Below are 55,603 nucleotides of genomic sequence, written 5' to 3' on the forward strand. Positions count from 1 at the left end.
GCTGCTCAGAGCTGAGAAAAACCTCCATCCCCAACCCACCCGGCAAGCCGTGAATACACCACGTCCACCGCCTCTTTCACCGGCGGCGTCATCGGGTAATAAAACCCGACAATGTCCGGCTGAATGCCCAAAAACAGCACCTCGCCCACGTCACCTTTGATCTGATCCACGAGGTAGTTCAGCGGCATATTGTGGGTGGTCATCATAAACATCTCGGCGATATCGTCCGGGTCAATCAGGCGGATCTCGCCGGGGTTGAGCCCCATATCGGTGGCATCGACGATTAACAGCCTGTCCGGATGCAGTTCACGGATGGCGACTACGTCGTTTTCCGGCGCGCTGCCGCCGTCAATCACCACCCAGTCGCCCTGCGGGTTGGCGGCACACATCTCCGCCAGCAGCGGACCCGCGCCGTCGTCGCCCATCATGCTGTTGCCGACACACAGTAAAACGTCAGTCACGTAATCTCCTCACCATCAGGTAGATGGCGCTCTCCTGATGAATATCATGCAGCATGCCGAGCAGCGTTTTGCTCCAAGTCTGCTGCTCGGGGGTTTGCCTGCCCAGCGCCGCGTCAAAGGCGTTGGCGAGCATGGCAATGTGGTTCACATCGATCACGATCTCACCGTACTTCGGCACGCCTTCCATTTTGCGCCGCGCCGCGCTGCCCTCCTCCAGCGTGGCAATCCACGCCAGGTATTCCGGCCACGGACAGCTCAGCGCGGCCTCCAGGCAGTCAATTACCCCGAGGTGATGCCCAATCGCCAGGCTGTAATAGACCACCTGCTGCGCCGCATCCGGCGTGGCATCGTTCTCATCAATAAACTTACGGCTCAGCTGGCTGAACACCACCGTTTCACTCATCGGATACGCGCCTCGTCGACGATGCTGTTCAGGTTCGCCACAATCTCATTGAGGCGCGGATCGTTTTCCGCCTCCAGCCAGCGTGCGACCTGGTGGTCACCCTGGCTCAGCAGGCGCAGATAGTCGTCGGCAATCTGGCGCCCGTAGCGGTACCCCGCCAGCCTGCGCGCCGTGCGGTCAACCTTCACCCGCAGCGGCTGCACCATGTCCGGGTGCAGAATGGCGGCCGGCTGGTTGTCGAGTTCGCCCGGCTCGCGGGCGTGGATTTTCTGCTCCAGCAGGCCGAGCGCCATCGCGAAGCCGTACAGCGTCGCAGCGGGCGTCGGCGGGCAGCCCGGGATGTAGACGTCCACCGGCACGATTTTGTCGGTGCCGCCCCAGACGCAGTAGAGGTCATGGAAGATGCCGCCGCTGTTGCCGCAGGCGCCGTACGAGATGCAGATTTTCGGGTCCGGCGCGGACTGCCAGGCGCGCAGCGCGGGCGAGCGCATGGCGCGGGTGACGGCCCCGGTGAACAGCAGGATGTCCGCATGACGCGGGGACGGCACCACCTTGATGCCGAAGCGCTCGGCGTCAAACAGCGGCGACAGCGTAGCGAAGATCTCAATCTCGCAGCCGTTGCAGCCGCCGCAGTCCACGCGGTAGACGTAGGCCGAGCGTTTGATTTTTTTCAGCAGCGACGCCTTCATGCTGGCGATGGATTCGTCCACCGTCATCGGCACCGGAATGCCGTTCGCGTCGCGCGGGCCCAGTAGGTTTTCCATCAGCTGGCCTCTCTCATGTGGCGGGTGATATCAATGCGGTCGGACGGCAGCAGGCATTTCTGACGCTTGCACGCCGGGCAGGTTTCGAAGCTTTCGCGGTGGTGTTCCGCGCGCGCGTCGCCGTTGTGCTGCAGCAGCGCGATGGCGTAGTCGATCTCTTTTTGCACGGCGAACGGGCGCTGGCAGACGCGGCAGTGGCACAGGTCAAAGCGCGACTGCTGCAGGAAATCCTCTTTCTTCCACACCGCCAGCTCGTACTCCTGCGACAGGCGAATGGCGACCGTCGGGCAGACCTCCTCGCAGCGGCCGCAGAAGATGCAGCGTCCAAGGTTAAACTGCCAGGCCAGCTCGCCGGTTTTGAGATCCGTTTCCACCGTCAGGGCATTCGACGGACAGGCGTTGACGCAGGCCGCGCAGCCAATGCACTGCTGCGGGTTGTGCTCCGGCTTGCCGCGAAAGTTTTTGTCGACCGGCATCGGCTCCAGCGGATAGCGGCTGGTCTGCGTGCCGGTTTTGATCACTTTTTTGATAAAGGTAAACATGACGAGTCCTTATTTCAGCGGCGAGTTCTTACGCTCGATGCTGTAGCGCTCAAGCTCTTTGTACGGCACCACCTGGCTTTTCTTCTTGCGCACGTCCACGACGGTCATGCGGTCGGTGCAGGAGTAGCACGGGTCGAGGCTGCCAATGATCAACGGCGCGTCGGAGACCGTGTTGCCGCGCAGCATGTAGCGCAGGGTTGGCCAGTTGGCGTAGGTCGCCGCACGGCAGCGCCAGCGGTAGAGCTTCTGGTTGTCGCCGGTCATGCTCCAGTGGATGTCGTCCCCGCGCGGCGCTTCGGCAAAGCCGAGGGCAAAGCGGTTTGGAATGTAGGTGAAGCCCTCCACCATCAGCGGGCCGCCCGGCAGGTTGTCCAGACCGAAGTCGATCATGTTCAGCGCGGTGAACACCTCGTTGATGCGCACCTTCAGGCGGGAAATGACGTCGCAGCCCTGCTCGCTGTGCACGGTCATCGGCAGCAGGCCATAGCCGACGAACGGGTGATCGGCGCGGGTGTCGCGGGCGTGGCCGCTGGCGCGCACCATCGGGCCGACGTTGCTGAAGTCGCGGGCAATCTCCGGGTCAAGACGGCCAATGCCGACGGTGCGCTGCTCGATGTTGGGGGTGCTGAGCAGCATATCCACCAGCTCCTGCACGTCCCGGCGCATCTGCTGCGCCAGCTGGCGGGTCTGGATCATGTCGTTTTTCAGCAGGTCGCGGCGGATCCCGCCGATCAGGTTCAGACCGTAAGTTTTGCGCGCCCCGGTGAGGATCTCCGCCATCTTCATCGACGCTTCGCGCACGCGGAAGAACTGCATAAACCCGGAGTCAAAGCCGACGAAGTGGCAGGCCAGGCCGAGGTTCAGCAGGTGCGAGTGCAGGCGCTCCACCTCCAGCAGGATGGCGCGGATCATCTGCGCGCGTTCCGGCACCACGATCCCCATGCCGTTCTCTACCGAGGTGGTGTAGGCGGTGCTGTGGGCGAAGCCGCAGATGCCGCACACGCGGTCAGAAAGAAACGTCACTTCGTTGTAGCCCATGCGGGTCTCCGCCAGCTTCTCCATGCCGCGGTGGACGTAGAACAGGCGGTAGTCGGCGTCGATAATGTTTTCGCCGTCAACGAACAGGCGGAAGTGGCCCGGCTCGTCAGAGGTGACGTGCAGCGGGCCAATCGGCACCACGTTATTCTTCTTGCTGCCCAGCTCGTTGATGAACTCGTAGGTTTCGCTGTCGGTAGTCGGCGCCGGGCGCTGGCGGTAGTCCATGCTGTCCTTACGCAGCGGATAGAGTTCGTCCGGCCAGTCGTCCGGCAGCACCAGACGGCGCTCGTCCGGCAGGCCAACCGGCACCAGGCCATACATGTCGCGCACTTCGCGCTCGCCCCAGACGGCGGCGGGCACGCGCGGCGTGACGGACGGGTATTCCGGTTTATTCGGGTCGACCTCGACGCGCACGGTGATCCAGCACTTCTCGCCCTGCTCCATCGACATCACGTAATACACCGCGTAACTGCCGCACAGCTGGCGCTCGTCGTTACCGAACAGCACCGACAGCCAGCCGCCCTGCCGGTAGTAGAGAAACTCCACCACTTCCGGCAGATAGTTCATCTTAATGGTGACGGTGATCTGGTCTTTGGTTTGCCAGGACTCCTCCAGCACCACGCCCGGGAAAGCCTGATGCAACGCGGCGAGATACTGCTGACCTTTCTTTTCTTCAGACATAAATACTCTCTTTAATCACGCCACCAGCAAGGAGACGAACGCTAAAAATGCAAAACCAAACCCGGCCCAGGTGATGCGGGACGTTTCCACAAAACGCAGGCGCGCCATGCTGTTTTCGAACAGGGCAATGACCAGAACCCCGACCAGCAGCTTGAGGGCGGCAACCACGACGGCCAGCAGCAGTCCACCCGCAGAGAAGTGCGTCATCTGCCCCCACGGGAAGAAGACGCCGACAAACATCTGCAGCACCACCAGCTGTTTGAGGCTGATGCCCCACTTCAGCACCGCAAAGCCGTAGCCGCTGTATTCGGTGAGCGGCCCTTCCTGCAGCTCCTGCTCGGCTTCGGCCAGATCGAACGGCAGCTTGCCCATCTCGATAAACGTGGCGAACGCGCAGGCGCACAGCGCCAGCACCAGCGGAAGGGAGCGGGCAACTGGCCAGTGGTAAACGGTGTCGGTGATAAAGCTGATGTGCGTGGAACCCGCAACCTGCGCGACGACCCACAGCCCCAGCAGCAGGATCGGCTCAACCAGCACGCCGAGCATCGCCTCGCGGCTGGCACCGATGCCGGTAAACGGGCTCCCGGTGTCGAGACCCGCAATCGCAAAGAAGAAGCGGGCAATGGCGAAGAGGTAGATAAGCGTAATCAGATCGCCAAGCACGGGCAGGGGCGAAGCCACCGTTACCACCGGCAGCGCGGTGGCGACGGTGAGCATCACGCCCACCATCACAAACGGCGTCAGGCGGAAGACCCAGCCTGCGGCATCCGGGGCCACGCTCTGGCGAGAAAGCAGCTTGAAGAGATCGCGGTACTCCTGCAGTACGCCAGGCCCGCGACGGTTGTGCATCCGGGCGCGCGCCACGCGCGTGATGCCCGACAGCAGCGGCGCGGCGGCGAACAGCACCAGCGCCTGAAGAATTGCCAGTAACAGACTCATGTCAGGCTCCTCGTGAAATCACAATCACTACCAGTACCGCCAGCTCGATCAGCGCCAGACGGCGGAACAGCGCGGGCGCGGCAGCGTTCTGCCAGCCGGGTACCCAGCCCACCGGGTTCAGCCAGTGGCGCAGCTTCAGCACGGCGGCGAAGTTCTCTTTCACCGGCATAGCAAAACCGTGGGCGGTGATGACCATCGACTGTTCGTGTTCATAACCGCAGGCCCACGCGGCACCGCGCGAGCGGGAGGTGAGCCGGTCGCGTTTGAAGAACAGCATCAGCACGAACGGCAGCAGCGGCGCGGCAATCAGCAGCAGTGCAATCATCGGCTGGGAAACGACGGTGTGCGCCGTCTCAAGCGGCAGAGGAATGGCGTGGCCCAGCAGCGGCAGCAGCCACGGCGCGGCAACCCCGCCCGCGATGCAGCACAGCGCCAGCGCGACCACGCTTACGCCCATCAGTACCGGTGCGCAGCAGGCGTTCTCAGCCTCACGCGTACGCGGTGCGCCAAGGAAGGTCACGCCATAGACTTTCGCCATGCACATCACGGCCAGCGCCCCGGTAATCGCCAGCCCGACCGCCAGCAGCGGCCCCAGCAGGCGGGCGATAAACGCCTCGCTCTGACCGAGGGCGAAGAAGGACTGATAGATCACCCACTCCCCGGCAAAGCCGTTCAGCGGCGGCAGCGCGGCCATCGCCATCAGCCCAACCAGCATCGCTAGCGAAATCACCGGCATTTTTTTGCCAATCCCACCGAGCTTTTCGATATCCCGATGGCCAGTGCGGAACCAGACGCTGCCCGCCCCGAGGAACAGGGTGCTTTTAAACAAGCTGTGGTTGATCAGGTGATACAGACCGCCGATAAAGCCAGCGGCAATCAGCGCCGGTTGATTAAGCGCCAGCCCGGTCACGCCCGCGCCCATGCCGAGCAGGATGATGCCGATATTCTCCAGCGTGTGGTACGCCAGAAGACGCTGGATATTGTGCTCCATCAGCGCGTAGAGGCCGCCGATGAAGGCGGTGATCATGCCCGCAATCAGCAGCACCACGCCCCACCACAGCGGCGGCTGGCCGCCGGTCAGCGTCATCGCCAGAATCCCGAACAGACCGACCTTCATCACCACCACAGAAAACAGCGCGGCAGCGGGCGCGGAGGCATTCGCATGCGCCTGCGGCACCCAGCCGTGCAGCGGGATAATCCCGGCCAGCAGGCCAAAGCCGATCACGCCCAGCAGCCAGACGTCATTGCCCAGCGGATGCCCGTTAAGCGCAGCGAACTCCAGCGTGCCGAAACGCTGCCACACCCGCCAGCAGGCCAGCGCCAGCAGCAGCGTCCCGAGGCGTCCCAGCGCAAACCACACTTTCCCGGAGGCGCTGCAGCCGGTCAGGAACACGCCGCACAGCGCCATAATCTCCGCCATCACCACCAGCGCGCCGAGGTTGCTGGCGATCACGGTGCAGACCGCCGTCGCCATCAGCAGGTTCACCAGCAGGCCGTTGGCTTTGGCGTGCGGATGGCGGTGCCAGTCGATATTGAACAGGCTGATAAACAGCCCGCACAGGCCAAAGGTCACCAGCCAGATGGCGTTCAGCGGCGTAATCGCAACGGTGTGGCGAATCAGCGGCATCACGGCCTCTGCGGACTGCCCGCCGAGCAGGACAACTCCACCCGCCGCCAGCGTCATCAGGCTGCCGACCGCCCCGCCGATCCCGGCGATCCAGCCGCTCAGGGTTTTATGGAATGACAGAAGCCACGCCAGCACGGCGGCGGCGGCAAAGTACGCCACGGCGCTGGTAATCATCGTAATCGCGTTCATTTCACCCCCTCGTTGAGCGCCTGCAGAAGCGAAAGATCGCCGACGTCGGTATTAATGGTCAGCTCGCGCTTGCGCTTGCTGGTGCGGGCGATGTCGCGAATGTTCACCAGAATCAGCGCTTTGGTTGGACAGGTGCGCACGCAGGCCGGGCCCTGTTCATCGAAGCTGCACAGGTCGCACTTCACCGCCACGGCGCGGATGCCGGGCACCCAGTCCAGCAGCGTGCTGACGCGTGCAGGCGCCGGAGGCGCGGGCGGGGCTTTAGGCGAGTTGGCATTGGCCGGAATATGCAGCGGGCGGCTGCCGGAGAATTCAATCGCGCCGAACGGGCAGGCAATGCCGCACAGCTTGCAGCTTACGCACAGGCTTTCGTTCAGCTGGACTGCGCCATCCACGCGGGTGATGGCGTTCACGGGACAGACACCCGCGCAGGGGGCATCTTCACAGTGATGGCAGAGCTGCGGGGCAGACTCTTTTTCATTACGCATGACGTGCAGGCGCGGCATGGACTGTAGCCCATGCAGGCGATGCGTTTCCGAACACGCCGCCTCACAGGTTCGACAGCCAATACAGACCGTCGAGTCAGCAATTACAAAACGGTTCACCGGGTTATCCTCTGGTGATAGTCATTTTTGACGAAAAACTGTCTTGTCGACACTTCTCGACACACTGGGGGTCAGGCCACGTTCGCTGAGGTATTTCCGTCCATCAGCTGCTTCAGGTTGACCGGGAGATCGTGTTCAACGGCGGTGTACAGGCCGTTATAAACCGGGGCGATTTTTTCCAGATAGTGCTCCAGTACCTGCTGGCGATCGCGGTTGCTGACGTGGCCGTCCACCATGCCGTCAGCCATCAGCTGCGCCTTTGCAATACACTGTTTTTCACCGTCTTTTGTCTCGAGGTAGTACTCGATGGTGTGGCTGTTGAAGTTATCCGCCAGGGTGACATTGATGATGAAATGGCCGAAGAGAACAAAGCGCATATCGCCCTGCGCCGCACAGCTCATCGCGTGGTGAAGACGCGCTTTCGACAAGGTAATGCCCTGAACCAGAGAGTTGCAGTAAAGGTGCCACTGGTCCTGTAACTGCTGATGACGCTGCGCGATGTATTCCGCTTTTTCGCTGATTTCCCAAATAGTCATAAAAGGTATCCGTTTAATGGAGATAGCGCCTGTTAAGCAGATTCCATGCCAGTTTTTATGTTTATGATTTTTAATGGATTTAATTAAAAATTCGCTGTCAACAACGCGGTGTCGACGTGTCATTTCGACAGCGGTGACATCGACACGCCTTAACAAAAATCAAGCTGGCACTGTTATTGCATTACCGGGGCAATTCATTGAGGAGGCGTCATGCACGAAATCACCCTCTGCCAGCGGGCTCTGGAACTTATCGAACAGCAGGCTGTGCAAAACCACGCGAAACGCGTCACCGGCGTCTGGCTGAAGGTCGGGGCGTTTTCCTGCGTCGAGACCAGCGCCCTGACCTTCTGTTTTGAGCTGGTGTGCCGCGGCACGCTGGCGGAAGGCTGCGAACTGCATATTGAGGAGCAGCAGGCGGAGTGCTGGTGCGAACAGTGTCAGCAGTACGTCACCCTGCTCTCATCAAAGGTACAGCGCTGTCCGCAGTGTCAGAGCACCGGGCTGCGCATCGTGGCGGATGACGGCATGCAGATCCAACGCCTCGAAATCGAGAAGGAGTAAAGTATGTGTAGTACCTGCGGTTGCGCCGAAGGCAACCTGTATATAGAAGGGGATGAGCACCGTCCCCACTCCGCGTTTCGCTCCGCGCCCTTTTCCCCTGCCCCGCGCCCTGCGGCAGCCCTGACCGGCATTACCTTTGTGCCGCAGCGTTCCGACGCGGGCGACCTGCATTACGGCCACGGCGAAGCGGGTACCCACGCGCCGGGCATGAGCCAGCGCCAGATGCTGGACGTGGAAATCAACGTGCTGGACAAAAATAACCAGATCGCCACCCGCAACCGCGCCCGCTTCGCCGCCCGCAAACAGCTGGCGCTGAACCTGGTCTCCAGCCCCGGTTCCGGCAAAACCACGCTGCTGACCGAAACGCTCAAACGCCTCAACGGGCGCGTCTCCTGCGCGGTGATCGAGGGCGACCAGCAAACGGTAAACGACGCGGCGCGCATCCGCGAAACCGGCACCCCGGCAATTCAGGTTAACACCGGCAAAGGCTGCCATCTGGATGCGCAGATGATTGCCGACGCCGCCCCGCGCCTGCCGCTGGCGGATAACGGCATCCTGTTTATTGAAAACGTCGGCAACCTGGTCTGCCCGGCGAGCTTCGATCTGGGTGAACGACACAAGGTGGCGGTGCTTTCGGTGACCGAGGGCGAAGACAAGCCGCTGAAATACCCCCACATGTTCGCCGCGGCATCCCTGATGCTGCTGAACAAAGTCGACCTGCTGCCGTACCTGAATTTCGACGTGGATAAGTGCCTGGCGTATGCCCGCGAGGTGAACCCGGAGATTGAGATCCTGCTGGTCTCCGCCACGCGCGGCGATGGCATGGACGGCTGGTTACGCTGGCTGGAGAACGAACGATGTGCATAGGCGTACCGGGACAAATCCATTCCCTCAACGGTAATCAGGCCAAAGTCGAGGTTTGCGGCATCCTGCGCGACGTCGACCTGACGCTGGTGGGCAGCACCGATGAAACGGGCGCGTCGCGTCTCGGCCAGTGGGTGCTGGTCCACGTGGGGTTTGCCATGAGCGTGATTAACGAAGCGGAAGCCCGCGACACGCTGGATGCGTTGCAAAACATGTTCGACGTGGAGCCGGACGTCGGCGCGCTGCTGTACGGCGAGGAGCGGTAATCATGCGTTACGTTGATGAATACCGCGCGCCGGAGCAGGTGCTGCAGCTTATCGGACACCTCAAAACGCGCGCGGCGCGGCTGGACTACACCAAAGAAAGGCCGCTGCGGATCATGGAGGTGTGCGGCGGGCACACGCACGCGATCTTCAAATTTGGCCTCGACCAGCTGCTGCCGGAGAACATTGAGTTTATCCACGGCCCCGGCTGCCCGGTCTGCGTGCTGCCAATGGGACGCATCGACAGCTGTATCGAGATTGCCAGCCGGCCCGACGTCATATTCTGCACCTTTGGCGACGCGATGCGCGTGCCCGGGAAAAACGGCTCGCTGCTGCAGGCGAAAGCGCGCGGGGCCGACATCCGGATCGTCTATTCGCCGATGGATGCCCTGACGCTGGCAGCGGATAACCCCGCGCGCAAGGTGGTATTTTTTGGCCTGGGGTTTGAAACCACCATGCCCGCGACGGCCATCACGCTGCAGCAGGCGAAAGCGCGCGGCGTCGATAACTTTTTCTTCTTCTGCCAGCACATTACGCTTATCCCCACCCTGCGCAGCCTGCTGGAAGCGCCAGGCAACGGCATTGACGCCTTTCTGGCACCGGGCCACGTCAGCATGGTGATTGGCACAGACGCCTACGGTTTTATCGCTGAACAGTACAATCGTCCGTTAGTGGTGGCTGGTTTCGAACCACTTGATCTACTGCAAGGTGTCACCATGCTGGTTGAGCAGAAAATAGCGGCCCTGAGCGCGGTTGAAAACCAGTACCGCCGCGTGGTACCGGATGCCGGCAATGAACGGGCTCAGCGTGCCATTGCGGAGGTGTTCAGCGTCGAAGGCGACAGCGAGTGGCGAGGACTGGGGCTGATTGCCGAATCCGGCGTGCGCCTGACGCCAGCCTATCGCGCGTTCGACGCTGAAGCGCATTTCCGCCCGCAGCCGCAGCAGGTTTGCGACGATCCCCGGGCCCGCTGTGGCGAGGTGCTCACCGGCAAATGCAAACCGCATCAGTGCCCGTTATTTGGCAATACCTGTAACCCGCAAACGGCGTTTGGCGCGCTGATGGTCTCCTCCGAAGGGGCATGCGCCGCGTGGTATCAATATCGCAACCAGGAGTGTGAAGCATGAACACGGTGGAAATGGCGCACGGAAGCGGTGGACAGGCGATGCAGCAGCTGATTAACCGGCTGTTCATGGAGGCCTTTAACAACCCCTGGCTCGACGAGCAGGAAGACCAGGCGCGCATTGACCTCGCCACCCTCACCGCCCAGGGCGACCGGCTGGCCTTCTCCACCGACAGCTATGTCATCGATCCGCTGTTCTTTCCCGGCGGCGATATCGGCAAGCTCGCCGTCTGCGGCACGGCCAACGACGTGGCCGTCAGCGGCGCCATTCCCCGCTACCTCTCCTGCGGATTCATCCTCGAAGAGGGTCTGCCGATGGAGACGCTCACGGCGGTGGTGAACAGCATGGCACACACCGCGCGCGAGGCGGGTATCGCTATCGTCACCGGGGACACCAAAGTGGTCCAGCGCGGTGCGGCCGATAAGCTGTTTATCAACACCGCCGGAATGGGGGCTATCCCCGCCAACATTCACTGGGGCGCACAGCGGCTTAGCGCGGGCGACGTGCTGCTGGTAACCGGCACGCTGGGCTGCCACGGAGCGACTATCCTTAACCTGCGTGAAGGCTTAGGGCTGGACGGTGAACTGCGCAGCGACTGCGCGGTGCTCACCCCGCTCATTCAGACGCTGTGTGCTATTCCCGGCGTGAAGGCCTTGCGCGATGCCACCCGCGGCGGGGTGAATGCGGTGGTTCACGAATTCGCCGCAAGCAGCGGGTGCGGGATTGAACTGACCGAGCGTGGCCTGCCTGTAAAAGCTGCCGTGCGCGGGCTATGCGAACTATTGGGACTTGACCCACTGAACTTTGCTAACGAAGGCAAGCTGGTGATCGGCGTGGAACGCGCGGCGGCAGAAGCCGTTCTTGCTGAGCTGCGCGCGCATCCATTAGGGAAAGAGGCCGCCATCATAGGCGAAGTGGTTGAGCGCAAGGGGGTGCGCCTGACCGGACTTTACGGCGTGAAGCGCACGCTGGACCTGCCGCACGCGGAACCGTTACCCCGAATTTGCTAGAGCCGCGCCATAAGCGGTCAGCACTGAATGTCTCTTTTTTGCCAGTTTCTATTGGAAAGCAATAATGCCGTATACACCGATGAGCGATCTTGGACAGCAGGGCCTGTTTGATATCACGCGCACACTTTTACAGCAGCCCGATCTCGGCGCGCTGAGCGATGCCCTGACGCGGCTGGTCAGGCAATCAGCGCTGGCCGACAGCGCGGCGATTGTACTGTGGCATAGCGGAACGCACCGCGCGAGCTACTACTCAACGCGCGATAATGGCAAAACGTTTGAGTACGAAGACGAAACGTATCTCGCGCATGGCCCGGTGCGCCGTATTCTCTCCCGTCCGGAAGCGCTGCACTGCAACTTTGAGGAGTTCCGCACGGCGTGGCCGCGGCTCGCGGAGAGCAACCTCTACCAGCCGTTCGGCCACTACAGCATGCTGCCGCTCGCGGCGGAGGGACATATTTTTGGTGGCTGCGAGTATATTCGCACGACCGACCAGCCCTGGAGCGAGGCGGAATACGAGCGTCTGCACACCTTTACCCAGATTGTGGCCGTCGTCGCGGAGCAGATCCAAACCCGCGTGACCAATAACGTGGATTACGACCTGCTGAGCCGCGAGCGCGACAACTTCCGCATTCTGGTTGCCATCACCAACGCCGTGCTGTCGCGCCTTGATATGGACGAGCTGGTCAGCGAAGTGTCGAAAGAGATCCACCACTATTTCAAAATCGATGCCATCAGCATCGCGCTGCGCGGCCATCGCAAGGGCAAGCTGAACATCTACTCCACGCATTATCTGGATGAAGCCAACCCGGCGCACGAGCAGAGCGAAGTGGACGAAGCGGGCACCCTGTCTGAGCGGGTATTTAAAAGCAAAGAGATCCTGCTGCTCAACCTGAGCGAGCAGGACCCGGTGGCACCGTATGAGCGGATGCTGTTTAACACCTGGGGCAACAAGATTCAGACCCTGTGCCTGCTTCCCCTGATGTCCGGCAACACCATGCTGGGGGTGCTGAAGCTGGCGCAGTGTGATGAAGCCGTGTTTACCACCGCCAACCTGAAGCTACTGCGCCAGATCGCCGAGCGTATCTCCATCGCGCTGGATAACGCCCTCGCCTATCAGGAGATCCACCGCCTGAAAGAGCGGCTGGTGGATGAGAACCTGGCCCTGACCGAACAGCTCAACAACGTGGACAGCGAGTTTGGTGAAATCATCGGGCGCAGCGACGCCATGTACAGCGTGCTCAAGCAGGTTGAGATGGTGGCGCAAAGCGACAGCACGGTGCTGATCCTGGGCGAAACCGGTACGGGTAAAGAGCTGATTGCCCGCGCCATCCACAACCTGAGCAACCGCAACAGCCGTCGGATGGTGAAGATGAACTGCGCGGCGATGCCCGCAGGCCTGCTGGAAAGCGACCTGTTCGGCCACGAGCGCGGTGCATTCACCGGGGCCAGCAGCCAGCGGCTGGGCCGTTTTGAGCTGGCGGACAAGAGCTCGCTGTTCCTCGACGAAGTGGGCGATATGCCGCTGGAGCTACAGCCGAAACTGCTGCGCGTCCTGCAGGAGCAGGAGTTTGAACGTCTTGGCAGCAACAAGCTTATCCAGACTGACGTGCGGCTGATTGCCGCCACCAACCGCGACCTGAAAAAAATGGTCGCCGACCGCGAGTTTCGCAGCGATCTCTACTATCGCCTGAACGTCTTCCCGATCTTCCTGCCGCCGCTGCGCGAGCGCCCGGAAGATATTCCCCTGCTGGTCAAAGCGTTTACCGCCAAGATCGCGCGTCGGATGGGGCGTAACATCGACAGCATTCCTGCCGAGACGTTACGTACCCTTTCATCGATGGAGTGGCCCGGCAACGTGCGCGAGCTGGAAAACGTCATCGAGCGTGCGGTGCTGCTGACGCGCGGCAATGTGCTGCAGCTCTCCCTGCCTGAAGTGACGCTGCCTGACGTGACCGTACCCGCCGCCGAGACGGCGAAAGAGGGAGAAGATGAATATCAGCTCATTATGCGCGTACTCAAAGAGACCAACGGCGTGGTCGCCGGGCCAAAAGGTGCCGCCCAGCGTTTAGGGTTAAAACGCACTACCCTGCTGTCGCGCATGAAGCGTCTCGGGATCGATAAAGAGAGCCTGGTTTAAGCCCCCAATCCGGCGGTGTTTTTCTGGCACCGCCTTTCGTTACCCTGCGCAATTGTCCCTCATTGACACAAAATCGTTTCCTCTGTATAAAATTCCGCCTTAATAATGAGTTTCATTTGCATCAATAATAATATTAATCAAGGGTAGCGTTTCATGAAGAAGGTCATCTGCGCGTTAGGCCTGGCGGTTGCGTCGGTCAGTTCTGCTCTGGCAACCACATATCCTCTGACGATTGAAAACTGTGGCTATAAAGAGACATTCACCAAAGCGCCGGAACGCGTCGTGGCTCTGGGTCAGAATACCGTCGAAATTCTGCTCCTGCTGGGGCTGGAAGATAAGGTGAAGGCCAGCGCCTTCTGGCCGACGAAAGTGCTGCCGCAGCTGGCGGACCAGAACGCAAAAATCAAAACCCTGACGGTCGAAATCCCTACCCTTGAATCCGTGCTTGCGCAAAATCCCGACTTTGTCCCCGCGCAGTCACCGCTGCTGCTGGGGCCAGAAAGCAAGGTCGCAAAACGCGACGATCTGATGACCCTGGGCGTGAACAGCTACGTGTCCCCGGGCATGTGTGCGACCAAAAAAGCCACCGGCGATATGTACGGCAGCCGCCAGAAACTGTGGGATATGACGTATCTCTATCAGGAGATTGAGGATTTCGCCAAAATCTTTAACGTTGAAGACCGCGGTCAGGCCGTGATTGCCGATTTCAAAAAACGTGAGGCTGACCTGCGCCAGGAATTCAGTAAAAACAAAAAAGATCTCTCCTTTGTTTTCTGGTTCTCAAGCTCCTCCCCTTCTGCGGACGCCTACGTAGGCGGTAAAAATAGCCCCTCCGGGTTTATCGCCAGCCTGATGGGCGGGCATAACGCCATCACCTCCGAGACCGAATGGCCAACCGTGGGCTGGGAAAGCATTATTGCCGCCAATCCGGATGTGATTGTGGTCTCCAGCCTGGATCGCAACCGCTGGGCGCTGGATAACGCGGAAGAGAAAATCAAATTCCTGAAAAGCGATCCGGCCGTCAGCCAGCTGGACGCGGTGAAAAAAGGCCATATCGTGGTGATGGACGGTCAGGCCATGAACCCGACAATTCGCACGATTTACGGGGCTGAGCAGGTTGGCGAACAGCTCAGAAAACTGGGGCTGAACTGATGACCACCGCTGTCCTTCAGGCCAGGCAGAGCCTGGTTCTGACGACCTCGTGTTTGCTCGCCTTTGTCCTGCTATTTCTGGTTATCGCGCTGAGCGTCAGCGTCGGCGAGCTGTCCATCCCGCTGGATAACGTGTTTTACGCCATCAGCAATAAAATGGGGCTCACCAATGTTCCGCTCACTCGCATCTATGAGAGCGTGATCTGGGACTTCCGCCTGAGCCGCGCGCTGGTGGCGGCCTGCTGCGGCGCAGGTCTGGCCATCTGCGGGGCCGTATTGCAGAGCCTGCTGAAGAACGCGCTGGCGGAACCCTACGTGCTCGGCGTGTCCGCGGGCGCGTCGACCGGGGCGGTTTCTGTCGTCGTATTGGGGATCGGCACCGGTGCGGTGTCGCTCTCTGCCGGGGCCTTTGCCGGGGCGTTCGCCGCGTTTGCGTTTGTCGCGTTTCTGACGAACGGCGCGCGCGGCGGGAATGAACGTACGATTCTGGCAGGCGTCGCCGCCTCGCAGCTTTTTAACGCCATTACCGCCTACACCATTAGCACCTCCGCCAGTGCCCAGCAGGCGCGCGACGTGATGTTCTGGCTGCTGGGCAGCTTCAGCGGCGTACGCTGGCCTGAATTCCAGCTGGCGCTGGTCGTGGTGCTGATTGGGTTAGCCGTGTGCCTCTACTATTCCCGGGCGCTGGATGCCTTTACGTTCGGTGATGACGCCGCGGCGTCGCTGGGCATTGCAGTCCCCTGGGTGCGTCTGGCGCTCTTTACCACCACCGCGCTGATTACCGCAACCATCGTCAGCATGGCGGGCTCAATCGGCTTTGTCGGGCTGGTGGTGCCGCACGTCATGCGTTTCCTGTTCGGGCCGCTGCACCGCACGCTGCTGATTGCCAGCGCGCTGGCAGGCGCGATCCTGATGGTGCTGGCAGACATTGCCTCGCGCATGCTGATTGCGCCGCAAAGCCTGCCCGTCGGCGTGGTCACCGCGCTGGTTGGCGTTCCGTTCTTTGCCGTGATTATCTACCGCTCAAGGAATAAGTGATGAGCATATGCGCTGAAAATATTACCTGGAAGGTCGGCAAAAAAGTCATCGTTAATGACGTCTCGCTGAAGGTTTCCCGGGGCGAAACGGTAGGACTGCTTGGCCCTAACGGCTGCGGTAAATCGTCTCTTTTACGTATCCTCGCGGGGCTGCGGCGCCCGGATGCGGGCTGTGTGACGCTGGACGACCAGGACATCTCTCGTATTGCCAAAAAGCAGCTGGCCCGCCGGGTCGCCTTCGTGGAGCAGCACGGCATGACTGACGCCAACATGCGCGTGCGCGACGTGGTCAAACTCGGGCGGATTCCGCACCACTCCGCCTTTTCCAACTGGAGCACGCACGATGACGAAACCGTCACCGCCGCTCTGCAGCGCGTGGATATGCTGGATAAAAGCGACCAGGGGTGGCTGAGTCTCTCCGGCGGTGAGCGCCAGCGCGTCCACATTGCCCGCGCGCTGGCCCAGACCCCGACGGAAATCCTGCTGGATGAACCAACAAACCACCTGGACATTCATCATCAGATGCAGCTGATGCAGTTGATCAGCGAATTACCGGTCACCAGCATTGTCGCTATCCACGATCTCAATCACGCCTCGATGTTCTGCGACTCGCTGATTGTGATGCAGAAAGGGCAAATTGTTGCGACGGGGACACCGCAGGACATCCTGTCCGAGTCGTTGCTCTGGGACGTCTTCCGGGTCAAAACCAAAATCGAGATCTCGCCGTTCCATGGCAAAAAACACATTCACTTTATCGTTTAGGGGCGAGTGACCAACGATGCCCCTTCGCCCTGCCACCACGCTCTGGCCGCCAGTTTTACTGGGTAGCCAGTTTGTTTTTAACATCGGCTTTTACGCCGTTGTCCCCTTCCTGGCGATATTCCTGCGCGACGATATGCTGCTCTCCGGCGGGCTGATCGGGCTGATCCTCGGCCTGCGCACGTTCTCTCAGCAGGGGATGTTTATCGTCGGCGGCGCGCTCTCGGACCGGTTTGGCGCGAAAATCGTTATCCTGAGCGGGTGCATTATTCGCGTCGCGGGGTATCTGCTGCTGGCGCTTGGAGAATCGCTGTGGCCGATTATTCTGGGCGCGTGCCTGACGGGGGTGGGCGGCGCGCTGTTTTCTCCTTCTATTGAAGCATTGCTGGCGAAAGCGGGCACGCACAGCGAGGCGAAAGGTAAACGAAGCCGGGCGGAGTGGTTCGCGCTGTTTGCGGTCTGCGGGGAACTCGGTGCGGTACTGGGCCCGGTTGCTGGCGCCCTACTCACCGGCCTGGGCTTTCGCCAGGTGGCGCTGGCGGGCGCTGGCGTCTTTCTCGTTGCGATGGTGGTTCTCTACTTTTGCCTGCCCGCGTCACGCCATGCCGCGCGGACGCTGAAGCTCGTTCCCTGGTGGACGACCTTTCGCCAGCCCCGCTTTGTCGCCTTTATCATTGCCTATAGCTCGTGGCTTTTGAGCTATAACCAGCTCTATCTGGCGCTGCCGGTAGAGATCCAGCGCGCCGGCGGTAACGAGAAAGATCTCGGCCCGCTTTTTATGCTGGCCTCTGTACTGATTGTTGCTTTACAGCTGCCGCTGGCGCGATTCGCCCGGCGCGTGGGCGCGGTGAGGATCCTGCCGGTGGGCTTTTTATTCCTCTCCGCCGCCTTTGCAAGCGTGGCAATGTTTGCGCCGACGGCACCGCCTGAGGGCTGGCTGCGCCTGCTGCCGTCGGTCTGTTTCGTGACGCTGTTGACGCTGGGACAGATGCTGCTGGTACCCTCAGCTAAGGACCTGGTCCCCCGGTTTGCCGAGGAGTCCACGCTGGGGGCGCACTACGGCGCACTCGCCACCGCCGGAGGCATTGCGGTACTGGCCGGAAATTTGCTGTTTGGCAGCCTGCTGGATCGCGCGCTGGTGCCCTCAACGCAGGCGATGCTCCCCTGGCTGCTGCTCGCCCTCTTCCCGCTCTGCAGCGCGCTGGCCCTTAACGTGATTTGCCGCCCGCTCAGAAGCTGAACCGGTCACTTTTTCGGACGATACTTTTCCGGCAGTTCCGGTACGGGACGACGGTCATCCATCAGATGGCGGACGGTCAGAATGGGGTGACGCCAGAGCATTCGCGGGCCTGCCCAGCGCATAATCTGCTTCATCTCTTCGCGTTTTGCAGGCTGGTAGCAGTGGACCGGACACTGTTTACAGGCGGGCTTTTCCTCCCCGAAAACGCATTTATCCAGACGCTTATCGGCATAGGCATTTAGCGCCTGATAGTGCCCCTCTTCCACAGAGGCCTGAGGACACTGCTTCTGATACAGCGCGATCATTTTCGCGATGGTCTCTTTTTCGCGTGAAATTCGTTTACCGGACATAGCGACTTACCGAACAATAAAGTGCAAAAATAATACACCTTTCAATGCGGGATTTCAGTTATTGCATGTCGTTTTCTGAAGCCTGATTCCAGTTTTAGCCCTGCAAGGCCCAACCATCACTGGTATTTTATACAGGCATCAGTAATGACTTTTATCCGTGTTGTCGGGAGACCCTATGCAAGAACTCGCTATCAACAAACCCTATCGCCATTTAACAGTGGGATATTTCAGAAAGCGCCATGAAGACCGCAATACCAAGATACCGAAGCGCTACAGCGTGCATGCGGCGCTGAGCTTAAAAGGTGACTGGCTTGAAAAGGCAGGGTTTACCACCCACTCCCGGGTGCGAGTGGGCGTAGAGCATGGAAAAAATCGTCATTGAGCTCATGTCGGAAGACGCCTCGTAAAGCGGCGACATTTTTCTGCGCCGTACCTTTTTTTCATGCGACAATAGAAGGAACAAACGGCCACTGAGCCGCTCAAAACGGTTTATATTCAAAGAAATGGACATCATAACTCCATGAGCACACTCGACAATTTCGACGCACATACGCCGATGATGCAGCAGTATCTGAAGCTGAAGGCACAGCATCCGGAAATCCTGCTGTTCTATCGTATGGGCGATTTTTACGAGCTGTTTTATGACGATGCCAAACGCGCATCGCAGCTGCTCGACATCTCGCTGACCAAACGGGGCGCATCGGCTGGTGAACCCATCCCAATGGCCGGTATTCCGCACCACGCGGTAGAAAACTACCTGGCGAAACTGGTGAATCAGGGTGAGTCTGTTGCCATCTGCGAACAGATCGGCGACCCCGCGACCTCAAAAGGTCCGGTGGAACGCAAGGTCGTGCGCATCGTCACGCCGGGCACCATCAGTGATGAAGCCCTGCTTCAGGAGCGCCAGGATAACCTGCTGGCCGCGCTCTGGCAGGACGGCAAAGGGTTTGGCTACGCGACGCTGGACATCAGCTCCGGGCGTTTTCGTCTGAGTGAACCGGCTGACCGAGAAACAATGGCAGCCGAACTGCAGCGCACCAACCCGGCAGAACTGCTCTACGCCGAAGATTTCGCCGAAATGTCGCTGATTGAAGGCCGTCGCGGGCTGCGCCGCCGTCCGCTGTGGGAATTCGAAATTGATACCGCGCGCCAGCAGCTGAATCTGCAGTTCGGCACACGCGATCTGATTGGCTTTGGCGTTGAAAATGCCCCGCGCGGGCTGTGCGCGGCTGGTTGCCTCCTGCAGTACGTAAAAGATACCCAGCGCACCGCCCTGCCGCACATTCGCTCTATTACCATGGAGCGCCAGCAGGACAGCATCATCATGGATGCCGCCACGCGCCGTAACCTGGAGATCACCCAGAACCTGGCGGGCGGCGTAGAAAATACGCTCGCGTCGGTCCTTGACAGTACGGTCACGCCGATGGGCAGCCGTATGCTGAAACGCTGGCTGCATATGCCGATTCGCGACACCGCTACGCTGGTTTGCCGTCAGCAGACGATTGCCGCCCTGCAGGATCGCTATAACGAGCTGCAGCCGGTCCTGCGTCAGGTGGGCGATCTGGAACGTATCCTGGCCCGTCTGGCGCTGCGCACGGCGCGACCGCGCGATCTGGCGCGGATGCGTCATGCTTTCCAGCAGTTGCCGGAACTGCGTGCGCAGCTGAGCGACGTTGACAGCGCGCCGGTACAGAAACTCCGCGAAACCATGGGCGAATTTACCGAACTCCGCGAGCTGCTTGAACGCGCCATTATTGATGCGCCTCCGGTTCTCGTGCGTGATGGCGGCGTGATTGCCACGGGCTACAACGAGGAACTGGACGAATGGCGCGCGCTGGCCGACGGCGCGACGGACTACCTTGATAAGCTGGAGATCCGCGAGCGCGAGCGTCTTGGTCTCGACACCCTGAAGGTGGGGTATAACGCGGTTCACGGTTACTACATTCAAATCAGCCGCGGGCAGAGCCACCTGGCGCCGATTCACTACGTGCGCCGCCAGACGTTGAAAAACGCTGAACGCTACATCATTCCCGAGCTGAAAGAGTACGAGGACAAAGTTCTCACCTCGAAAGGCAAAGCGCTGGCGCTGGAAAAACAGCTCTATGAAGAGCTGTTTGACATGCTGATGCCGCACCTGGCCGACCTGCAGCTGAGCGCCAGCGCGCTGGCGGAACTGGACGTGCTGGTGAACCTGGCCGAACGCGCGGAAACGCTGAACTACACCTGCCCGACATTTACCGACAAGCCAGGCATTCGTATCACAGAAGGCCGTCACCCGGTGGTCGAGCGGGTGCTGAACGAACCGTTCATCGCCAACCCGCTGAGCCTGTCGCCGCAGCGAAGAATGCTGATCATTACCGGTCCGAACATGGGCGGTAAGAGTACCTATATGCGTCAGACCGCGCTGATTGCCCTGCTTGCCTATATCGGCAGCTACGTTCCGGCGCAAAACGTGGAGATTGGCCCCATCGACCGTATCTTTACCCGCGTCGGGGCTGCGGACGATCTGGCGAGCGGCCGCTCAACCTTCATGGTCGAAATGACTGAAACGGCTAACATTCTGCATAACGCGACGGAGCACAGCCTGGTGCTGATGGACGAAATCGGACGCGGAACGTCAACCTACGATGGTCTGTCGCTGGCCTGGGCCTGTGCGGAAAGCCTCGCGAATAAAATCAAGGCCATGACGCTCTTCGCCACCCACTACTTCGAGCTGACGCAGCTACCGGAGAAAATGGAAGGCGTGGCTAACGTCCACCTTGATGCGCTGGAGCACGGCGACACCATCGCCTTTATGCACACGGTGCAGGATGGCGCGGCAAGCAAGAGCTATGGTCTGGCCGTTGCGGCGCTGGCCGGGGTACCGAAAGAAGTGATCAAGCGCGCGCGTCAGAAACTGCGTGAGCTGGAAAGCCTGTCACCGAATGCGGCGGCGACGCAGATCGATGGTACGCAGATGTCGCTGCTGGTGCCAGCGGAAGAGACATCGCCTGCCGTGGAAGCGCTGGAGAATCTCGATCCTGATTCCCTGACGCCGCGTCAGGCGCTGGAGTGGATTTATCGGTTGAAGAGTCTGGTTTAGTTTTCTGCGGTCTTTGCCCGGTGGCGCTGCGCTTACCGGGCCTACGAATTTTGTAGGCCGGGTAAGGCGAAGCCGCCACCCGGCAAAAAAGACCGCACAATATTATCGCCCGGTAAGCGCAGCGCCACCGGGCTTTTTTTAGAGCAGCGGCGGGATTGTCGGCACCTGCGGCGCCTCGTCAATATCCTTCTGCGTCATGCGGAACGCTTCCGGGTAGTGCTCGCGGCTGGTACGACGCAGCGGTTCGGTATCGCGCCAGGTATACAGACAATGCTGGCACTGGTAAACGGTCCAGACCCCTTTCACCGGTGACGTCGCCATCACTTCAATATGCTCATCGGCACAACGTGGACAAATCATCTTTTCCTCCTTATTGGCGTGCAGCCAGCATCGTGGTCAGTTTTTCAGCCCAGGCTTTGGTTTCGGGAAGATCCTGAACCGGCTGGCTATAGTGGCCCCGGGTGTCCGGTGCGACAGGCGTGGTGGCATCAATAATCAGTTTGTCGGTAATGCCCGCCGGGCTGGATCCCGGATCGAGTTCAAGCACCGACATGTTCGGCAGCTGCACCAGATCGCCTGCCGGGTTGACCTTCGATGACAGCGCCCACATCACCTGCGGAAGGTTGAACGGGTCGACATCCTCATCCACCATGATCACCATCTTCACGTATCCCAGGCCATGCGGCGTGGTCATGGCGCGCAAGCCAACCGCGCGGGCGAAGCCGCCGTAACGCTTTTTGGTGGAGATGATCGCCAGCAGGCCGTGGGTGTACATCGCGTTTACCGCCTGCACTTCCGGGAACTCCGCTTTCAGCTGCTGGTAGAGCGGCACGCAGGTGGCTGGCCCCATCAGATAATCAATCTCGGTCCACGGCATGCCGAGGTAAAGGGATTCGAAAATCGGTTTGGTGCGGTAAGAAACTTTGTCGATACGCACAACCGTCATGTTACGGCCACCGGAGTAGTGGCCGGTAAACTCGCCGAACGGCCCTTCAATTTCGCGCTTACGGCCTTCAATCACCCCTTCCAGGATCACTTCAGAACCCCAAGGCACGTCAAAGCCGGTCAGCGGCGCGGTGGCAATCGGGTACGGGCTTTCACGGAGCGCGCCGGCCATTTCATACTCTGACTGATCGTATTTCAGCGGCGTCGCGCCCATCAGGGTGATGATCGGGTCGTTGCCCAGCGTAATCGCAATCGGCAGGTCTTCGCCGCGCTCTTCCGCTTTGTGCAGATGCAGGGCGATATCGTGCATCGGCACCGGCTGCAGGCCGAGCTTGCGCTTGCCCTTCACTTCCATGCGGTAGATGCCAACGTTCTGCTTGCCGAAGTTATCCGGGTCGAGCGGATCGCGCGAGACAACGCACGCTTTGTCGAGATAAAAACCACCGTCCCCGTCGTTCAGGCGGAACAGCGGCAGGATGTCGAACAGGTTAATGTCTTCACCGTCCACCGTATTCTGCGCCCAGGCCGGGTTGGCGCGGCGCTCTGGCGCAATCGGGAATTTATCCCAGCGGCGAATAAACTCGTCGATCTGCTTTTTCACCGGCGTGTTCGCAGGCAGCCCCATCGAAATAGCGTGATTTTGCCAGGAGCCGATGGTGTTCATCACCACGCGGGCATCGGTAAAGCCGCGAATATTGTCAAACCACAGCGCGGGCGCGCCGTCACCGATGCGGCCGGTCGCGTTGGCTGCCGCCGCCAGATCCGGCTCGGCGTTTACCTCTTCCTCAATTTTCAGCAGTTGCCCTTGCTCATCGAGCGCCTGCAGGAAGCTTCTCAGATCATCAAATGCCATCTTTATTCTCCTGTGAAAAATGTTTCGCCTCTCGCAACCCGTTCCAGCGACGCGCCTTTTTATGCTCCAGGCCAAACTGGTCGAGCACGCGGGTCACAATATGCTGGGTAATGTCATCGGCGGTTTGCGGGTGGTTGTAGTACGCAGGCATGGGCGGCACCATCGCCACGCCCATGCGGGAGAGCGCCAGCATGTTCTCCAGATGAATGGTGCTGAGCGGCGTTTCACGGGGCACCAGCACCAGCTTACGCCCCTCTTTCAGCACCACATCCGCCGCACGGCCCACCAGCCCTTCGGCATAGCCCGCGCGGATCCCGGCCAGCGTTTTCATGCTGCAGGGAATGACGATCATGCCGTCGGTACGAAACGAGCCGGAGGAGATGGTGGCGGCCTGGTCAGCCGGGCTGTGGACGACGTCAGCCAGGGCAGCAACGTCCTGGGCGGTGTAAGGCGTTTCCAGCTCAATGGTGGTTTTTGCCCACTTAGACATCACCAGATGCGTCTCTACTTCCGGCATTTCCCGCAGCGCCTGCAGCAGCGCCACGCCCAGCGGAGCACCCGTCGCCCCCGTCATTCCCACGATCAATCTCATTCATCACCTCAATCAATTTGTTCGTGTACGAACATTGTAGGTAAACTACTCCCGGATTGTTTTTCTGACAAGATTGTTCGTACACGATCACACAAAATGCTAAAAAATGCCGCATTATCATCCTGGACTTTAGCGGCTATCATAGGGGGTGATTTTTTCTGTCGGAGTGTTCATGGAACTAAGACAAGAGGCGTTCCACCTGTTACGTCAGCTTTTTCAACAGCATACCGCGAAGTGGCAACATGCCCTGCCGGAACTGACCAAGCCGCAGTATGCGGTGATGCGCTCGATTGCCGAGCATCCGGGCATTGAACAGGTGGCATTGACTGAAGTCGCGGTCAGCACGAAAGCGACCCTGGCGGAAATGCTGAGCCGCATGGAGGCGCGCGGGCTGGTCAAACGCGAGCACGACCCTGCGGATAAGCGCCGTCGCTTTGTCTTCCTGACGCCAGAAGGTGAAGCCCTGCTTGCAGACTGTAAGCCGGTAGGCAATGAGGTTGATGAGGCCTTTTTAGGACGCCTTAACAAGGCCGAGCGGGAGCAGTTCTCTGCGCTCATCAAAAAGATGATGCACGATTAACTCACGCTGGTGCGCATAAAATCGATAAAGGTGCGCACTTTTGCGGGCACATGCCGGGCATCAGGATAGACCGCATAGATCCCCTGCCGCGCAAAGGTATACTCCGGTAAAATCGTCACCAGCGTTCCCGCATCAAGCGCATCGCGCACCAGCCATTCCGGCAGTAACGCCACCCCACCGCCTGCGAGCGCAAAAGCCATAAGGGCCTGAGCGCTGTCGGCAAACAAACGCGGCGCCTTTTTTATCTCCAGCATGTCAGGCGCACCGCTGGCATCTTTCACCTGCCAGCGCAGCGGCGAGGCTAAGCGCTCGTGGATAATCCAGTCGGCCTGCGCCAGCTGTGCAAGCGATTCGATCGGGTTTCCCGCAAGCCACTCGGGCGTCGCGACGGGGAGAATAGAAAAGTGAGAAATCAGTGCGGCGTGGTTGCGCGAATCAACAAGCGTCCCCAGCCGGATGGCCACGTCAAAGCGCTCCGAGATAAGGTCTGCGTGCAGTGACGACGAAACATGTCGGACGCGAAGATCCGTGTGCTGCTGGCTAAACCTGGCCAGCAGCGGCACCACGACCCGGGCGCCATATTCAGGCGTGGTCGTGATCCGCAGTTCACCGGTGAGTCCCGCATGGTTCGCACGGACATCATCCTGCAGCCGTTCGGCCTCCTTCAGAAGCGCCACGCTGCGCTGATGAAAAAGCACGCCCGCCTCGGTTAGCGTCAGGCGGCGGGTGGAGCGCAGCAGCAGCGTAACGCCCAGCTCATCTTCAAGCTGGCGGATATTGAAGCTGACGACCGCTTTTGTCAGCCCCATCGCCTCGGCGGCCGCCGTAAAACTGCCGGTGTCGGCCACCGCGATAAACATCTGCGTCCGCTGCAGGTTAATCATCATCACGCCCTTTACTGTCAAAATATTTTTGACAGTATATCGCGCTTTGTCAGGTTTATCCGTGATTCCCGAGCCGATACGATACGCCACCTCACCGGAGGATCCACCATGACGTATCGCAGCCAAGTTGCCGTTGTCTATCTGCTGGGCTTTTTTCTTGATTTGATCAACATGTTTATTGCCAGCGTCGCCTTTCCGGCGATGGCTCACGCCTTTAACACCACGCCTTCTGCCCTTGCCTGGGTCAGTAACGGCTACATTGCCGGCCTGACGCTGGCGATCCCGTTCAGCGGCCTGCTCTCGCGCCGCATCGGGCCAAAGCGCGTCATCCTGCTCTCGCTTTTTCTGTTCAGTGCCGCCTCCGCTGCGGCGGGCCTGTCTGCAACGCTGGAAAGTCTGATTGCCTGGCGAGTGCTTCAGGGCGTGGGAGGAGGCTTACTGATCCCCGTCGGACAGGCGCTGACCTGGCAACAGTTCAGGCCTCAGGAGCGTGCGAAGCTCTCTTCGGCGGTGATGCTGGTTGCGTTGCTTGCCCCGGCCTGCTCCCCGGCTATCGGGGGACTGCTGGTACAGACGCTAAGCTGGCGATGGATATTTTTCGCCACGCTACCGGTCGCTATCGTGACCTTCGTTCTGGCCTGCCTGTGGCTTAAACACGAAATGCCTGCGATGAACGCGGCCAGACTGCTAAACCTGACCTTGCTCGCGGACCCGCTTTTGCGTTTTTCCATGCTTGTCTATATCTGCGTACCCGGCGTATTTATTGGGGTGAACGTCACGGGCATGTTTTATCTTCAGAACGTGGCGAACATGAGCCCAGCCGCTACGGGCATGCTCATGCTGCCGTGGTCTGTGGCATCGTTTATCGCCATCACGGCAACGGGACGTTATTTTAACCGTATCGGCCCCCGCCCCCTGATCGTCATCGGCTGCCTGTTGCAGGCGACGGGCATTCTGCTTTTGATTGACGTCAGTTCGGCTACGCTGTTGCCTGCCGTCGCGTTTGCCCTGATGGGCGCCGGGGGAAGCCTGTGCAGCAGCACGGCTCAGAGCAGCGCGTTTCTGACAACGCGCCGGGACGAGATGCCGGATGCCAGCGCGCTGTGGAATCTCAATCGTCAATTGAGCTTTTTTGCCGGTGCCCTGCTGCTGGCGCAGGTGCTGAACCTGGCGCAGGCGTGGCTGACGCCACACGCCGCCTGGCACGGGATGTTTATTTTTGCCGCAGGCATGACCTTGCTGCCTGTACCGTACGTTTTTCGTCTTAACAATACGCAGGTGCTAAACCCGCTGCGACAGGAGAATTCATGACGCCTTTCGAACACGACATTATCGACCTCCACATTGCGCTTGAAGCATGGTTAGGCAAAGGTGAAGGCGAGGCCGACGCGCTGCTCGCCCGTTTCCAGCGCGATTTTCTGATGATCCCGCCGGGCGGTGTGCAGGTCGACTATAACGGCCTGGCCAGTTTTCTGGAAAAACAGCGCGGAAGCCGTCCCGGGCTGAAAATCGTCATTGACGAATTAACCACGATCCAGAGCGGCGAACGGGGTGCAGTGCTTCACTACCGGGAGACGCAAACCCGGCCAGACCTGCCCGTTAACGTGCGCTGGTCAACCGCGGTGCTTAATCAGGAAGGTGACAAAATAACCTGGCGTCTGCTGCACGAGACGGCGACGCAGCCGTAACACAAAAGAAAAAGGCCCGTCTCACGACGGGCCTTTTTTGACGAAAGGTTGCTTATTCGCGGAACAGCGCTTCGATATTCAGACCTTGCCCCTGCAGGATTTCACGCAGGCGACGCAGACCTTCAACCTGAATCTGACGAACACGTTCACGGGTCAGGCCAATTTCGCGGCCGACGTCTTCCAGTGTCGCAGCTTCATACCCCAGTAAACCGAAACGACGCGCCAGCACTTCACGCTGTTTGGCGTTCAGTTCGAACAGCCATTTGACGATGCTCTGTTTCATGTCATCGTCCTGCGTGGTGTCTTCCGGACCGTTATCTTTTTCATCGGCCAGGATGTCCAGCAGCGCTTTTTCGGAGTCGCCACCCAGCGGGGTGTCAACGGAGGTAATGCGCTCGTTGAGACGCAGCATACGGCTTACGTCATCAACCGGTTTATCGAGTTGTTCGGCAATTTCTTCTGCGCTTGGCTCGTGGTCCAGCTTATGGGACAACTCGCGCGCGGTACGCAGATACACGTTCAACTCTTTGACGATGTGAATCGGCAGGCGAATCGTACGGGTCTGGTTCATAATAGCCCGTTCGATGGTCTGACGAATCCACCAGGTCGCGTAGGTTGAGAAACGGAACCCGCGTTCCGGGTCAAACTTCTCAACTGCGCGGATGAGACCTAAGTTGCCCTCTTCAATCAGATCCAGCAGAGCCAGACCACGATTGCCGTAACGGCGGGCAATTTTCACGACCAGTCGCAGGTTACTTTCAATCATGCGACGACGCGAGGCCACATCACCACGCAAAGCACGACGTGCGAAATAGACTTCTTCTTCGGCCGTTAGCAGTGGGGAGTAACCAATCTCCCCAAGGTAAAGCTGAGTCGCGTCCAGTACACGCTGTGTGGCGCCCTGCGATAACAGCTCTTCTTCAGCCAAATCGTTATCACTGGGTTCCTCTTCTACTAAGGCTTTTTCGTCAAAAGCCTCTACTCCGTTCTCATCAAATTCCGCGTCTTCATTTAAATCATGAACTTTCAGCGTATTCTGACTCATAAGGTGGCTCCTACCCGTGATCCCTGAACGAGACACCCTGGCTGGCATGCCCCGTCAAATTATCGCTGCGGCAAGTACTGCAGCGGGTTTACGGATTTCCCCTTGTAACGAATTTCAAAATGCAAGCGTGTAGAACTGGTTCCGGTGCTACCCATGGTAGCGATTTTTTGCCCCGCCTTAACTTCTTGTTGTTCCCGGACCAGCATTGTGTCGTTATGGGCGTAGGCACTCAGGTAATCATCGTTGTGTTTGATGATGATAAGATTACCGTAACCGCGCAGAGCGTTACCGGCATACACAACGCGTCCATCTGCGGTCGCGATGATAGCCTGTCCTTTACTCCCTGCGATATCGATCCCTTTATTTCCCCCTTCGGAAGAAGAGAAGTTCTCGATAACCTTGCCGTCAGTCGGCCAGCGCCATGCAGAAATCGGCGAACTGGAGGTCATACTGCTGGCAGTCGGTTCAGTAGAGCTAACCACAGGTGCCGTAACCGGTGCTGTGACAGCAGTCGCAGTCCCTTTATTATTCGGCAACATTTTGTTAGCAGTCTGATCACCTGAATCCTCAGAATACGTAATTACAGGTTGTGAAGCAACCACCGTGGTGGATTTTTGTGCAGGCTTAACGCTGTTATTTTGAGCCGTCACATCGGCCGCTGAAACCGTGTTGCCAGGCGTAAGCGGCGTACCCGTCGCGTTGCCCACCTGGAGCGTTTGCCCGACTTCCAGACCATATGGGGCCTGGACGTTGTTGCGCTGCGCGAGGTCACGGAAATCGTTCCCGGTGATCCACGCAATGTAGAACAGCGTATCGCCGCGTTTCACGGTATAGGTGCTGCCACCGGTGTAGCTGCCTTTCGGAATGTTCCCATACTGACGGTTATAGACTATGCGGCCGTTTTGGGTCTGAACAGGCTGTTCAACTGGCTGAACCTGCATTGGCTGTGTAACAGGATGTTGCACAGGCTGAATTTGTGGTGTTTGCTGCGGCGCAGCCGTCCCCATTTTAGGTGGCGGCGTGATTAACATTCCGCTGGACGTGTTACCGGAGCCGCTGTTTCCGCCGACGGAACTGACGGGCGCAGGCGCGTTGTTAGAACTTGTACAGCCTGCCAGCCAGAGCGAAACCAGTGATAATGCCGCAACACGGCTGATGGTGAATTTAGGGCTTCCCGCGCTCATTTATCCCCCAGGAATGTGTTAACTACCAGTGACTTAAAATTTACCGTGATGGCACGAATCTTTCGCGCCACACCATACGCTGAATTTGCCTTAATAACCCTGGATAATTCCGAGTCTCAGGCCAACTCCCCCTTCACCAGAGGCACAAAGCGCACGGCTTCCACGGTGTCGATAATAAACTCGCCGCCGCGCCGACGAACGCGCTTCAACAGCTGCTGCTCGTCCCCGACAGGCAAAACCAGAATGCCCCCCTCATCCAGCTGCGACAACAGGGCAGCTGGAATTTCAGGCGGGGCCGCCGTCACGATGATCGCGTCAAACGGGGCGCGAGCCTTCCAACCCTGCCATCCATCACCGTGTCGTGTCGAAACATTATGTAAATCAAGTTGTTTCAGGCGACGACGCGCCTGCCACTGTAAACCTTTAATCCGCTCAACGGAGCATACGTGATGAACGAGATGCGCCAGGATCGCGGTCTGATACCCCGACCCGGTGCCAATCTCCAGCACGCGGGAGTCGGGCGTCAGCTCCAGCAGCTCCGTCATGCGAGCCACCATGTAAGGCTGCGAAATCGTCTGGCCCTGCCCGATGGGCAGCGCCACGTTTTCCCACGCTTTGTGTTCAAACGCCTCGTCTACAAATTTCTCACGCGGAACCAGGGCGAGCGCTTCAAGCACGTGCTCGTCGCGGATCCCCTGCGCGCGTAGTTGTTCCAGAAGAGTTTGTACACGTTTGTTTACCATTGCGCGTTCACTCCTGCGCGATCCAGCCAGCCCGACACCACATCATGCGCGCTATACGCGGTTAAATCTACGTGCAGCGGGGTAACCGAAACATAGCCTTCCTCCACGGCGGCAAAGTCGGTATCCGGACCCGCATCGCACTTATCGCCAGGAGGGCCGATCCAGTAAAGCGTGTTGCCGCGCGGATCCTGCTGCGGGATCACCTGATCGGCAGGATGTCGACTCCCGCAACGGGTGACGCGGATGCCTTTAATTTCATCGAGAGGAAGATCCGGCACGTTAATGTTGAGGATGCGTCCGGTACGCAACGGCTCGCGGCCGAGCGCCCGCAGGATCGAACAGGTCACCGCGGCGGCGGTGTCGTAGTGCGTGTAGCCGTTCAACGAGACCGCCAGCGCCGGGAATCCCAGATGGCGGCCTTCCATTGCGGCCGCCACGGTGCCAGAGTAAATCACGTCATCGCCGAGGTTAGGCCCGGCGTTAATGCCAGAAACGACGATATCCGGACGCGGCCGCATCAGCGCGTTCACGCCCAGAAAAACACAGTCGGTTGGCGTGCCCATCTGTACGGCAATATCGCCATTTTCAAAGGTAAAGGTGCGAAGCGACGACTCCAGCGTCAGTGAGTTAGACGCTCCACTGCGGTTACGATCGGGCGCCACAACCTGCACATCCGCAAACTCACGGAGGTGTTTCGCCAGGGTCTGAATGCCTGGCGCGTGGATCCCGTCATCGTTACTCAGCAATATTCGCATAATCACCCGAGGTGTTGATAAGTTCCCTGACAACACTGGTGGCAAAGCTGCCTGCCGGCAGCCAGAAGCGTAACTCGACGGTCACGTCATCCCACCAGTTCCAGCTTAACTGCTGCGGATAGAGCAGCATCGCGCGGCGTGCCGCGTCGACTTTTTCCCGCACCAGCAAGGACTGCAATTCTGGCGCATCCGCCACGGCTGACTGCTCGGCGGCCAGGGCCTCCCCCTGGGTTCCCCAGTCGCCCGTACCGGGCAACGCGGCGGTGATCAGCAGCCCTTTTGCGTCCACGCGCGACTGGACATCGGCCATCTCTTCGGCCGTTGCCACAAACCAGCTTCCGCGTCCCGCTAATTGTAGCGCATCGCCAACAACAACTTGATTCGCGTCTGGTTTTTTCAGCCTTTCGCTCACAATCTGATTAAACAACGCACTGCGGGCCGCCGACAACCAAAAACTGCGTTTATTCCTGTCACGCACCGGCGCGTCGCTTTGCGCCCAGCGCAGTGCGCCCTGCAGGTTGCTGCCGCCGATGCCAAAGCGCTGCGCGCCAAAGTAGTTCGGTACGCCGCGGTCGCTGATGGCATTCAGGCGTTTTTCAACGTCTTCACGGTCAGTCACTTCGCGCAGCACCAGCGTAAACGCGTTGCCTTTTAACGCGCCCAGACGCAGTTTGCGCTTGTGGCGGGCATATTCCAGTACCTTACAGCCCTCAAGCTCAAATTTGCTTAAATCAGGCATCGCATTGCCGGGAACGCGCGCGCAGAGCCACTGTTCCGTGACGGCGTGTTTATCTTTCTGCCCGGCAAAGCTCACCTCGCGGGCATGAATTTTGAGGAATTTTGCCAGCGCGTCGGCCACAAAGCGGGTATTGCAGCCATTTTTCAGAATACGCACCAGGATATGTTCGCCTTCGCCATCCGGCTCAAAGCCCAGATCCTCCACCACGAGGAAATCTTCCGGGCTGGCTTTCAGCACCCCGCTCCCCTGCGGCTTACCGTGCAGGTATGTCAGGTTGTCGAATTCTGTCATTTGCTCGCCTTCACCAGCAGCGCCACGGCTTCACAGGCAATCCCTTCGCCGCGACCGGTAAAGCCCAGCTTCTCGGTCGTCGTCGCTTTGACGTTCACGTCGTCCATGTGGCAGCCCAGATCTTCTGCAATAAATACGCGCATCTGCGGAATGTGCGGCAGCATTTTTGGGGCCTGAGCGATAATCGTCACGTCGACGTTGCCAAGGGTGTAGCCTTTCGCCTGGATGCGGCGCCACGCTTCGCGCAGCAGTTCACGGCTGTCCGCCCCTTTAAACGCCGGGTCGGTGTCCGGGAATAGCTTGCCGATATCACCCAGTGCGGCAGCGCCCAGCAGCGCGTCGGTCAGCGCATGCAGCGCCACGTCGCCATCAGAATGCGCCAGCAGCCCTTTTTCATAAGGAATGCGCACGCCGCCAATGATAATTGGGCCTTCTCCGCCAAAGGCGTGTACATCAAAACCGTGTCCAATTCGCATTATGCCTTCTCCTGATGGGTCGAACGGGTAAGATAAAATTCCGCGAGCTGTAAATCTTCCGGACGCGTCACTTTAATATTATCAGCACGTCCTTCAACAAGCTCAGGGTGGAAACCGCAGTACTCCAGCGCAGAGGCTTCGTCCGTGATGGTCGCACCTTCGTTAAGCGCGCGCGTTAAGCAGTCGTGGAGTAATTCGCGGGGGAAAAATTGCGGCGTCAGCGCGTGCCAGAGATCGACGCGATCGACGGTGTGGGCGATAGCCCGTTTGCCCGGCTCGGCACGCTTCATGGTGTCGCGCACGGGGGCGGCCAGAATGCCACCCACTTTGCTGGTTTCGCTCAATGCCAGCAGGCGAGCGAGATCGTCCTGATGCAGGCACGGACGCGCCGCGTCATGGACCAGCACCCACGGCGCATTACCGGCCGCCTGAATGCCTGCCAGCACGGAATCGGCGCGCTCGGCACCGCCATCGACAACGGTAATCTGTGGATGATTTGCCAGAGGGAGCTGCGCGAAGCGCGCATCGCCGGGGCTGATAGCGATGATCGCTCGCGTCACCCGCGGGTGCGCCAGCAGCGCCGCCACGGCGTGCTCGAGGATCGTTTTATCGCCAATAGAGAGGTATTGCTTGGGACATTCTGTCTGCATGCGCCGGCCAAAACCTGCGGCCGGCACCACGGCGCATACGTCCGAAAAAGTTACTGCCATGTCGTAATCCTGGGCCTGATTATCGATTGTTTTGTGCTGAGCCCTGATTGCGTTTAGACGCATCCGGAACCAGACGATAAAAGGTTTCGCCCGGCTTAGTCATACTGAGTTCATTGCGTGCGCGTTCCTCAATCGCCTCTTGCCCGCCATTGAGGTCATCAATTTCAGCGAAGAGTTGATCGTTTCGCGCCTTAAGTTTGGCGTTTGTTGCCTGCTGAGCTGCGACGTCATCGCTCACCCGGCTATAGTCGTGCAGTCCGTTCTTACCGAACCACAGCGAATATTGCAGCCAGATTAGCAAAGCCAGCAACAGCAGCGTTAGTTTACCCATCCTGCCCCCTGAAAAACGGCATCATCATCCCAAGACTTCCCCAGAGCACTACGCCGGGGTAACAGAGATGCCGCAACATCGCGGGCAAATGTACCACATTTTTTCCGCAGAATCGTCCTGCTCAATATCGTTACACAGTTGGTTACGGTTTGAATTATGGCTGAAGTTAGCCCATGAGCCACAAAAATAACAGACCAAACATCAGCACCACCGTCACAATCGTGACCACGGTACTGTACAGGAGCTTGCCGTTGAGCAGCGAGTGAAGCGCAATGCCGACGACAACCGCCACGGGCATCAGCGCCAGAAAGAAAGGCCAGGTGTAGAGAAAGAAGAACAGCGTGTTGCCGCCGTAGATCAGAAACGGGATACCCAGCGCCAGCAACCATGAGACGAAGCCAATGATGGCCCCAGGAAATGACCAGGTCGTTTCGTCGTCGGTCGCAAGCGGCTCCGACCCGGTGGTGGTGATGTAATGTTCACTGTTGCGCATAGCTAGTCCTGTGACCGTGACTCATCGTTCGGGAAGACAGCTCCCGAACGATACCGTCTCAGGATCTGATAATATCGTCCCGTCTGAGCAGGTCTAATAATTGGCTTACTAAATTTGTTACCAATTGTTGACCCTCCAGGTGAATTTCTGGCGATTCAGGCGCTTCGTATACCGCGTCAATGCCGGTGAAGTTGCGCAATTCTCCGGCACGCGCTTTTTTGTACAGCCCTTTCGGGTCGCGCGCTTCGCAAACCTCCAGCGGCGTATCCACAAACACTTCGATAAAGCGATCCTGACCGACCCGTTCGCGCACCATCTGGCGCTCGGCGCGGTGTGGAGAGATAAATGCGGTCAGCACCACCAGCCCGGCGTCGGCCATCAGGCTGGCGACCTCCCCGACCCGGCGGATGTTCTCTTTGCGGTCGTCGTCGCTGAACCCTAAATCGCTGCACAGGCCATGGCGCACGTTGTCGCCATCCAGCAGGTACGTGCTTACGCCCTGCTGATGCAATGCCTCTTCCAGCGCGCCCGCCACCGTCGATTTACCCGAGCCGGACAGCCCGGTAAACCACAGCACAACTCCACGGTGACCGTGGAGCTGTTCGCGCTGGGCGACGGTGACCGGATGAGGATGCCAGACGACGTTCTCATCATGGGCAGCCATTACTTGCCTCCCAGCAGATCGCGCGCGCCCCAGTGCGGGAAGTGCTTACGCACCAGCGCGTTCAGCTCCAGCTCAAAGGCGCTGAATTCTGAAGCCGCGGACGCCTGTTCGTTTGGCTCACGGACCATCCCCGCGCCGACGGTGACGTTCGTCAGGCGGTCAATAAAGATAAGCCCGCCCGTCACCGGATTTTGCTGATACGGATCCAGCACCAGCGGTTCGTCAAAGGTCAGATCGACCAGACCAATACCGTTCAGCGGCAGCTCTGTGACCTCGCGCTGGGTCAGGTTGTTGATGTCCACCTGGAACTGAATACCGTCCACGCGAGCGCGGGTCTTCTTGCCGGCGATTTTGATGTCGTAGCTCTGGCCCGGCGTCAGCGGTTGCTCCGCCATCCACACCACATCCACGGAAGCCCCCTGCACGGCGGCCAGCGTTTCCTGGGCATCCACCAGTAGATCGCCCCGGCTGATATCAATCTCGTCTTTCAGCACCAGCGTAACCGCTTCACCGGCGCCTGCGTCCTGCAGGTCACCGTCGAAGGTGACGATGCGTGCGATGGTCGATTCCACACCGGATGGCAGCACCTTGACGCGCTGCCCTACCTTCACGCTCCCGGAGGCAATCGTGCCGGAGAAGCCGCGGAAATCAAGGTTTGGACGGTTGACGTACTGCACCGGGAAGCGCATCGGCTGAGTGTCGACCACGCGCTGAATTTCAACCGTCTCCAGCACCTCCAGCAGCGTCGGGCCGCTGTACCACGGCATGTTCGCGCTCTGGGAGGCGACGTTATCCCCTTCCAGCGCCGAGAGCGGCACAAAGCGGATATCCAGGTTGCCCGGCAGCTGTTCGGCAAAGGTCAGGTAGCTCTGGCGGATCTCCTCGAACTTCTCTTCGCTGAAGTTCACCAGATCCATCTTGTTGACCGCCACCACCAGGTGTTTGATCCCCAGCAGCGTGGAGATAAAGCTGTGGCGACGGGTCTGATCCAGCACGCCTTTACGGGCGTCGATCAGCAGGATCGCCAGGTCGCAGGTCGACGCGCCGGTCGCCATATTGCGGGTGTACTGTTCGTGCCCCGGGGTGTCGGCGATAATAAATTTGCGCTTCTCGGTAGAGAAATAGCGGTAGGCCACGTCAATCGTGATGCCCTGCTCGCGCTCCGCCTGCAGGCCATCCACCAGCAGTGCCAGATCCAGCTTTTCGCCCTGGGTACCGTGACGCTTACTGTCGTTATGCAGGGAGGAGAGCTGATCTTCATAAATCTGGCGCGTATCGTGCAGCAGGCGGCCAATCAGGGTACTTTTCCCGTCATCCACGCTGCCGCAGGTCAGAAAACGCAGCAGGCTTTTGTGTTGTTGCGCATGCAGATACGCTTCCACGCCGCCTTCGTTGGCAATTTGTTGAGCAATAGTGGTATTCATGGCGGCTCCTTAGAAATAACCCTGACGTTTCTTCAGCTCCATGGAGCCTGCCTGGTCGCGGTCAATCACGCGCCCCTGTCGCTCGCTGGTGGTCGACACCAGCATCTCTTCGATGATCTCCGGCAGCGTCTGGGCGTTGGATTCCACCGCGCCGGTCAGCGGCCAGCAGCCGAGGGTGCGGAAACGCACCATCTGTTTTTTGATCACTTCACCCGGCTGCAGGTCGATGCGATCGTCGTCGATCATCATCAGCATGCCGTCACGCTCCAGCACCGGGCGCTCGGCGGCCAGGTACAGCGGAACGATCTCGATGTTTTCCAGATAGATGTACTGCCAGATATCCAGCTCGGTCCAGTTGGAGAGCGGGAAGACGCGGATGCTTTCGCCCTTGTTAATCTGGCCGTTGTAGTTGTGCCACAGCTCCGGACGCTGGTTTTTGGGGTCCCAGCGGTGGAAGCGATCGCGGAAGGAGTAGATACGCTCTTTGGCGCGGGATTTCTCTTCGTCACGGCGCGCGCCGCCGAAGGCCGCGTCAAAACCGTATTTGTTCAGCGCCTGCTTCAGCCCTTCGGTTTTCATGATATCGGTGTGTTTGGCGCTGCCGTGCACGAACGGGTTAATGCCCATCGCCACCCCTTCCGGGTTTTTATGCACCAGCAGCTCGCAGCCGTAGGCTTTCGCGGTACGATCGCGGAACTCGTACATCTCGCGGAATTTCCAGCCGGTGTCCACGTGCAGCAGCGGAAACGGCAGCGTGCCCGGATAAAACGCTTTACGCGCCAGATGCAGCATGACGCTGGAATCTTTACCGATGGAGTACATCATCACCGGGTTAGAAAACTCGGCGGCCACTTCGCGGATAATATGGATACTTTCCGCTTCGAGCTGCCGCAGGTGTGTAAGACGTTTTTGGTCCATAACCGTTCCTTAAGCCAAATTTACAACAGAAGAACCAAAGCCTTCTGTATCGGTTGTGTGCTGAAACCAGGCGAGCGTGCTGTGCAGCTGCACCACTTCCCCCACCACGATCAGGGCAGGCATCGGGGCGTCTTTCGCCAGGGTTGCAAGGTCTTGAAGTGTGCCGACAGCAACATGCTGATCGACGCGCGTGCCGCGAGAAATGACGGCGACGGGGGTCGTCGCCTCGCGACCGTGCTGAATAAGCTGTTCGCTGATGTCCGCCGCCTTCATCGTGCCCATGTATATCGCCAGCGTCTGGCGGCTCTGGGCGAGATGCGACCAGTCGAACGGCGTGCTGTCCGCCTTGTAGTGGCCGGTCACAAAGGTGACGCTCTGGGCGTAATCGCGGTGGGTCAACGGGATACCGGCGTAGGCCGTTACCGCAGAAGCCGCCGTGATGCCGGGCACCACCTGGAACGGAACGCCCGCTTCGGCTGCCGCCTGCAGCTCTTCGCCGCCGCGACCGAAAATGAACGGATCGCCCCCCTTCAGGCGCACCACGGTTTTTCCCGCTTTCGCGGCGTCAATTAGCATCTGGTTGGTGTCGTGCTGCGGCACCGAGTGTTCGCCCGCCCGTTTGCCGACGCAGATTTGCTCCGCGTCGCGACGGATCAGCTCGCGCACGCCGTCGGTGACCAGGTGGTCGTAGAACACCACGTCCGCATCCTGCAGCACCTGCAGGCCGCGCAGCGTCAGGAGCCCGGCATCGCCCGGCCCCGCGCCCACCAGAATGATCTCCCCGCCCGTACTGCCGGGGTTATCCAGTTCGTCCTCGAGGATTTTCTGCGCCGCTGTCTCATTACCGGCATGCATCAGGCTGGCAAAGCGGCCGCGAAACACGCGTTCCCAGAAGCGACGGCGCTCCGTCACGCTGGTCAGGCGGGTTTTCAGATGGTTGCGCCAGTAGCTGGCTTTCTCCGCCATGCGCCCGAGGCTGGTCGGCAGCAGCGCTTCGATTTTTTCCCGCAGCACGCGCGCCAGCACCGGTGCGGTACCGCCGGAGGAGATCGCCACCAGCAGCGGCGAACGGTCAACGATCGACGGGAAAATAAACGAGCATAAAGGCTGGTCGTCCACCACGTTCACCAGGCGGTAACGGGCCTGAGCGGCGTCGGAGATCCGCTGGTTCAGTTCACGATCTACGGTCGCCGCAATTACCAGCACGACGCTGTCGATTTGTGACTCGTCGAAATCCGCCTCTTCAACGACTTTCACCTGGGCCCCTGCGCGCTGCAGAAACACGATTTTGCGATCGGCGATTTCACCCGTGCCAACCACCAGCACCGGTTTCTCTTTAATCGCAGCAAATAAGGGCAGATAGTCCACAGGCAACAACTCACTAACAACGAGGAATAGAGGGACTATAGGGGGCGGCTTAGACCGAATGAAATTACGAATTGGAATGAGTAGTTACTCAATGGAATAACGCTGTGAAAAAGCTAATACCAAAAAGTGCTTAACGCGCGAAATTTCGGGCATTTAAGAACGATTCAAATTGTGTATGGACGATCACAGTTTCATACTAGGCGGGTTATTATTTTGCTCTGTTTTTAAGGACTCACTATGTTTTCCGCAACGCGCCACCGTATTGCTGCCCTGGCGCTCGGCGTTTGCTTTATTCTTCCTGCCCAGGCAAAAAACCAACCTTATGGTGAAATCGCCACTATGCAGGCGCGGCATATTGCCACCGTTTTCCCTGGCCGCATGACCGGATCGCCTGCGGAAATGCTCTCCGCGGACTATCTTCGTCAGCAGTTTGCCGACATGGGTTACCAGAGCGATATCCGATCGTTTAATAGCCGCTACGTCTATACCTCGCGAAATAAAACGAAAAACTGGCATAACGTGACCGGCAGTACGGTGATTGCGGCCCACGAAGGCAGCGCAAAAGAGCAAATTATCATTATGGCGCACCTTGATACCTACGCCCCGATGAGTGACGCCGATACGGATAACAATCTTGGCGGGCTGACGCTGCAGGGCATGGACGATAATGCCGCAGGCCTGGGCGTGATGCTCGAACTGGCCGAGCGGATGAAAGATATTCCGACCCAATATGGCATTCGTTTTGTTGCCACCAGCGGTGAGGAAGAGGGCAAACTCGGCGCTGAGAATCTCCTTAAGCGTATGAGCGCTGAGGAGAAGAAAAATACGCTGCTGGTGATTAACCTCGACAACCTGATCGTCGGCGACAAGCTCTATTTCAACAGCGGGCAGAGTACGCCGGGTACCGTGCGGAAACTGACGCGCGACCGGGCCCTGGCGATAGCCCGCAGCCATGGGGTTTATGCCACCAGCAATCCCGGCGGTAACCCGGATTATCCGCGAGGCACAGGCTGCTGCAACGACGGGGAAGTGTTCGATAAGGCGGGCATTCCGGTGCTGTACGTGGAAGCGACGAACTGGGCGCTGGGCAAAAAAGATGGCTACCAGCAGCGGGCTAAATCGAAGGCCTTCCCGGACGGGACGAGCTGGCACAACGTGATGCTGGACAATCAGCAGCACATCGATCGCGCGCTGCCGCAGCGGATTGAGCACCGCAGTCGTGATGTGGTGAAGGTGATGCTGCCGCTGGTGAAGGAGCTGGCGAAAGCGGGGAAAGCCTGAGGCCGTTAAGCCCGGTGGCGGCTACGCCTTACCGGGCCTACATATGGAACGAGCCTTAGTAGGCCCGGTAAGCGCAGCGCCACCGGGCAAAAAGGTTATCACCCTTCGTGCAACCCGCACTCGCGCTTCAGCCCGAAGAATCGCGTCTCTTCTTCCGCCATGCCCGGTTCCCACTTACGCGTGGTGTGGGTATCGCCCACCGACAGATAGCCCTGGTCCCACAGCGGATGGTATTTCAGCCCGTGCTTTTGCAGGTACTGGTACACCGTCCGGTTATCCCAGTCGATAATCGGCAGCACTTTAAACACCCCGCGCTGCACCGCCAGCACCGGTAAGGTTGCCCGGCTGCCGGACTGCTCACGGCGCAGGCCCGCGAACCACGTCTGGGCATTAAGCTCTTTCAGCGCCCGGTTCATCGGCTCGACCTTGTTGATCTCATTGTATTTCTCAATGCCCTCAACGCCCTGCTCCCACAGCTTGCCGTAGCGCGCCTCCTGCCAGGCCGCGCTTTCCGTCGCGCGGTAGACCTTGAGGTTCAGCCTGAGCTTGTCCGTCAGCTCGTCAATAAACTGATAGGTTTCCGGGAACAGATAGCCGGTATCGGTGAGGATCACCGGAATGTCCGGACGGATCTGATTCACCAGATGCAGGCTGACCGCCGCCTGAATACCAAAGCTTGACGAGAGCACATACTCTCCCGGCAGGTTTTCCAGCGCCCACGCCACGCGCCCTTCAGCGTCCAGCTTTTCAAGGTGGGCATTGGTTTCTGCCAGCGCCAGAATGCGTTCGACTTTTGGCAGGTCATTAAGGGCGTTTAGATCGAGTTCGGACATAGTTACCTCTCGTGTTTACTCCCAGAAATCCCTGGCGGGATCGAGCACCGGGCGAATGATGCCCGCACGCACCGTAAAGTCGCCGAAGCCTTCACCCGCTTCGCGCTCTTTCGCCCAGCGCCCGACAAGCTCGTCGATGGAATCAAGAATTTCCGGCTCGGTGATGTTCTCGCGGAACATACGCGGAATGCGCGTGCCGATACGGTTACCGCCCAGGTGCAGGTTGTAGCGCCCCGGCGCTTTCCCCACCAGCCCCAGTTCGGCCAGCATCGCGCGACCGCAGCCGTTCGGGCAGCCCGTCACGCGCATAACAATATGCTCGTCCGGAATGCCGTGTTTTTCCAGAATCGCTTCTACCTTGTCAGTGAATGACGGCAGGAAACGTTCCGCTTCGGCCATCGCCAGCGGGCAGGTCGGGAACGACACGCAGGCCATTGAGTTTTCACGCTGCGGCTTCACCGCATCCATCAACCCATGTTCGCGCGCCAGCTTCTCGATCTTCGCCTTCTGGCTTTCCGGCACGCCGGCAATGATCAGGTTCTGGTTAGCGGTGATGCGGAACTCGCCCTTATGGATCTTCGCAATTTCCAGCAGGCCGGTTTTCAGCGGACGCCCCGGATAATCCAGAATACGGCCGTTTTCGATAAACAGCGTCAGGTGCCATTTATTGTCGATACCCTTCACCCAGCCAATGCGATCGCCGCGACCGGTGAATTCGTAAGGGCGGATCGGCTCAAACTTGATGCCCGCGCGACGCTCCACTTCCGCTTTGAACGTCTCGACGCCCACGCGCTCCAGGGTGTATTTGGTTTTCGCGTTTTTACGGTCGGTACGGTTACCCCAGTCGCGCTGGGTCGTCACCACCGCTTCCGCCACGGCCAGCGTGTGCTCCAGCGGCAGGAAACCGAACTCGCTGGCGGTGCGGGCATAGGTTTTCTTGTTACCGTGTTCAATGGACAGACCGCCGCCCACCAGCAGGTTAAAGCCAATCAGCTTGCCGTTTTCGGCAATCGCCACGAAGTTCATGTCGTTGGCGTGCAGGTCGATATCGTTCTGCGGCGGGATCACTACCGTGGTTTTAAACTTACGCGGCAGGTAGGTCTGACCGAGGATCGGTTCTTCGTCCGTAGTCGCGACTTTTTCCTGATCGAGCCAGATCTCCGCATAGGCGCGCGTGCGCGGCAGCAGGTGCTCGGAGATCTTCTTCGCCCACTCGTACGCTTCAGCGTGCAGCTCGGACTCATACGGGTTCGAGGTGCAGAGCACGTTACGGTTCATGTCGTTGGCGGTCGCCAGCGCGTCCAGCCCAACGGAGTGCAGCATCTGGTGCACCGGCTTGACGTTCTTCTTCAGAATGCCGTGGAACTGGAAGGTCTGACGGTTGGTCAGACGGATGCTGCCGTAGATCGTGTTTTCACCGGCAAACTTGTCGATCGCCTGCCACTGTTTGGTGGTAATCACCCCGCCCGGCAGACGGCAGCGCAGCAGCATCGCGTGACGCGGCTCCAGCTTCTGCTCTGCACGCTCGGCGCGGATGTCGCGGTCGTCCTGCTGGTACATGCCGTGGAAACGGATCAGCAGGAAGTTGTCGCCTTTGAAACCGCCGGTGAGACCGTCATTCAGATCTTCAGCAATGGTGCCACGCAGATAGTTGCTTTCCAGCTTCATGCGCTCGGCGTCTGTCAGTTTACCTTCGACCACCAGTGGCCCTGGATGTTTTTCGCTCATTAGTAGACATCTCGCTGATAACGGCGCTCAACGCGCAGCTCACTTAAAAATTCATCCGCCGCTTCGGCATCCATACCGCCGAATTCGGCAATCACTTCCAGCAAAGTCTGCTCAACGTCTTTCGCCATGCGATTAGCGTCGCCGCAGACATAAATGTGGGCACCGTCATTGATCCAGCGCCACAGCTCTGCGCCCTGTTCGCGCAGTTTGTCTTGTACGTATACTTTTTCTTTCTGGTCGCGGGACCAGGCCAGATCGATGCGGGTCAGTACGCCTTCTTTCACATAGCGCTGCCACTCCACCTGGTAGAGGAAATCTTCCGTAAAGTGCGGGTTGCCGAAGAACAGCCAGTTTTTACCCGGCGCGCCATCCGCCGCGCGCTGCTGCATGAAGGCGCGGAACGGCGCAATGCCGGTGCCCGGGCCAATCATGATGACCGGCGTTTCCGGGTTTGCAGGCAGGCGGAAGTTGTCGTTGTGCTCGATAAAGACGCGCACTTCGCCCTCTTCTTCCACGCGGTCTGCCAGGAAGCCCGATGCTCCACCCGTACGGGCGCGGCCTTCGATGTCGTAGCGCACCACGCCGACGGTGATATGCACTTCGCTCTCCACCTCGGCCTGAGACGAGGCAATCGAGTACAGGCGTGGGGTCAGCGGACGCAGCAGGCCGATCAGCGCATCGGCATCCAGCTGAGCCGGAGAGAAGCGCACCATATCGACAATCGGCGTCGTCGCGGCGTAATGCTGCAGCTTCGCCTTGTCGCCCACCAGCGGCAGCAGGGATTCGCTGCGCGTTAAGGTGGCATAATTTTCGACGATATTCGGGGTATTCACCGTCAGCTCAAAATGCCACTGCAACGCTTCAGAAAGCGGCTGCGTTTTGCCGTCAACGGTGACGGGCTCGTCGCCTTTCAGCCACAGCAGCTCAACCAGCTCTTTCACCAGCGCCGGATCGTTCTGATACCAGACGCCCAGCGCATCGCCAGGCTGATAGCGCAGGCCCGAGTCGCCGAGATCGATTTCGATATGGCGAACGTCTTTTTCGGAATCGCGGCCGGTAATTTTCTGGTTCACCGACAGGCTCGCCGCCAGCGGCGCCTCTTTGGTGTACGGGCTGGTGTGGATGTCGTTAACAGCCCCCGTCGCGGTGAACGCGGCCTGGGTTGACGTCTCTTTCGGCACGCGCGCTTTTAGCACGTCAACGATGCGGGCACGCCATTCAGCGGCGGCGGCCTGGTATTCAACATCCGCGTCAACGCGGTCCAGCAGGCGCTCTGCGCCCAGCTCCGCCAGCCTGCTGTCGAAGTCTTTGCCGGACTGGCAGAAGAATTCATAGGAGGTATCGCCCAGGCCAAAGACGGCAAACGCCGTGCCATCCAGCTTCGGCGCTTTTTTCGAGAACAGGAACTTATGCAGCGCCACCGCTTCTTCTGCGGGTTCACCTTCACCCTGCGTAGAAGCCACCACCACCAGCAGTTTTTCTGACGCGATTTGCTTAAATTTATAATCCCCGGCGTTGACCAGGTTCACGTTCAGCCTGGCGGCCAGCAGGTCGTCACGCAGCGCTTCGGCCACGCGGCGGGCGTTACCCGTCTGCGAGGCGGAAATCAGGGTAATGGCCGGAATTTCTACGGCCGTGGCCGGTGCACCCGCCACAGCGCCAGGCTGCTGATTAAGCATTCCCCAGAAATAACCGGAGACCCAGGCAAGCTGAGTGGGAGAAAAATCAGAGGTGGCAGCCTGAAGGCGCGCCAGCTGCTCCGGGTTCAGGGGAAGCAAGTTTGAAGGTGGGGCCTGTGTTGTCATGCGTCGTTATGTTCCAGTAGCCAAGCGGACTTTAAGCGAATAAATCCAAACTGAAGATAAGGTTAACGGCGAGGATAATAACAATTAAAGAAGGGATGGAAATAATAAATAACCAAATGGACTAACCTGTTTTGGTTGTCATGCTTAGCGATAAAACCGATTAAATAATTATTTGAAATATAAGAACAAATAGCGATAAACATCCCGTATACGAGGCGGTTGCCGCTCAGAGCCGTTTTAGTTAATGCTAAAAATTGTGCTTTCCGGTACTATGCGGCGGTTTTTTCCGCATTACTGAGAGCGATCATGTCCACCACACTGTTTAAAGATTTCACCTTCGAAGCCGCCCACCACCTTCCGCATGTCCCTGAAGGGCATAAATGTGGCCGTCTGCACGGGCATTCGTTCATGGTGCGTCTTGAGATCACCGGTGAAGTTGATCCGCATACCGGTTGGATCATGGATTTTGCCGAGCTGAAGGCCGCGTTTAAGCCGACCTACGATCGTCTGGATCACTACTTCCTGAATGAGATCCCGGGCCTTGAAAACCCGACCAGCGAAGTGCTGGCAAAATGGATTTGGGATCAGATGAAACCGCAAGTACCGCTACTGAGCGCGGTGATGATCAAAGAGACCTGTACGGCTGGCTGCGTGTATCGCGGCGAGTGATGCTTGCCGGGTGGCGGCTTCGCCTTACCCGGCCTACAAAAGCCTCGAAACCCAGGCCCGGTAAGCGCTCGCGCCACCGGGCTTTTTTTCAGGCAATATTCAGATACTTGTGCGTCTGCATCGACAGGCGCCAGTTGCGCGCAATACAGGTTTCAATGCACAGGCGCGTTGCATCGTCTTTCTGGCTGATAGGCTGCAGGGCAATGACCCGCTGCTTTTCGTCCGTCAGCGTGGCCAGCAGTTCATCCAGCGCTTCGATATCACGCACGCGTCCTACCGGGTGCTTAATCTCATCCGCGCGCTCCAGCGCCTGAGACAGCACGTCATACCCACCGCGCATATTCACTTTTGGCGATACCGTCACCCAGGTGGTGTGCGAGCAGCGCACTTCATGGGTGCCGCTGGTTTCGATCTGGCAGCTGTAGCCGTTCTTTTCGAGCAGCTCGGTCAGCGGCGTCAGATCGTGGATGCAGGGTTCACCGCCGGTGATCACCACGTGACGCGCCGTCCAGCCCTGACGACCAATGATGGCGAGCAGATCTTCGGCACTGCCCGCGCCCCACTTATCGCTCTCTTTGGTTTTCGCCAGAATGCTAAACAGCGACACTTCCCGATCTGCGAGCTTATCCCACGTATGTTTGGTATCACACCAGGCACAGCCAACCGGGCATCCCTGTAAACGAATGAAAATAGCGGGAACGCCGGTAAAGTAACCCTCGCCTTGCAGGGTCTGGAACATCTCGTTAATCGGGTACTGCATAGTCATCTCAGTAAAGGGGATAAACGATAAGTATCGCAGATCCCCGCCGGATGGTCATGCTCCATCGGTGCTTTACGCGCCAATCGCCGCCATAAACCGTTCCGTGATTTGCTGCGGACGGGTGATCGCGCCGCCGACCACCACCGTATGCGCGCCCAGCGCCAGACACCTGGCCGCACGCTCGGGGGTATCCACGTTGCCTTCGGCAACCACGGGCACCGTCACGGCGGCCAGCACCGCCTTCAGGAAGGCGCAGTCGTTTTCCGGAAGTGAATGGCCCGCCGTTTCCGCCGTGTAGCCGTAAAGCGTGGTGCCGACGCAGTCGAAGCCCAGCGCCTGCGCCGTCACGGCTTCCTCCACGGAGGAGATATCCGCCATCAGCAGCACCGCGGGATAACGTGCGCGGATGCGCGAGACCAGCGTTTCCAGAGATTCTCCGCCGGGACGTGACCGCGCCGTCGCATCAAGCGCAATGATGTCCGGCGAGACGCTCATGAGCTCATCCACCTCTTTCATTGTCGCGGTGATAAACACCTCGCTTTCGGGATAATCCCGTTTGATGATGCCGATGACCGGCAAAGACACCTGCTGCCTGATGGCCTCGATATCCACCACGCTGTTCGCGCGAATGGCGGCAGCCCCGCCCTGTGCCGCAGCCAGCGCCATGCGCGACATAATAAACGGGCTGTGCAGCGGTTCATTTTCCAGCGCCTGACAGGAGACGACCAGTTTTCCCTTCAGGTTATCCAGTACAGTTTTCATTACGATAAGATCTCTTCCACTTCGTTTTTGATAATCGTGACGTGCGGGCCATAAATGACCTGAACGCCGTTGCCGCGCACGATAACGCCGCGCGCCCCGGTGGCTTTCAGTGCCGACTCATTCACTTTGCTGCCGTCTTTAACCGTGACGCGAAGACGCGTGGCGCAGCAGTCCACCTCGTCCAGATTCTCTTTTCCGCCTAATCCGGCGATCACCGCGGCTGCGCGTTCGTTTTGCGGCAGACTGACCTCATCAGCCATCGCCTCCTTTTCCCGACCTGGCGTCGCGAAATCAAAGCGGTTAATCAGATAGCGGAAGGTAAAGTAGTAAAGGAAGAACCACGCTACGCCGACCAGCGGAACGAACATCCAGTTGGTTTTGGCTTCTCCCTGCAAAATGCCGAACAGCACGAAGTCGATGAAACCGCCGGAGAAGGTTTGCCCGATGGTGATATGCAGCATGTGCGCGAGCATGAATGCCAGCCCGTCAAACAGCGCATGGATGACGTAGAGCACCGGCGCAATAAACAGGAACGAGAATTCGATAGGCTCGGTAATCCCGGTCAGGAACGAGGTTAACGCCGCAGAAAGCAGCAGCCCGGCAACGCGTTTTTTGTTCTCGGGTTTTGCCGTGTGGTACATCGCCAGGCACGCCCCGAGTAGGCCAAACATCATCGTAATAAAGCGCCCGGACATGAAGCGTGACGTGCCCTCATAGAAATGTTGCGTGTTCGGGTCAGCCAGCTGAGCGAAGAAGATCCGCTGCGTGCCTTCCACCAGGTGACCGTTGACAATCTCACTCCCGCCAAGCGCGGTGGTCCAGAAAGGCAGGTAGAAGATGTGGTGCAGACCGAACGGACCCAGCATGCGTAAAATGAAGCCGTACAGCAAAGTGCCCAGATAGCCGGTCGCATCCACCAGCCCGCCGAGACCAAAAATCAGCTTCTGGAAATGCGGCCAGACCACGGTCATGAGCGCACCGACGAGTATCGCCGCCAGCGAGCTGATGATAGGAACAAAGCGCGAGCCGCCAAAAAAGCCCAGGAACTGCGGAAGTGCAATCTTGTTAAACCGATGATGGAGCGCGCAGGTTACCAGCCCAATCACCACGCCGCCAAAGACGCCGGTTTCCAGCGTCTGAATACCCAGCGTCATGCCCTGCCCCACGGCCCCCGGGTTCTCATGCGCCAGTTTGCCGGTGAGGATCAGCAGCGCGTTGATGGTGGCATTCATCACCAGAAACGCGAGTAACGCCGCCAGACCCGCCGTGCCCTTATCGCTTTTTGCCAGCCCGACGGCCACCCCAACGGCAAACAGCACCGAGAGGTTCGCAAACACGATGGATCCTGCGCTGCTCATGATGGTGAAAATGGCCTGCAGCCAGCTCACGTCTAAAAACGGATAGGCCGCCAGCGTGTTGGGATTGGATAGCGCGCCGCCTATCCCCAGCAGCAGACCTGCCGCAGGCAGCACGGCAATCGGCAACATAAAGGATTTGCCAAAGCGCTGCGCTTTTTCAAACCATCCCCCTGAAGAAGCCCCACTGAATATTTGCATCATTTTTTCATCCCCCCATTAATAGATGAAAATTTTTACCATATTAATTTTAGATAGTGAAAATTATCATCAAAAACCAGGACAACGATCATACTTTTTCGAAATGACTGGCTTCTTTCCCCCGCTTTCCGCCACACTAGTCGCAGAGAAACGCATTAAGGATCGAGCATGTCAGACCATGAAAACCTGCTGCTGAAGCTACGCCAGGAGGCTTCCGGGTACAGCCCAACACAACAAAAACTCGGTGAGTTTGTTCTCAGCGATCCTGCCCGGGTGCTCTACCTGACGATCACCGAACTGGCGCGCGAGAGCCACACCAGCGAGGCCAGCGTGACGCGTCTTTGCCGCACTCTGGGCTGCAAGGGCTATAACGAATTTAAAATGGCGCTTGCGCTGGATATTCAGCAGGGCCAGCCCGCGCGTCAGGCGGGGGATGAGATTGATAACGTCGTGGATGAGTCGGTGCAGGCTTTGCAGGACACCGCCAGGCTCCTTGACCGCACGCTGCTTGAAAAGGCCGCGCTGGCGCTGCATCAGGCGCAGTCGGTGCAGATTTATGGCGTTGCGGCCAGCGCGATCCTCGGGGAGTATCTGCACTACAAGCTGTTGCGGCTGGGCAAACCCGCACAGCTGTTTAGCGATATGCACCGCGCGGCCATGAATGCGACAACGCTTTCGGAAGAGACGCTGGTGGTGGCAATCTCCAGTTCCGGCTCAACGCGAGATCTACTCCACGTGGTGAAGCTTGCCCGCAAGCGCGGCGCTAAGGTTCTGGCACTCAGCAATACGCCTCGTAGCCCGCTGGCGTCCCTGAGCGACATGCAGCTGGTGGCCGCCAAGCCAGAGGGGCCGCTTAGCGCGGGCGCGCTCAATGCCAAAGTTGGGGTCATGCTGCTGGTCGAACTGCTGACCACGTCCATGATTGCGCTGGATGGCCGTTACGGCGACGTTAGCCAGCAAACGGCCAGCGCCACGCTTCCTCTGTTACTCTAAAAACCCTTCGCAGGCTAAATAAAATAGCCTGCGCTTAATGTCGCCTGATTTAAGTTAAGTGGTGTTTAAATCATTTATCCGGTAAATGTTTGGTGTAACAAAGTATTATATTTATTACATTTAGAATTAAATTCACCACCCGATAAGCACCACAAAAAGGACTTTAAAATCATCATGTTGAAATATGCATTTTAATAAATTGAATTTTCACCCTGCCTGTAATGTCCAATATCTCCACCTGAATTCCTTTCCTTAAAATAAGCTTAAGATGCTGTCGATTTCGGCTTTTTATTATTTAAATGCCGTTTACTTTTGCACGCCTACAATCCGCCTCATCAATCATAATGAGACGGTATTAATGAAGATGTTAATGATTACAGGTGTGACGGGGTTTCTGGGCGGTGCAGTACTGGAAAAAATTCTGACCAGCGATCAATCCGTAAAACTGCTTTTGCTCGCGCGTGCCAGCGATCCGCAGAGCGGGCTGGAGCGCGTGCTGGAGAACATGCGCAAGTTCAACGTTCCTGAGGACAAACTGGCCACTCTGAGCGTGAACAATATCCTCATTGGCGATCTCAGCCAGCCTGAAGCCTTCCTGAACGATCCGCGTCTGGACCAGGTCACGCATGTCGTGAACTGTGCAGCTGTTGCCTCATTTGGTAACAACCCGCTCATCTGGAAGGTCAACGTGGAAGGAACGCTGGCACTGGCGCGCCGCATGGAGCAGGTTTCAACGCTACAACGCTTCCTCCACGTGGGCACGGCAATGTCATGTACGCCGGAGCAGGATTCCCTGGTCGCCGAAAGCGCCGAATTCAGAGAGAATGCTGAACACCTGGTGGAATACACGTTTTCGAAGTCAACCATCGAACAGCTGATGCGCCAGGAATGTCCGAACCTGCCGCTGCTCATCGCGCGTCCGTCCATCGTTGTCGGCCATACCCGCCACGGCTGCACGCCCTCGAGCAGTATTTTCTGGGTCTTCAGCATGGGCCTGATGCTGCAGAAGTTTATGTGCTCGATGGAGGACCGGATCGACGTTGTCCCGGTGGATTATTGTGCCGACGCGCTGTTAATGCTGCTCAACAGCAACGCGCGTCCGGGGGAAGTGGTACACATTTCGGCCGGAGAAGAGAACAGCGTTCGCTTTGCGGATATTGATAATGCGATGGCGCTGGCGCTGGAGAAAGCCCCCGTCGGCGATAAGTACGCGCAGGTCAGCTACGAAACGCTGGTCAGAATGCGCCGTGAACTAAAAACGATTTTTGGCCCGTGCAACGAACGTCTGATGCTGAGAGCTATGCGGTTATACGGTGCGTTTGCCACGCTTAACGTGCGCTTCAGCAACGATAAGCTGCTGAGCATGGGGATGCCGAAGCCACCCCGGTTTACGGATTATATTGCCCGCTGCGTGCAAACCACCCGGGGGCTGACCATTCCGGAGCAAATGGCGGTCGATTTTAAATAGCCAAAAAAAATGCCAGTCATTCGACTGGCATTTTCATTTTAAGGCTTAAGCGATTATGCCTGGCCTTTGATCTCTTTACGACCGTTGTATGGTGCTTTTTCGCCCAGCGCTTCTTCGATACGAATCAGCTGGTTGTATTTAGCAACACGGTCAGAACGGCTCATAGAACCCGTTTTGATCTGGCCAGCAGCGGTACCCACAGCCAGGTCAGCAATGGTCGCGTCTTCAGTTTCGCCAGAACGGTGAGAGATAACCGCGGTGTAGCCAGCGTCTTTCGCCATTTTGATCGCAGCCAGCGTTTCGGTCAGGGAACCGATCTGGTTGAATTTGATCAGGATGGAGTTAACGATGCCTTTCTCGATACCTTCTTTCAGGATCTTGGTGTTGGTTACGAACAGGTCGTCACCCACCAGCTGGATTTTGTCGCCCAGTACTTTAGTCTGGTATGCGAAGCCAGCCCAGTCAGACTCGTCCAGACCGTCTTCGATAGACACGATTGGGTACTGTTTGGTCAGGTCTTCCAGGAAGTGAGTGAACTCTTCGGAGGTGAACGCTTTGTTGCCTTCGCCAGCCAGAACGTATTTACCGTCTTTGTAGAATTCAGATGCTGCACAGTCCATCGCCAGGGTGATGTCTTTGCCCAGCTCGTAGCCCGCTGCTTTTACCGCTTCTGCGATAACAGCCAGTGCTTCTGCGTTAGAACCCAGGTTTGGCGCATAGCCACCTTCGTCACCCACAGCTGTGTTCATACCTTTAGCTTTCAGAACTTTAGCCAGGTTGTGGAACACTTCAGAACCCATACGTACTGCTTCTTTCAGGGATTTCGCGCCAACTGGCTGAATCATGAATTCCTGAATATCAACGTTGTTGTCTGCGTGCTCACCACCGTTGATGATGTTCATCATTGGTACAGGCATGGAGTATTTGCCTGGGGTGCCGTTCAGTTCAGCGATGTGCTCGAACAGTGGCATACCTTTAGCCGCCGCAGCCGCTTTGGCGTTCGCCAGGGAAACGGCCAGGATTGCGTTCGCACCGAAGTTAGATTTGTTTTCAGTACCGTCCAGATCGATCATGATCTTGTCGATGCCAGCCTGATCTTTGGCATCTTTGCCAACGATAGCCTGAGCAATAGGACCGTTAACAGCGCCAACCGCTTTCAGTACGCCTTTGCCCATGAAACGGGATTTGTCGCCATCACGCAGTTCCAGCGCTTCGCGGGAACCGGTAGAAGCACCTGATGGAGCAGCTGCCATACCGACGAAACCACCTTCCAGATGAACTTCGGCTTCAACGGTCGGGTTACCACGGGAGTCGATGATTTCACGACCGATGACTTTAACGATTTTGGACATTAGATTTTCCTCAGTACAAGTTAAACTAAAACTCCAGACAAACAACGCGTACCAAAGGTACGCGTTGCCGTTCTAACTTTTTTTACTTCGCCTGACGCTTCTGGTAGTCGCTGGCGGCTTTCACGAAGCCTGCAAACAGCGGATGCCCGTCACGTGGCGTTGAAGTAAATTCCGGGTGGAACTGGCAGGCGACAAACCACGGATGGTTTGGCACTTCGATGATCTCGACTAACTGATCATCCCCGGAGCGGCCCGCAACACGCAGACCCGCAGCTTCAATTTGTTTCAACAGCATGTTGTTGACTTCATAGCGGTGACGATGGCGCTCGGTGATGACCGGCTCGCCGTACAGCTTGCGAACCACGCTATCGTCAGTCAGCTGGCAGGCCTGTGCGCCAAGACGCATAGTGCCACCCAGATCGCTCTTCTCGGTACGGACTTCGACGTTACCGTCTTCATCACGCCATTCAGTGATAAGCGCCACAACAGGGTACTTACAGTCTGGCACAAATTCCGTAGAGTTCGCGTTTTCCATTCCCGCTACGTTGCGCGCAAATTCGATCAGCGCAACCTGCATACCCAGACAGATGCCGAGGTATGGAATATTGTTTTCACGCGCATAACGCGCGGTGGCGATCTTGCCTTCTACACCACGGTAGCCAAAGCCGCCAGGGATAAGGATAGCATCCAGATCTTTCAGGATTTCAACGCCACGCGTTTCAACATCCTGCGAATCAATCAGCTTGATGTTCACGGAGACACGGTTCTTCAGACCACCGTGTTTCAGCGCTTCGATCACGGACTTATAGGCATCCGGCAGCTCAATGTACTTGCCGACCATACCGATAGTCACTTCGCCTGCCGGGTTGGCTTCTTCGTAAATAACCTGTTCCCATTCAGACAGGTTTGCTTCCGGACAGTTCAAGCTGAATCGTTTACAAATATAATCGTCCAGACCCTGTGATTTCAACAGGCCCGGGATTTTATAAATGGAATCGACATCTTTCATTGAAATAACGGCTTTTTCAGGCACGTTACAGAACAATGCAATTTTCGCACGTTCGTTCGCCGGAATGGCGCGATCGGAACGGCAAACCAGGATGTCAGGCTGAATACCGATAGAGAGCAGCTCTTTAACAGAGTGCTGGGTCGGTTTGGTTTTCACTTCACCTGCCGCCGCCATGTAAGGCACCAGCGTCAGGTGCATGAACAGCGCGTGTTCACGACCAATGTCTACCGCCAGCTGACGAATCGCTTCGAGGAACGGCAGGGATTCGATATCACCCACGGTACCGCCGATTTCAACCAGCACAACGTCATGCCCTTCGCCACCGGCAAGGACACGCTCTTTGATGGCGTTAGTGATGTGTGGGATAACCTGCACGGTCGCGCCCAGATAGTCACCACGGCGCTCTTTACGCAGAACGTCAGAGTAGATGCGGCCAGTCGTGAAGTTATTACGACGGGTCATTTTGGTACGAATGAAACGCTCGTAGTGGCCAAGATCCAGATCGGTTTCAGCGCCGTCTTCAGTAACGAACACTTCCCCGTGTTGGGTTGGGCTCATGGTGCCAGGATCGACGTTGATGTACGGATCCAGTTTCATCATGGTCACATTGAGGCCACGGGCTTCAAGAATGGCTGCGAGGGAGGCTGCGGCAATGCCTTTACCCAGAGAGGATACGACCCCGCCGGTCACAAAAATATAGTTCGTTGTCATGCTGAACCTGAGAAGTTAGGGTGAAACGATGGAATAACCAGGACGGGAAAGTAGTATACCCGAACACGGCGAGCGCCACAAACTTTCATTCTCCGTCTCCATTCCAGGCCATGACAAACATAAGGAGTGAGAAAATAGCCCCTTTTGGGTAAATGTTTTTGACGCAAATCAAGCGCTTGTCATTTAAAAAATCACACAAATTGCGCTTGATCGCAAAATTTCGTTAGAGATCAGATTCCTGGCGCTTTACTTCCTGCCAGACTTCTTCCATCGCGTCGAGGTCAATACCGCTCATTTCCAGGCCTCGCGAGGCGACAATCCGCTCCACTTCGCGAAAGCGGCGTTCGAACTTAAGGTTGGCTTTTTGCAGCGCCGTTTCCGCTTTTACACCCAGGTGGCGAGAAAGGTTGACGGTCGCAAACAGCAGATCGCCCATCTCTTCCTCAAGCTTTGCTTCATCCACCACCGCCTGCTGCGCTTCGTGCATCACCTCGTCAATCTCTTCGTGCACTTTATCCAGCACCGGGCCGAGGGAGGTCCAGTCAAACCCCACGGCGGAGCAGCGTTTCTGGATTTTGTGCGCGCGCATCAGCGCGGGCAGGCTCAGCGGAATGTCGTCCAGCGCGGAGTGCTGGGATTTTTCTGCCCGCTCGGCGCTCTTGATCTGCTCCCAGCGGGCCAGGACTTCGGTGCTGGTTCCTGCGGTAGCGTCACCGAAAATATGGGGATGACGGCGCTCAAGCTTGTCGCTGATGGCAGCGCAGATATCGTCAAAGTTAAAGCGCCCCTCTTCCTGCGCCATCTGCGCGTAGAACACGACCTGGAAAAGCAGATCGCCCAGCTCGCCGCGCAGGTCGTCAAAATCTTCACGGGAAATGGCGTCCAGCACCTCGTAGGTCTCTTCAAGGGTGTACGGGGCGATGGTGGCGAAAGTCTGCTCTTTGTCCCACGGGCAGCCGTTTTCCGGGTCGCGCAGGCGTTTCATGATGCCGAGCAGGCGGTCGATTTGAGTCATAATACTGTCCTGATGAAAAAATGCCGGGTGGCGGCGTTGCCTTACCCGGCCTACGGAAGAGGATGTTTAGCCGCCGTGCAGACGACGCGCGTCAATCACATCCGGCACCTGGTTCAGCTTGCCGAGCACGCGGCCCAGCACCTGCAGGTTATAGATTTCGATAGTCATATCGATGGTGGCAAGCTGCTCGCGGGTATCGCTGCGGCTGGCGACGCCCAGCACGTTGACCTTCTCGTTGGCGAGAATGGTCGTGATGTCGCGCAGCAGGCCGCTGCGGTCGTTGGCGGTGACACGCACCACCAGCGAGTAGCCGGCGGAGTAGCTCTCGCCCCAGACCGCTTCCACGATGCGCTCCGGCGCATGGGACTGCAGCTCGGCAAGCTGGTCGCAGTCGGAACGGTGAATCGAAATTCCGCGCCCCTGAGTGATAAAGCCAACGATATCGTCGCCTGGGATTGGCTGACAGCAGCGGGCAATGTGGTGCATCAGGTTACCGACACCTTCGACCACCACGCGGCCGTTGTCTTTGCTGCGCTGCTGCGGCGCGTAGGTTTTCTGCTGCAGCTGCTTCAGCGCCGCCGCGTCCTGCTCTTCCGCGCTTGGCTTATTGAACTGCGCCTGCAGGAAGTTCACCATCTGATTCAGACGAATATCACCGCCGCCAATCGCCGCTAACAGCTCATCAAGCTCGTTGAAGTTGTAGCGCGGCAGCAGGAATTTCTCCGCCTCTTTCAGGCTGATCCCGATATGCTCCAGCTCGTCGTCAAGGATCTGGCGACCGGCAAGGATATTCTTGTCTCGATCCTGTTTACGGAACCAGGCGTGAATCTTCGAGCGCCCGCGGCTGGTGGTGACATACCCCAGGTTCGGGTTAAGCCAGTCCCGGCTCGGGTTCGGCTGCTTCTGGGTAATGATTTCAATCTGGTCGCCCATCTGCAGCTGATAGGTGAACGGTACGATACGCCCGCCAATTTTCGCCCCGATGCAGCGGTGCCCCACATCGCTATGGATGTGGTAGGCAAAATCGAGCGGCGTAGAGCCGGCCGGCAGGTCGACAACGTCCCCTTTCGGGGTAAAGACGTAGACGCGATCGTCAAAGACCTGGCTGCGCACTTCGTCGAGCATCTCGCCGGAATCGGCCATCTCTTCCTGCCACGCAATCAGCTTACGCAGCCAGGCAATGCGGTCTTCGTGGCCAGAACGCGCCCCGCCGGACGTGCCTTCTTTGTATTTCCAGTGCGCGGCAACGCCCAGCTCGGCGTCCTCGTGCATCTGTTTGGTGCGGATCTGAATCTCGACCGTTTTACCGCCAGGGCCAAGCACCACGGTATGGATTGACTGATAGCCGTTCGGTTTGGGGTTGGCGACATAGTCGTCAAACTCATCGGGCAGATGACGGAAGTGCGTGTGCACTATCCCCAGCGCGGCGTAGCAGTCCTGCAGACGCTCCGCCACGATACGCACGGCGCGCACGTCAAACAGCTCGTCGAAGGCGAGGTGTTTCTTCTGCATTTTGCGCCAGATGCTGTAGATGTGCTTTGGTCGACCGTAGACTTCGGCGCGCACGTTCTCTTCTTTCATCGCCTGGCGCAGTCCGCCGACAAATTCCTCGATA

Annotated in this window: 56 protein-coding genes and 1 pseudogene (1 of these 57 cut by a window edge); 20 read left to right on the forward strand and 37 right to left on the reverse strand. The window is 58.4% G+C overall.

Annotated features, from left to right (window positions below):
* Positions 1 to 5 precede the first annotated feature (5 nt).
* The 9 genes from hycI to hycA form a co-directional block, all read right to left on the reverse strand.
* Complete coding sequence (gene hycI / locus ACVCAM_RS10970) at positions 6 to 461, reverse strand: hydrogenase maturation peptidase HycI (protein WP_046091884.1); 456 nt, start codon at positions 459 to 461, stop codon at positions 6 to 8.
* Positions 454 to 864, reverse strand: coding sequence for a formate hydrogenlyase maturation HycH family protein (locus ACVCAM_RS10975; protein WP_039265549.1), 411 nt, complete (start codon positions 862 to 864; stop codon positions 454 to 456). Before ACVCAM_RS10975 ends, hycI begins: the two co-directional genes overlap by 8 nt.
* Positions 861 to 1,628, reverse strand: coding sequence for an NADH-quinone oxidoreductase subunit B family protein (locus ACVCAM_RS10980; RefSeq protein ID WP_021241938.1), 768 nt, complete (start codon positions 1,626 to 1,628; stop codon positions 861 to 863). The genes ACVCAM_RS10975 and ACVCAM_RS10980 overlap by 4 nt, the downstream gene beginning before the upstream one ends.
* Positions 1,628 to 2,170: a formate hydrogenlyase complex iron-sulfur subunit gene (locus ACVCAM_RS10985; RefSeq protein ID WP_008499573.1), complete on the reverse strand. Its 543-nt coding sequence runs from the start codon at positions 2,168 to 2,170 to the stop codon at positions 1,628 to 1,630. The genes ACVCAM_RS10980 and ACVCAM_RS10985 overlap by 1 nt, the downstream gene beginning before the upstream one ends.
* A gap of 9 nt (positions 2,171 to 2,179) precedes the next feature.
* On the reverse strand, positions 2,180 to 3,889 hold the full coding sequence (gene hycE / locus ACVCAM_RS10990; RefSeq protein ID WP_407223615.1) for a formate hydrogenlyase subunit HycE: 1,710 nt from the start codon (positions 3,887 to 3,889) through the stop codon (positions 2,180 to 2,182).
* 15 nt (positions 3,890 to 3,904) lie between these two features.
* Positions 3,905 to 4,828 carry a respiratory chain complex I subunit 1 family protein gene (locus ACVCAM_RS10995; RefSeq protein ID WP_087450134.1) on the reverse strand — a complete coding sequence of 308 codons (924 nt, stop codon included), beginning with the start codon at positions 4,826 to 4,828 and terminating at the stop codon, positions 3,905 to 3,907.
* A 1-nt stretch (position 4,829) separates the two neighbouring features.
* Positions 4,830 to 6,644, reverse strand: coding sequence for a formate hydrogenlyase subunit 3 (hycC, locus tag ACVCAM_RS11000; RefSeq protein ID WP_032664254.1), 1,815 nt, complete (start codon positions 6,642 to 6,644; stop codon positions 4,830 to 4,832).
* Positions 6,641 to 7,249 (reverse strand): 4Fe-4S dicluster domain-containing protein, encoded by a 609-nt coding sequence (locus ACVCAM_RS11005; RefSeq protein ID WP_023294427.1) that lies wholly within the window; start codon positions 7,247 to 7,249, stop codon positions 6,641 to 6,643. The genes hycC and ACVCAM_RS11005 overlap by 4 nt, the downstream gene beginning before the upstream one ends.
* Positions 7,250 to 7,320: 71 nt before the next feature.
* On the reverse strand, positions 7,321 to 7,785 hold the full coding sequence (gene hycA / locus ACVCAM_RS11010) for a formate hydrogenlyase regulator HycA (protein WP_008499579.1): 465 nt from the start codon (positions 7,783 to 7,785) through the stop codon (positions 7,321 to 7,323).
* Between the two features lie 210 nt (positions 7,786 to 7,995).
* On the opposite strand from hycA, the gene hypA reads away from it, so the two are divergent.
* The 10 genes from hypA (at position 7,996) to ACVCAM_RS11060 (ending at position 17,931) form a co-directional block, all read left to right on the forward strand.
* Complete coding sequence (gene hypA, locus ACVCAM_RS11015; RefSeq protein ID WP_008499580.1) at positions 7,996 to 8,346, forward strand: hydrogenase maturation nickel metallochaperone HypA; 351 nt, start codon at positions 7,996 to 7,998, stop codon at positions 8,344 to 8,346.
* 3 nt (positions 8,347 to 8,349) lie between these two features.
* Complete coding sequence (gene hypB, locus ACVCAM_RS11020; protein ID WP_407223616.1) at positions 8,350 to 9,213, forward strand: hydrogenase nickel incorporation protein HypB; 864 nt, start codon at positions 8,350 to 8,352, stop codon at positions 9,211 to 9,213.
* Positions 9,204 to 9,476, forward strand: a complete 273-nt coding sequence (locus ACVCAM_RS11025; RefSeq protein ID WP_008499582.1) for a HypC/HybG/HupF family hydrogenase formation chaperone — start codon at positions 9,204 to 9,206, stop codon at positions 9,474 to 9,476. Before hypB ends, ACVCAM_RS11025 begins: the two co-directional genes overlap by 10 nt.
* 2 nt (positions 9,477 to 9,478) lie before the next feature.
* A complete protein-coding gene (hypD, locus tag ACVCAM_RS11030; protein WP_025912389.1) occupies positions 9,479 to 10,600 on the forward strand; it encodes a hydrogenase formation protein HypD in 1,122 nt (373 codons plus the stop codon).
* Positions 10,597 to 11,607, forward strand: coding sequence for a hydrogenase expression/formation protein HypE (hypE, locus tag ACVCAM_RS11035; protein WP_045418277.1), 1,011 nt, complete (start codon positions 10,597 to 10,599; stop codon positions 11,605 to 11,607). The genes hypD and hypE overlap by 4 nt, the downstream gene beginning before the upstream one ends.
* Positions 11,608 to 11,671: 64 nt before the next feature.
* Entirely contained in the window at positions 11,672 to 13,744 is a 2,073-nt protein-coding gene (gene flhA / locus ACVCAM_RS11040; protein ID WP_407223617.1) for a formate hydrogenlyase transcriptional activator FlhA, read from the forward strand.
* Positions 13,745 to 13,897: 153 nt separating this feature from the next.
* Entirely contained in the window at positions 13,898 to 14,896 is a 999-nt protein-coding gene (locus ACVCAM_RS11045; protein WP_045418276.1) for an ABC transporter substrate-binding protein, read from the forward strand.
* A complete protein-coding gene (locus ACVCAM_RS11050) occupies positions 14,896 to 15,933 on the forward strand; it encodes a FecCD family ABC transporter permease (RefSeq protein WP_025912391.1) in 1,038 nt (345 codons plus the stop codon). Before ACVCAM_RS11045 ends, ACVCAM_RS11050 begins: the two co-directional genes overlap by 1 nt.
* Positions 15,933 to 16,694, forward strand: coding sequence for an ABC transporter ATP-binding protein (locus ACVCAM_RS11055; protein WP_204624433.1), 762 nt, complete (start codon positions 15,933 to 15,935; stop codon positions 16,692 to 16,694). The genes ACVCAM_RS11050 and ACVCAM_RS11055 overlap by 1 nt, the downstream gene beginning before the upstream one ends.
* Positions 16,695 to 16,710: 16 nt before the next feature.
* Entirely contained in the window at positions 16,711 to 17,931 is a 1,221-nt protein-coding gene (locus ACVCAM_RS11060) for an MDR family MFS transporter (protein WP_023294436.1), read from the forward strand.
* Between the two features lie 5 nt (positions 17,932 to 17,936).
* Here ACVCAM_RS11060 and ACVCAM_RS11065 read toward each other — a convergent pair whose 3' ends face one another.
* The gene (locus ACVCAM_RS11065; protein ID WP_008499590.1) at positions 17,937 to 18,281 is read right to left on the reverse strand and encodes a nitrous oxide-stimulated promoter family protein; all 345 of its coding nucleotides are present in this window, start codon (positions 18,279 to 18,281) and stop codon (positions 17,937 to 17,939) included.
* 175 nt (positions 18,282 to 18,456) lie between these two features.
* On the opposite strand from ACVCAM_RS11065, the pseudogene ACVCAM_RS11070 reads away from it, so the two are divergent.
* Together ACVCAM_RS11070 and mutS are read left to right on the forward strand one after the other, a co-directional pair.
* A pseudogene (locus ACVCAM_RS11070) lies at positions 18,457 to 18,688 on the forward strand (SymE family type I addiction module toxin).
* A gap of 113 nt (positions 18,689 to 18,801) precedes the next feature.
* Complete coding sequence (gene mutS / locus ACVCAM_RS11075; RefSeq protein WP_262794337.1) at positions 18,802 to 21,363, forward strand: DNA mismatch repair protein MutS; 2,562 nt, start codon at positions 18,802 to 18,804, stop codon at positions 21,361 to 21,363.
* Positions 21,364 to 21,501: 138 nt separating this feature from the next.
* Here mutS and ACVCAM_RS11080 read toward each other — a convergent pair whose 3' ends face one another.
* Genes ACVCAM_RS11080 through ACVCAM_RS11090 form a run of 3 tightly spaced genes read right to left on the reverse strand, consistent with a single transcriptional unit; the run spans position 21,502 to position 23,753 of the window.
* Entirely contained in the window at positions 21,502 to 21,723 is a 222-nt protein-coding gene (locus ACVCAM_RS11080) for a non-oxidative hydroxyarylic acid decarboxylases subunit D (RefSeq protein ID WP_003862116.1), read from the reverse strand.
* A 10-nt stretch (positions 21,724 to 21,733) separates the two neighbouring features.
* Positions 21,734 to 23,161, reverse strand: coding sequence for a non-oxidative hydroxyarylic acid decarboxylases subunit C (locus ACVCAM_RS11085; protein WP_055321968.1), 1,428 nt, complete (start codon positions 23,159 to 23,161; stop codon positions 21,734 to 21,736).
* Entirely contained in the window at positions 23,151 to 23,753 is a 603-nt protein-coding gene (locus ACVCAM_RS11090) for a non-oxidative hydroxyarylic acid decarboxylases subunit B (RefSeq protein WP_008499595.1), read from the reverse strand. The genes ACVCAM_RS11085 and ACVCAM_RS11090 overlap by 11 nt, the downstream gene beginning before the upstream one ends.
* 172 nt (positions 23,754 to 23,925) lie before the next feature.
* On the opposite strand from ACVCAM_RS11090, the gene ACVCAM_RS11095 reads away from it, so the two are divergent.
* Entirely contained in the window at positions 23,926 to 24,333 is a 408-nt protein-coding gene (locus ACVCAM_RS11095; RefSeq protein WP_008499596.1) for a MarR family winged helix-turn-helix transcriptional regulator, read from the forward strand.
* Here ACVCAM_RS11095 and ACVCAM_RS11100 read toward each other — a convergent pair.
* The gene (locus ACVCAM_RS11100; protein WP_248226093.1) at positions 24,330 to 25,217 is read right to left on the reverse strand and encodes a LysR family transcriptional regulator; all 888 of its coding nucleotides are present in this window, start codon (positions 25,215 to 25,217) and stop codon (positions 24,330 to 24,332) included. The two genes, ACVCAM_RS11095 and ACVCAM_RS11100, sit on opposite strands and share 4 nt — an antisense overlap.
* Positions 25,218 to 25,325: 108 nt before the next feature.
* Here ACVCAM_RS11100 and ACVCAM_RS11105 point away from each other — a divergent pair, with 108 nt between their 5' ends.
* Together ACVCAM_RS11105 and ACVCAM_RS11110 are read left to right on the forward strand one after the other, a co-directional pair.
* Positions 25,326 to 26,528, forward strand: coding sequence for an MFS transporter (locus tag ACVCAM_RS11105; RefSeq protein ID WP_248226044.1), 1,203 nt, complete (start codon positions 25,326 to 25,328; stop codon positions 26,526 to 26,528).
* Complete coding sequence (locus ACVCAM_RS11110) at positions 26,525 to 26,905, forward strand: DUF4440 domain-containing protein (RefSeq protein ID WP_021241912.1); 381 nt, start codon at positions 26,525 to 26,527, stop codon at positions 26,903 to 26,905. Before ACVCAM_RS11105 ends, ACVCAM_RS11110 begins: the two co-directional genes overlap by 4 nt.
* Positions 26,906 to 26,957: 52 nt before the next feature.
* Here the strand turns inward: ACVCAM_RS11110 and rpoS are convergent, their stop codons facing one another.
* Together rpoS and nlpD are read right to left on the reverse strand one after the other, a co-directional pair.
* Positions 26,958 to 27,950: an RNA polymerase sigma factor RpoS gene (gene rpoS / locus ACVCAM_RS11115; protein WP_008499600.1), complete on the reverse strand. Its 993-nt coding sequence runs from the start codon at positions 27,948 to 27,950 to the stop codon at positions 26,958 to 26,960.
* Between the two features lie 59 nt (positions 27,951 to 28,009).
* On the reverse strand, positions 28,010 to 29,083 hold the full coding sequence (nlpD, locus tag ACVCAM_RS11120) for a murein hydrolase activator NlpD (protein ID WP_240613108.1): 1,074 nt from the start codon (positions 29,081 to 29,083) through the stop codon (positions 28,010 to 28,012).
* Between nlpD and ACVCAM_RS11125 the strand changes: the two genes are divergently transcribed.
* Positions 29,025 to 29,156, forward strand: a complete 132-nt coding sequence (locus ACVCAM_RS11125) for a peptidase (protein WP_369751013.1) — start codon at positions 29,025 to 29,027, stop codon at positions 29,154 to 29,156. The genes nlpD and ACVCAM_RS11125 overlap by 59 nt on opposite strands.
* 94 nt (positions 29,157 to 29,250) lie before the next feature.
* Here ACVCAM_RS11125 and ACVCAM_RS11130 read toward each other — a convergent pair whose 3' ends face one another.
* The 11 genes from ACVCAM_RS11130 to cysG form a co-directional block, all read right to left on the reverse strand.
* The gene (locus ACVCAM_RS11130) at positions 29,251 to 29,877 is read right to left on the reverse strand and encodes a protein-L-isoaspartate(D-aspartate) O-methyltransferase (RefSeq protein WP_008499604.1); all 627 of its coding nucleotides are present in this window, start codon (positions 29,875 to 29,877) and stop codon (positions 29,251 to 29,253) included.
* Positions 29,871 to 30,632 (reverse strand): 5'/3'-nucleotidase SurE, encoded by a 762-nt coding sequence (surE, locus tag ACVCAM_RS11135; RefSeq protein WP_021241911.1) that lies wholly within the window; start codon positions 30,630 to 30,632, stop codon positions 29,871 to 29,873. The genes ACVCAM_RS11130 and surE overlap by 7 nt, the downstream gene beginning before the upstream one ends.
* Positions 30,613 to 31,662, reverse strand: a complete 1,050-nt coding sequence (gene truD / locus ACVCAM_RS11140; RefSeq protein ID WP_032653181.1) for a tRNA pseudouridine(13) synthase TruD — start codon at positions 31,660 to 31,662, stop codon at positions 30,613 to 30,615. Before truD ends, surE begins: the two co-directional genes overlap by 20 nt.
* On the reverse strand, positions 31,659 to 32,138 hold the full coding sequence (gene ispF / locus ACVCAM_RS11145; protein ID WP_008499607.1) for a 2-C-methyl-D-erythritol 2,4-cyclodiphosphate synthase: 480 nt from the start codon (positions 32,136 to 32,138) through the stop codon (positions 31,659 to 31,661). The genes truD and ispF overlap by 4 nt, the downstream gene beginning before the upstream one ends.
* Positions 32,138 to 32,848 carry a 2-C-methyl-D-erythritol 4-phosphate cytidylyltransferase gene (gene ispD / locus ACVCAM_RS11150; RefSeq protein WP_023616744.1) on the reverse strand — a complete coding sequence of 237 codons (711 nt, stop codon included), beginning with the start codon at positions 32,846 to 32,848 and terminating at the stop codon, positions 32,138 to 32,140. Before ispD ends, ispF begins: the two co-directional genes overlap by 1 nt.
* A gap of 19 nt (positions 32,849 to 32,867) precedes the next feature.
* Positions 32,868 to 33,179: a cell division protein FtsB gene (ftsB, locus tag ACVCAM_RS11155; RefSeq protein WP_008499609.1), complete on the reverse strand. Its 312-nt coding sequence runs from the start codon at positions 33,177 to 33,179 to the stop codon at positions 32,868 to 32,870.
* A gap of 166 nt (positions 33,180 to 33,345) precedes the next feature.
* Positions 33,346 to 33,672 carry a DUF3561 family protein gene (locus ACVCAM_RS11160; RefSeq protein ID WP_008499610.1) on the reverse strand — a complete coding sequence of 109 codons (327 nt, stop codon included), beginning with the start codon at positions 33,670 to 33,672 and terminating at the stop codon, positions 33,346 to 33,348.
* Between the two features lie 58 nt (positions 33,673 to 33,730).
* Positions 33,731 to 34,336 carry an adenylyl-sulfate kinase gene (gene cysC / locus ACVCAM_RS11165; RefSeq protein WP_021241908.1) on the reverse strand — a complete coding sequence of 202 codons (606 nt, stop codon included), beginning with the start codon at positions 34,334 to 34,336 and terminating at the stop codon, positions 33,731 to 33,733.
* On the reverse strand, positions 34,336 to 35,760 hold the full coding sequence (gene cysN / locus ACVCAM_RS11170; RefSeq protein ID WP_407223619.1) for a sulfate adenylyltransferase subunit CysN: 1,425 nt from the start codon (positions 35,758 to 35,760) through the stop codon (positions 34,336 to 34,338). The genes cysC and cysN overlap by 1 nt, the downstream gene beginning before the upstream one ends.
* Before the next feature lie 9 nt (positions 35,761 to 35,769).
* On the reverse strand, positions 35,770 to 36,678 hold the full coding sequence (gene cysD, locus ACVCAM_RS11175) for a sulfate adenylyltransferase subunit CysD (RefSeq protein ID WP_008499613.1): 909 nt from the start codon (positions 36,676 to 36,678) through the stop codon (positions 35,770 to 35,772).
* A 9-nt stretch (positions 36,679 to 36,687) separates the two neighbouring features.
* Positions 36,688 to 38,046 (reverse strand): siroheme synthase CysG, encoded by a 1,359-nt coding sequence (gene cysG / locus ACVCAM_RS11180; RefSeq protein WP_407223620.1) that lies wholly within the window; start codon positions 38,044 to 38,046, stop codon positions 36,688 to 36,690.
* Positions 38,047 to 38,283: 237 nt separating this feature from the next.
* Here cysG and ACVCAM_RS11185 point away from each other — a divergent pair, with 237 nt between their 5' ends.
* Positions 38,284 to 39,327, forward strand: a complete 1,044-nt coding sequence (locus tag ACVCAM_RS11185; RefSeq protein ID WP_407223621.1) for an aminopeptidase — start codon at positions 38,284 to 38,286, stop codon at positions 39,325 to 39,327.
* A 98-nt stretch (positions 39,328 to 39,425) separates the two neighbouring features.
* On the opposite strand, the gene cysH is transcribed toward ACVCAM_RS11185, so the two are convergent.
* From cysH to cysJ, 3 genes are read right to left on the reverse strand one after another with little or no spacing between them, the layout of a single operon-like run.
* Positions 39,426 to 40,160 carry a phosphoadenosine phosphosulfate reductase gene (gene cysH, locus ACVCAM_RS11190; protein WP_023344813.1) on the reverse strand — a complete coding sequence of 245 codons (735 nt, stop codon included), beginning with the start codon at positions 40,158 to 40,160 and terminating at the stop codon, positions 39,426 to 39,428.
* Between the two features lie 15 nt (positions 40,161 to 40,175).
* Complete coding sequence (gene cysI / locus ACVCAM_RS11195; RefSeq protein WP_024909261.1) at positions 40,176 to 41,888, reverse strand: assimilatory sulfite reductase (NADPH) hemoprotein subunit; 1,713 nt, start codon at positions 41,886 to 41,888, stop codon at positions 40,176 to 40,178.
* Entirely contained in the window at positions 41,888 to 43,693 is a 1,806-nt protein-coding gene (cysJ, locus tag ACVCAM_RS11200) for an NADPH-dependent assimilatory sulfite reductase flavoprotein subunit (protein ID WP_049121052.1), read from the reverse strand. Before cysJ ends, cysI begins: the two co-directional genes overlap by 1 nt.
* A 306-nt stretch (positions 43,694 to 43,999) precedes the next feature.
* On the opposite strand from cysJ, the gene queD reads away from it, so the two are divergent.
* Complete coding sequence (gene queD, locus ACVCAM_RS11205; RefSeq protein WP_407223622.1) at positions 44,000 to 44,362, forward strand: 6-carboxytetrahydropterin synthase QueD; 363 nt, start codon at positions 44,000 to 44,002, stop codon at positions 44,360 to 44,362.
* 88 nt (positions 44,363 to 44,450) lie between these two features.
* Here the strand turns inward: queD and queE are convergent, their stop codons facing one another.
* The 3 genes from queE to ACVCAM_RS11220 form a co-directional block, all read right to left on the reverse strand.
* Complete coding sequence (gene queE, locus ACVCAM_RS11210; RefSeq protein ID WP_021241905.1) at positions 44,451 to 45,122, reverse strand: 7-carboxy-7-deazaguanine synthase QueE; 672 nt, start codon at positions 45,120 to 45,122, stop codon at positions 44,451 to 44,453.
* Between the two features lie 72 nt (positions 45,123 to 45,194).
* On the reverse strand, positions 45,195 to 45,884 hold the full coding sequence (locus ACVCAM_RS11215) for an N-acetylmannosamine-6-phosphate 2-epimerase (protein WP_219999213.1): 690 nt from the start codon (positions 45,882 to 45,884) through the stop codon (positions 45,195 to 45,197).
* Entirely contained in the window at positions 45,884 to 47,443 is a 1,560-nt protein-coding gene (locus ACVCAM_RS11220) for a PTS transporter subunit EIIC (RefSeq protein WP_407223623.1), read from the reverse strand. Before ACVCAM_RS11220 ends, ACVCAM_RS11215 begins: the two co-directional genes overlap by 1 nt.
* A 165-nt stretch (positions 47,444 to 47,608) precedes the next feature.
* Between ACVCAM_RS11220 and ACVCAM_RS11225 the strand changes: the two genes are divergently transcribed.
* Both ACVCAM_RS11225 and ACVCAM_RS11230 read left to right on the forward strand, forming a co-directional pair.
* A complete protein-coding gene (locus tag ACVCAM_RS11225; RefSeq protein WP_021241902.1) occupies positions 47,609 to 48,433 on the forward strand; it encodes a MurR/RpiR family transcriptional regulator in 825 nt (274 codons plus the stop codon).
* Positions 48,434 to 48,791: 358 nt separating this feature from the next.
* Positions 48,792 to 49,901: an SDR family oxidoreductase gene (locus ACVCAM_RS11230; protein ID WP_407223624.1), complete on the forward strand. Its 1,110-nt coding sequence runs from the start codon at positions 48,792 to 48,794 to the stop codon at positions 49,899 to 49,901.
* Between the two features lie 53 nt (positions 49,902 to 49,954).
* Here ACVCAM_RS11230 and eno read toward each other — a convergent pair whose 3' ends face one another.
* From eno to relA, 4 genes are all read right to left on the reverse strand, one after another.
* Positions 49,955 to 51,253 (reverse strand): phosphopyruvate hydratase, encoded by a 1,299-nt coding sequence (gene eno, locus ACVCAM_RS11235; RefSeq protein ID WP_003862715.1) that lies wholly within the window; start codon positions 51,251 to 51,253, stop codon positions 49,955 to 49,957.
* Positions 51,254 to 51,335: 82 nt separating this feature from the next.
* The gene (gene pyrG, locus ACVCAM_RS11240; protein WP_008499626.1) at positions 51,336 to 52,973 is read right to left on the reverse strand and encodes a glutamine hydrolyzing CTP synthase; all 1,638 of its coding nucleotides are present in this window, start codon (positions 52,971 to 52,973) and stop codon (positions 51,336 to 51,338) included.
* 223 nt (positions 52,974 to 53,196) lie between these two features.
* The gene (gene mazG, locus ACVCAM_RS11245) at positions 53,197 to 53,988 is read right to left on the reverse strand and encodes a nucleoside triphosphate pyrophosphohydrolase (protein ID WP_008499627.1); all 792 of its coding nucleotides are present in this window, start codon (positions 53,986 to 53,988) and stop codon (positions 53,197 to 53,199) included.
* Positions 53,989 to 54,054: 66 nt separating this feature from the next.
* On the reverse strand, positions 54,055 to 55,603 hold the 3' portion of the coding sequence (gene relA, locus ACVCAM_RS11250) for a GTP diphosphokinase (RefSeq protein WP_008499628.1). 683 nt of this gene lie beyond the right edge of the window; 1,549 of the gene's 2,232 nt are visible here — the last part of the coding sequence; the start codon falls outside the window, past its right edge — the gene reads right to left on this strand; its stop codon occupies positions 54,055 to 54,057.

The sequence above is a fragment of the Enterobacter sp. CFEC122 genome (genome assembly GCF_052983755.1).

Bases quoted from the DNA above. Each gene is read 5' to 3' on its own strand.
- ACVCAM_RS10975 (WP_039265549.1), bottom strand. From the start codon at position 864: ATGAGTGAAACGGTGGTGTTCAGCCAGCTGAGCCGTAAGTTTATTGAT.
- ACVCAM_RS10980 (WP_021241938.1), bottom strand. From the start codon at position 1,628: ATGGAAAACCTACTGGGCCCGCGCGACGCGAACGGCATTCCGGTGCCG.
- ACVCAM_RS10985 (WP_008499573.1), bottom strand. From the start codon at position 2,170: ATGTTTACCTTTATCAAAAAAGTGATCAAAACCGGCACGCAGACCAGC.
- hycE (WP_407223615.1), bottom strand. From the start codon at position 3,889: ATGTCTGAAGAAAAGAAAGGTCAGCAGTATCTCGCCGCGTTGCATCAG.
- ACVCAM_RS10995 (WP_087450134.1), bottom strand. From the start codon at position 4,828: ATGAGTCTGTTACTGGCAATTCTTCAGGCGCTGGTGCTGTTCGCCGCC.
- hycC (WP_032664254.1), bottom strand. From the start codon at position 6,644: ATGAACGCGATTACGATGATTACCAGCGCCGTGGCGTACTTTGCCGCC.
- hycA (WP_008499579.1), bottom strand. From the start codon at position 7,785: ATGACTATTTGGGAAATCAGCGAAAAAGCGGAATACATCGCGCAGCGT.
- hypA (WP_008499580.1), top strand. From the start codon at position 7,996: ATGCACGAAATCACCCTCTGCCAGCGGGCTCTGGAACTTATCGAACAG.
- hypB (WP_407223616.1), top strand. From the start codon at position 8,350: ATGTGTAGTACCTGCGGTTGCGCCGAAGGCAACCTGTATATAGAAGGG.
- ACVCAM_RS11025 (WP_008499582.1), top strand. From the start codon at position 9,204: ATGTGCATAGGCGTACCGGGACAAATCCATTCCCTCAACGGTAATCAG.
- hypD (WP_025912389.1), top strand. From the start codon at position 9,479: ATGCGTTACGTTGATGAATACCGCGCGCCGGAGCAGGTGCTGCAGCTT.
- hypE (WP_045418277.1), top strand. From the start codon at position 10,597: ATGAACACGGTGGAAATGGCGCACGGAAGCGGTGGACAGGCGATGCAG.
- flhA (WP_407223617.1), top strand. From the start codon at position 11,672: ATGCCGTATACACCGATGAGCGATCTTGGACAGCAGGGCCTGTTTGAT.
- ACVCAM_RS11045 (WP_045418276.1), top strand. From the start codon at position 13,898: ATGAAGAAGGTCATCTGCGCGTTAGGCCTGGCGGTTGCGTCGGTCAGT.
- ACVCAM_RS11050 (WP_025912391.1), top strand. From the start codon at position 14,896: ATGACCACCGCTGTCCTTCAGGCCAGGCAGAGCCTGGTTCTGACGACC.
- ACVCAM_RS11055 (WP_204624433.1), top strand. From the start codon at position 15,933: ATGAGCATATGCGCTGAAAATATTACCTGGAAGGTCGGCAAAAAAGTC.
- ACVCAM_RS11060 (WP_023294436.1), top strand. From the start codon at position 16,711: ATGCCCCTTCGCCCTGCCACCACGCTCTGGCCGCCAGTTTTACTGGGT.
- ACVCAM_RS11065 (WP_008499590.1), bottom strand. From the start codon at position 18,281: ATGTCCGGTAAACGAATTTCACGCGAAAAAGAGACCATCGCGAAAATG.
- mutS (WP_262794337.1), top strand. From the start codon at position 18,802: ATGAGCACACTCGACAATTTCGACGCACATACGCCGATGATGCAGCAG.
- ACVCAM_RS11080 (WP_003862116.1), bottom strand. From the start codon at position 21,723: ATGATTTGTCCACGTTGTGCCGATGAGCATATTGAAGTGATGGCGACG.
- ACVCAM_RS11085 (WP_055321968.1), bottom strand. From the start codon at position 23,161: ATGGCATTTGATGATCTGAGAAGCTTCCTGCAGGCGCTCGATGAGCAA.
- ACVCAM_RS11090 (WP_008499595.1), bottom strand. From the start codon at position 23,753: ATGAGATTGATCGTGGGAATGACGGGGGCGACGGGTGCTCCGCTGGGC.
- ACVCAM_RS11095 (WP_008499596.1), top strand. From the start codon at position 23,926: ATGGAACTAAGACAAGAGGCGTTCCACCTGTTACGTCAGCTTTTTCAA.
- ACVCAM_RS11100 (WP_248226093.1), bottom strand. From the start codon at position 25,217: ATGATTAACCTGCAGCGGACGCAGATGTTTATCGCGGTGGCCGACACC.
- ACVCAM_RS11105 (WP_248226044.1), top strand. From the start codon at position 25,326: ATGACGTATCGCAGCCAAGTTGCCGTTGTCTATCTGCTGGGCTTTTTT.
- ACVCAM_RS11110 (WP_021241912.1), top strand. From the start codon at position 26,525: ATGACGCCTTTCGAACACGACATTATCGACCTCCACATTGCGCTTGAA.
- rpoS (WP_008499600.1), bottom strand. From the start codon at position 27,950: ATGAGTCAGAATACGCTGAAAGTTCATGATTTAAATGAAGACGCGGAA.
- ACVCAM_RS11130 (WP_008499604.1), bottom strand. From the start codon at position 29,877: ATGGTAAACAAACGTGTACAAACTCTTCTGGAACAACTACGCGCGCAG.
- surE (WP_021241911.1), bottom strand. From the start codon at position 30,632: ATGCGAATATTGCTGAGTAACGATGACGGGATCCACGCGCCAGGCATT.
- truD (WP_032653181.1), bottom strand. From the start codon at position 31,662: ATGACAGAATTCGACAACCTGACATACCTGCACGGTAAGCCGCAGGGG.
- ispF (WP_008499607.1), bottom strand. From the start codon at position 32,138: ATGCGAATTGGACACGGTTTTGATGTACACGCCTTTGGCGGAGAAGGC.
- ispD (WP_023616744.1), bottom strand. From the start codon at position 32,848: ATGGCAGTAACTTTTTCGGACGTATGCGCCGTGGTGCCGGCCGCAGGT.
- ftsB (WP_008499609.1), bottom strand. From the start codon at position 33,179: ATGGGTAAACTAACGCTGCTGTTGCTGGCTTTGCTAATCTGGCTGCAA.
- ACVCAM_RS11160 (WP_008499610.1), bottom strand. From the start codon at position 33,672: ATGCGCAACAGTGAACATTACATCACCACCACCGGGTCGGAGCCGCTT.
- cysC (WP_021241908.1), bottom strand. From the start codon at position 34,336: ATGGCTGCCCATGATGAGAACGTCGTCTGGCATCCTCATCCGGTCACC.
- cysN (WP_407223619.1), bottom strand. From the start codon at position 35,760: ATGAATACCACTATTGCTCAACAAATTGCCAACGAAGGCGGCGTGGAA.
- cysD (WP_008499613.1), bottom strand. From the start codon at position 36,678: ATGGACCAAAAACGTCTTACACACCTGCGGCAGCTCGAAGCGGAAAGT.
- ACVCAM_RS11185 (WP_407223621.1), top strand. From the start codon at position 38,284: ATGTTTTCCGCAACGCGCCACCGTATTGCTGCCCTGGCGCTCGGCGTT.
- cysH (WP_023344813.1), bottom strand. From the start codon at position 40,160: ATGTCCGAACTCGATCTAAACGCCCTTAATGACCTGCCAAAAGTCGAA.
- cysI (WP_024909261.1), bottom strand. From the start codon at position 41,888: ATGAGCGAAAAACATCCAGGGCCACTGGTGGTCGAAGGTAAACTGACA.
- cysJ (WP_049121052.1), bottom strand. From the start codon at position 43,693: ATGACAACACAGGCCCCACCTTCAAACTTGCTTCCCCTGAACCCGGAG.
- queD (WP_407223622.1), top strand. From the start codon at position 44,000: ATGTCCACCACACTGTTTAAAGATTTCACCTTCGAAGCCGCCCACCAC.
- queE (WP_021241905.1), bottom strand. From the start codon at position 45,122: ATGCAGTACCCGATTAACGAGATGTTCCAGACCCTGCAAGGCGAGGGT.
- ACVCAM_RS11215 (WP_219999213.1), bottom strand. From the start codon at position 45,884: ATGAAAACTGTACTGGATAACCTGAAGGGAAAACTGGTCGTCTCCTGT.
- ACVCAM_RS11220 (WP_407223623.1), bottom strand. From the start codon at position 47,443: ATGATGCAAATATTCAGTGGGGCTTCTTCAGGGGGATGGTTTGAAAAA.
- ACVCAM_RS11225 (WP_021241902.1), top strand. From the start codon at position 47,609: ATGTCAGACCATGAAAACCTGCTGCTGAAGCTACGCCAGGAGGCTTCC.
- ACVCAM_RS11230 (WP_407223624.1), top strand. From the start codon at position 48,792: ATGAAGATGTTAATGATTACAGGTGTGACGGGGTTTCTGGGCGGTGCA.
- eno (WP_003862715.1), bottom strand. From the start codon at position 51,253: ATGTCCAAAATCGTTAAAGTCATCGGTCGTGAAATCATCGACTCCCGT.
- pyrG (WP_008499626.1), bottom strand. From the start codon at position 52,973: ATGACAACGAACTATATTTTTGTGACCGGCGGGGTCGTATCCTCTCTG.
- mazG (WP_008499627.1), bottom strand. From the start codon at position 53,988: ATGACTCAAATCGACCGCCTGCTCGGCATCATGAAACGCCTGCGCGAC.